The organism is Thermanaerothrix sp. (assembly GCF_056331585.1).
Window position 1 is genome coordinate 1 of the sequence record NZ_JBWGPQ010000023.1, and the last position, 43,004, is coordinate 43,004.

The 43,004-nt window shown below is 59.1% G+C and carries 28 protein-coding genes and 1 riboswitch; of the genes, 17 read left to right on the forward strand and 11 right to left on the reverse strand.

Going from position 1 to position 43,004, the window contains the following annotated elements:
- Positions 1-600, forward strand: a 600-nt coding sequence (locus tag AC01YT_RS08980; RefSeq protein WP_476674709.1) for an oligopeptide/dipeptide ABC transporter ATP-binding protein, incomplete at its 5' end; no start/stop codon positions are given.
- 76 nt (positions 601-676) lie between these two features.
- On the opposite strand, the gene AC01YT_RS08985 is transcribed toward AC01YT_RS08980, so the two are convergent.
- Positions 677-1,237 carry an N-acetyltransferase family protein gene (locus tag AC01YT_RS08985; protein ID WP_476674711.1) on the reverse strand — a complete coding sequence of 187 codons (561 nt, stop codon included), beginning with the start codon at positions 1,235-1,237 and terminating at the stop codon, positions 677-679.
- A gap of 156 nt (positions 1,238-1,393) precedes the next feature.
- Here AC01YT_RS08985 and AC01YT_RS08990 point away from each other — a divergent pair, with 156 nt between their 5' ends.
- Positions 1,394-2,833 carry a Gfo/Idh/MocA family protein gene (locus AC01YT_RS08990; protein WP_476674713.1) on the forward strand — a complete coding sequence of 480 codons (1,440 nt, stop codon included), beginning with the start codon at positions 1,394-1,396 and terminating at the stop codon, positions 2,831-2,833.
- A 56-nt stretch (positions 2,834-2,889) separates the two neighbouring features.
- Here the strand turns inward: AC01YT_RS08990 and AC01YT_RS08995 are convergent, their stop codons facing one another.
- From AC01YT_RS08995 to AC01YT_RS09010, 4 genes are all read right to left on the reverse strand, one after another.
- A complete protein-coding gene (locus AC01YT_RS08995; protein ID WP_476674715.1) occupies positions 2,890-12,555 on the reverse strand; it encodes a sortase in 9,666 nt (3,221 codons plus the stop codon).
- Positions 12,556-13,014: 459 nt separating this feature from the next.
- Positions 13,015-14,040, reverse strand: coding sequence for a UDP-glucose 4-epimerase GalE (galE, locus tag AC01YT_RS09000; RefSeq protein WP_476674717.1), 1,026 nt, complete (start codon positions 14,038-14,040; stop codon positions 13,015-13,017).
- A gap of 70 nt (positions 14,041-14,110) precedes the next feature.
- Positions 14,111-16,144, reverse strand: a complete 2,034-nt coding sequence (locus AC01YT_RS09005) for a hypothetical protein (RefSeq protein ID WP_476674719.1) — start codon at positions 16,142-16,144, stop codon at positions 14,111-14,113.
- 4 nt (positions 16,145-16,148) lie between these two features.
- Positions 16,149-17,129 (reverse strand): glycosyltransferase family 2 protein, encoded by a 981-nt coding sequence (locus AC01YT_RS09010; protein ID WP_476674721.1) that lies wholly within the window; start codon positions 17,127-17,129, stop codon positions 16,149-16,151.
- Positions 17,130-17,250: 121 nt separating this feature from the next.
- Between AC01YT_RS09010 and fadR the strand changes: the two genes are divergently transcribed.
- Genes fadR through AC01YT_RS09030 form a run of 4 tightly spaced genes read left to right on the forward strand, consistent with a single transcriptional unit; the run spans position 17,251 to position 22,911 of the window.
- Positions 17,251-17,961, forward strand: a complete 711-nt coding sequence (gene fadR, locus AC01YT_RS09015) for a fatty acid metabolism transcriptional regulator FadR (RefSeq protein ID WP_476674723.1) — start codon at positions 17,251-17,253, stop codon at positions 17,959-17,961.
- Between the two features lie 47 nt (positions 17,962-18,008).
- A complete protein-coding gene (locus AC01YT_RS09020; protein ID WP_476674725.1) occupies positions 18,009-19,598 on the forward strand; it encodes a glycerol-3-phosphate dehydrogenase/oxidase in 1,590 nt (529 codons plus the stop codon).
- 18 nt (positions 19,599-19,616) lie between these two features.
- Positions 19,617-21,350 carry an FAD-binding oxidoreductase gene (locus tag AC01YT_RS09025; RefSeq protein ID WP_476674727.1) on the forward strand — a complete coding sequence of 578 codons (1,734 nt, stop codon included), beginning with the start codon at positions 19,617-19,619 and terminating at the stop codon, positions 21,348-21,350.
- A gap of 10 nt (positions 21,351-21,360) precedes the next feature.
- Positions 21,361-22,911, forward strand: a complete 1,551-nt coding sequence (locus AC01YT_RS09030) for an FGGY-family carbohydrate kinase (protein WP_476674729.1) — start codon at positions 21,361-21,363, stop codon at positions 22,909-22,911.
- On the opposite strand, the gene AC01YT_RS09035 is transcribed toward AC01YT_RS09030, so the two are convergent.
- Genes AC01YT_RS09035 through AC01YT_RS09045 form a run of 3 tightly spaced genes read right to left on the reverse strand, consistent with a single transcriptional unit; the run spans position 22,908 to position 26,882 of the window.
- The gene (locus AC01YT_RS09035; protein WP_476674731.1) at positions 22,908-24,470 is read right to left on the reverse strand and encodes a phospholipid carrier-dependent glycosyltransferase; all 1,563 of its coding nucleotides are present in this window, start codon (positions 24,468-24,470) and stop codon (positions 22,908-22,910) included. The genes AC01YT_RS09030 and AC01YT_RS09035 overlap by 4 nt on opposite strands.
- Positions 24,467-26,503, reverse strand: coding sequence for a hypothetical protein (locus tag AC01YT_RS09040; RefSeq protein ID WP_476674733.1), 2,037 nt, complete (start codon positions 26,501-26,503; stop codon positions 24,467-24,469). Before AC01YT_RS09040 ends, AC01YT_RS09035 begins: the two co-directional genes overlap by 4 nt.
- Positions 26,496-26,882, reverse strand: a complete 387-nt coding sequence (locus tag AC01YT_RS09045; RefSeq protein ID WP_476674735.1) for a hypothetical protein — start codon at positions 26,880-26,882, stop codon at positions 26,496-26,498. Before AC01YT_RS09045 ends, AC01YT_RS09040 begins: the two co-directional genes overlap by 8 nt.
- 560 nt (positions 26,883-27,442) lie before the next feature.
- Here AC01YT_RS09045 and AC01YT_RS09050 point away from each other — a divergent pair.
- The 11 genes from AC01YT_RS09050 (at position 27,443) to AC01YT_RS09100 (ending at position 40,097) form a co-directional block, all read left to right on the forward strand.
- A complete protein-coding gene (locus AC01YT_RS09050; RefSeq protein WP_476674737.1) occupies positions 27,443-28,519 on the forward strand; it encodes a PIN/TRAM domain-containing protein in 1,077 nt (358 codons plus the stop codon).
- 28 nt (positions 28,520-28,547) lie between these two features.
- The gene (gene cysS / locus AC01YT_RS09055; protein WP_476674739.1) at positions 28,548-29,954 is read left to right on the forward strand and encodes a cysteine--tRNA ligase; all 1,407 of its coding nucleotides are present in this window, start codon (positions 28,548-28,550) and stop codon (positions 29,952-29,954) included.
- Positions 29,955-29,964: 10 nt separating this feature from the next.
- Positions 29,965-30,717: a 23S rRNA (guanosine(2251)-2'-O)-methyltransferase RlmB gene (gene rlmB, locus AC01YT_RS09060; protein WP_476674741.1), complete on the forward strand. Its 753-nt coding sequence runs from the start codon at positions 29,965-29,967 to the stop codon at positions 30,715-30,717.
- 16 nt (positions 30,718-30,733) lie between these two features.
- Positions 30,734-31,231, forward strand: coding sequence for a YbaK/EbsC family protein (locus AC01YT_RS09065; RefSeq protein WP_476674743.1), 498 nt, complete (start codon positions 30,734-30,736; stop codon positions 31,229-31,231).
- A 52-nt stretch (positions 31,232-31,283) separates the two neighbouring features.
- Positions 31,284-32,204 (forward strand): diacylglycerol/lipid kinase family protein, encoded by a 921-nt coding sequence (locus tag AC01YT_RS09070; RefSeq protein ID WP_476674745.1) that lies wholly within the window; start codon positions 31,284-31,286, stop codon positions 32,202-32,204.
- A 19-nt stretch (positions 32,205-32,223) separates the two neighbouring features.
- A complete protein-coding gene (locus tag AC01YT_RS09075; RefSeq protein WP_476674747.1) occupies positions 32,224-33,861 on the forward strand; it encodes a helicase-associated domain-containing protein in 1,638 nt (545 codons plus the stop codon).
- Positions 33,862-34,195: 334 nt separating this feature from the next.
- The gene (locus tag AC01YT_RS09080) at positions 34,196-34,618 is read left to right on the forward strand and encodes an RNA polymerase sigma factor (protein WP_476674749.1); all 423 of its coding nucleotides are present in this window, start codon (positions 34,196-34,198) and stop codon (positions 34,616-34,618) included.
- A gap of 13 nt (positions 34,619-34,631) precedes the next feature.
- The gene (locus AC01YT_RS09085) at positions 34,632-34,772 is read left to right on the forward strand and encodes a sigma factor-like helix-turn-helix DNA-binding protein (RefSeq protein ID WP_476674751.1); all 141 of its coding nucleotides are present in this window, start codon (positions 34,632-34,634) and stop codon (positions 34,770-34,772) included.
- Positions 34,765-37,005, forward strand: a complete 2,241-nt coding sequence (locus tag AC01YT_RS09090; protein ID WP_476674753.1) for a TolB family protein — start codon at positions 34,765-34,767, stop codon at positions 37,003-37,005. The genes AC01YT_RS09085 and AC01YT_RS09090 overlap by 8 nt, the downstream gene beginning before the upstream one ends.
- A 262-nt stretch (positions 37,006-37,267) precedes the next feature.
- Positions 37,268-38,455, forward strand: a complete 1,188-nt coding sequence (locus tag AC01YT_RS09095; RefSeq protein WP_476674763.1) for a glycine C-acetyltransferase — start codon at positions 37,268-37,270, stop codon at positions 38,453-38,455.
- A gap of 34 nt (positions 38,456-38,489) precedes the next feature.
- On the forward strand, positions 38,490-40,097 hold the full coding sequence (locus AC01YT_RS09100) for a tetratricopeptide repeat protein (protein WP_476674755.1): 1,608 nt from the start codon (positions 38,490-38,492) through the stop codon (positions 40,095-40,097).
- Here the strand turns inward: AC01YT_RS09100 and AC01YT_RS09105 are convergent, their stop codons facing one another.
- From AC01YT_RS09105 to AC01YT_RS09115, 3 genes are read right to left on the reverse strand one after another with little or no spacing between them, the layout of a single operon-like run.
- The gene (locus AC01YT_RS09105; RefSeq protein WP_476674757.1) at positions 40,098-40,850 is read right to left on the reverse strand and encodes an ABC transporter ATP-binding protein; all 753 of its coding nucleotides are present in this window, start codon (positions 40,848-40,850) and stop codon (positions 40,098-40,100) included. It abuts the gene before it with no gap.
- The gene (locus AC01YT_RS09110; RefSeq protein ID WP_476674759.1) at positions 40,847-41,869 is read right to left on the reverse strand and encodes an ABC transporter substrate-binding protein; all 1,023 of its coding nucleotides are present in this window, start codon (positions 41,867-41,869) and stop codon (positions 40,847-40,849) included. Before AC01YT_RS09110 ends, AC01YT_RS09105 begins: the two co-directional genes overlap by 4 nt.
- Positions 41,870-41,898: 29 nt before the next feature.
- Complete coding sequence (locus AC01YT_RS09115) at positions 41,899-42,714, reverse strand: ABC transporter permease (RefSeq protein ID WP_476674761.1); 816 nt, start codon at positions 42,712-42,714, stop codon at positions 41,899-41,901.
- Between the two features lie 85 nt (positions 42,715-42,799).
- Positions 42,800-42,935, reverse strand: a riboswitch (FMN riboswitch).
- Positions 42,936-43,004: the final 69 nt, after the last annotated feature.

The following is a 43,004-nucleotide window of genomic DNA, read 5'->3' on the forward strand; positions in this document are numbered from 1 at the left end:
GGCACGGTATTGGACCGTGAGATCATGGTGGCCACGATGTTGGAGAAAGTGGGGCTGACCCCGGCCACCTCATTTATGTTCCGTTACCCGCACGAACTTTCGGGGGGGCAGCGCCAGCGCGTGGCGATTGCGCGCGCCCTGGTTATCAACCCCAGTTTTGTCGTGGCCGATGAGCCCACCTCGATGTTAGACGTCTCCATCCGCACCGGGGTCATGAATCTGATGATGGATCTGGCCCAGCAACTTGAGGTCAGTTATCTCTACATCACCCATGACCTGGCCGTAGCGCGCTACACCAGTGACATGTTGGCCGTGATGTACATGGGCAAGATTGTGGAATACGGCCCGACCGAAGAGGTGTTACATCATCCCTTGCATCCCTATACCCGGGCCTTGATCTCAGCGGTGCCGGTGCCGGATCCCACCTTCAAGCGCGGTGCGCCGGAGATCAAAGGGAGCATCAGCAAGCCGATCAACCCGCCCCCGCGTTGCCGTTTTTACGAGCGCTGCCCGATCGCGGCTAAAGTCTGCGAGGATAACGACCACCCGCCCCTGGAAGATAAGGGCGGCGGGCATCTCGTGGCGTGCTACCGGGTGTAGGGGTTGCACTGCTCCCATGTGGAACGCGATCGCCGGGCCTCCTGGCCCGGCGATGTCTTTGGGGATGATTTGCACGTCATACCATCTGGCTCACGGGCCAAGTGGTCAGATCCCCCCACCCATACCCGACCTCCCGGAGTGAGGTGCCGCCGAGGGTGATTGTCTGTTCCCGTGTTGGTTGCCCCCACAGGCGGGCATAAAATACTCGGGCCGGGTGGTTATCGGCCAGGACCCAGATCAGCATCGAGGTCAACCCGTTTTGAATTAAAGTCTGCACCGAGGCGAGCACAAGCCGCGTGCCGATGCCCTGGCGTTGGAACGTTGGCAGGACATACAGAGCATAAATTTCACCCCGGTAGATTTCGTCCCCGCTTCGTTCCGGCCCACCACTGGCAAAGCCCACTATGCGCCCCGCTTTTTCGGCCACCCACCAAAAACTCCTCGGGCGCGGGTGTGTGATCCCTTCTCGGATCTGCTGAGCATCGTGTTCGACGGAAAGTTGGGCTAAGACGTTGGCCGGGATGAGGCCAGCATAGGCGGCGCGCCAGGTTTCCACATGCACCCAGGCGATGCCTTGGGCATCCTTGGGGGTCGCCGGACGGATGAGTACATTGTCAGGAGATCGGTTACTTTCCATGGGGCGGTGGGGAAAATCCGAAAACATAATGGAGATCAGATACCAAAATCTCAGCTGCTTCTTCTATTTCAATTATATAATGAGGGCGTAACTCACGAGTCCACTTGTCGTGAGTTTATCATTCCACCTAAACAGCCTTGAAAAGGAGCCCTGGTCATGTCCGTTCAACCCGTCACAGCAGTACTCATCGGGGCTGGGCAGCGCGGTGCCGAAGCCTATGCACCTTATGCCCTGCAACATCCGGATCAGTTGCGCTTTGTGGCGGTGGCCGAGCCGGATCCGCAACGCCGCGCCCGCTTTGCCGCCCAGCACAATATTCCTCGCGAGCGTCAGTATTCGACCTGGGAAGATCTGTTGGATGAGCCTCAAATGGCCGATGCGGCGCTCATCTGCACCCAAGATACGCTACACACGGCTCCCGCTCTGGCCGCCCTGCGTGCGGGTTATCACGTCTTGCTGGAAAAGCCCCTTGCCCCGCGCCTGGATGAGTGCGAGGTGATTGTGGCCACCAGTGAAGCGGTGGGGCGCCAGTTGCACGTTGGACATGTGATGCGCTATACCCGTCACTATCAATTATTACGTGAGATGGTGCAATCGGGCGTCTTGGGTGATGTGGTGGATGTGGATCACCGCGAAAACGTCGCCTTCTGGCACATGGTGCACTCTTACGTGCGCGGGAACTGGCGCAACAGCGCTCTTTCCAGTCCGATGATCCTGGCCAAATGCTGCCATGACCTAGATATGCTGCCCTGGGTTTTGGGGCAACGCTGTCAGCGCCTCTACAGCGTGGGCAATCTGTTGCACTTCCGGGCTGAAAATGCCCCGCCCGGTGCACCGGAACGCTGCCTGGATGGTTGTCCGGCAGCACAAACCTGCCCCTATTATGCGCCCTATATTTACCTGGAGATGAAGCCTTTCTGGCACAATTACGCCGAGACGGCACCACGTGGTATTGCTCGCTGGGCGACGCGCCAGTGGGTAGAACGTCCATGGTTGGTGCGCCTGCTCAGCGTGGTTTACCCTGATTTGCGTCAGATCACCGAGTATCGCGGCTGGCCACTGACCGTACTGGCCCTTGACCCCACCCCTGAGGCCATCCTAGAAGCACTCCGCAGCGGGCCATATGGACGTTGCGTCTATCATTGCGATAACGACGTGGTCGATCACCAGGTAGTGAGCATGCTCTTCAGCGCTGGCAGCACGGTCACGCTGACCATGCATGGGCATTCTCATATTGAGCACCGCTCCACCCGCATTGAAGGCACGCGCGGGCGTCTGTTAGCCATGATGGGTAACGGCGGCGGGTGGATTCAGGTGGAAGAACACCGTTCGCTCTCTCGCCGTACCTACGATACCAGCCCGCCTCCCGGGCAGGGCCATGGTGGTGGAGATATGGGGCTGATGGCGCATTTTGTAGCTTGCGTGCGTGCCGGCGGCAACCCGCCTGAGGTACGTCAGGCGGCCCGCGAGGCGCTGGAGAGCCACCGCCTGGCCTTTGCGGCTGAGGAATCGCGCCTCAGCGGGCGGGTTGTAGATTTTTATCAAGTACCTTCACCTGCTAAGGACCAAAGATATGGTTTTGAAAAAGACCGCTAGTGCTGGCGATCTTTTTCGTTGCGCTGGATGACAGAGGCTCATTAAACGGACTGTATCTATGGCTCTGGCTCAATTTTGACTTGTACAGCACGTACAGCTAAACGATATTGATAACCGTTTATCTCAGGGTCGTAACCTTGGCAGGTAATTAGGGTCAGCCATGGGAACTTTTCATGGCGCAGGATAGAGAGGTCATCTGGCCATACCCGACGCACCTCTCTGACTTCGTAGATGTAGCGCTGGTTGCCAAGGTGTACAATAATCTGATCGCCCCAATAAAGGGTATGCAGGTTGAAGAAAGGACCAGGTTGACCGTTTGCCAGGTAAACGTGGGCAGTCAAGGCTGAATTGCCCTTCCAGGTGGGGAAGGCGGTGCCCTCTAGCCATCCGACCTGGGATGAGAGCCAGGTCAAATCCCATCCAATGGTCTCATTAAGAGGGATGCCAATGATTGGCGCGTGCAAGTTTATTTTTGGAATTTCCAACCAGATATGGCTCAAAGGCTGGTAAGCATAGAATTGAGGTTGTTGGGGTAAAGGCGTCAACCGCGCCGGAGCGAACCCCGTTGAGGGCAATTCAGGTGCAGAAACGATCGCCTGAGCGGAAACACCGTAGGTATTGACCCGACTGTCTGGATCATAGAAACGTTCGGTTGAGGTAATGTTGTAAGGCGATTGAGGACGTGTCACATCGCCGGGTAGGCTGCTCCAGGTGAGCCAAGCCGTGTTGGTTATCTTCTGGCCCGGATCGAGGTTACCCAAAGTAGCCTTAAATTGCACCACTGCCTCTGTGGGTTTGCCTTCGCTTACAAGTGGGAACACAGGCCAGGAGATCTTTAGATCAGGCGCAGCGCTGTCGTCTATCACCCCACCTGCTGGTCCATGGACAATGGTGAGTGAACCGGGGATATAGGTCAGACCAACGGGTAGGGTGTCTTCGACGATCACATCGAAGGCATCGGTGTGGCTATCTGAGGTGTGACGTAACGTCAGAGTGAAGGTGATGATCGTGCCGGGTGGAGCTACAGTTGGAGAAGCCGTCTTATTAAGTTCAAGGTCTGGCTCAAGCACAGTCACTTCAGGTGCGGTGGTTTCCAATGTGCCACTAGCCCAGGTAAGAGTGGCTTGATTATTTACGGCTACGCCATCTTGGTTCTCAATGGTGTTGAGTACGACGGCAGTGTATTGAATTGTGACTGTGCTGTCAGTCGCGCCGCTGTTACTGACATCACCGAGGTTGAAGGTAATGCGGCGACCGGCGTCGGATGGATTGGAGCTGACTGTCGGTTCGGTTTGAACAGTCGGGTTGGTTGGGTCATTGCAAGCCGCGCTGAAGCCACCTGGCAAGGTGGTGGTGATGTCGGTGGAGGAAGGCGTGACGCCAAGGCACTTCACAAAGGCCAAGCCGCGATCTAGGATGTCGGTCAGGGTCAGGTTCGGCAGTGTGCCGCCGGCCGGGACGGTGAAGGTGACCTCATAAGTAAGGATCTCGCCGATAGCGACGGAGGAAGCGACGGTAAAGTCCTGGTTGGTAGTAAAGAGGGATTTGGTCAGGTCGCCGGTGGGGGTCGTGAGGACGGTATCCACATCATCATCTGCGTTGTTGGTGGGGTTGGTCTCGTCCACGCCGTCGGGCGGTGTGATGGTGACATTGTTTGTGAGCGTGCCGCTAGCGCCTGCCGCAACATGGGCGGTGACGGTGTAGGTGATGGAGGCGCCGGCGGGCAAGTTCACCGTATCGGTGAAGTTCCCGCTGCCGCTATAGGGGTCGCAGCCGCTGGCGCCGCCGCTTAGGGCAGTGCAGGCCCAATCCCAGGTGTCGATCTGGGCTGGTTTGAGGTCGCTGACGGTCGCGCCCAGGGCATCGCTCGGCCCGGCGTTGCTGACGATGATGGTGTAGGTAAGGGTGGTGCCAGGGGCGACCACGGTCACGCCGTCATCTTTGGTGACGGAGAGGTCGGCCTGCGGGTTGGCGGTATCGGTATCGCTGGCGGTGTTGTCGCCGGAGGTGGTATCGGCCGGGTGGGAGATGGTGACGGTATTGGTCAGGCCGCCCGTGGCGGAGGAGGCCACCTGAGCGACGACGGTGTAGGTGATGGAGGAACCGGCGGGCATGTCTACCGTGTCGCTGAAGTTCGTGTTGATGGCGCCGCCGGAGCCAGTGCAAGTCGCGCCGCCCGTGGTGACACATGTCCACGTCCAGGAGGTGAACTGGGGCGGGATGTTGTCGCTCACGCTCACGCCCAGGGCATCGCTGGGGCCGGCGTTGGTGACGGTGATGGTATAAGTCAGCGTGCTGCCAGGGATGTATTCCGTCACCCCGTCGTCTTTGGTGACTGAGATGGCCGCCTGGGAGTTCTGCGTGTCGGTGTCGCTGGCAGTGTTGTTGGTGGTATCCGTGTCCGTGACGCCGGTCGGCGGCGTGATGGAGGCGGTGTTGACCAGGTCACCCGTGGCCGAGGAGGGGATGGTCACCGTGATGGTGTAGGTAATGGAGGAGCCGGCGGGCAGGTCAACGGTATCGCTGAAGTTCGCGTTGCCGGGGCCGTAGCCATCGCAGCCGCTGGCGCCGCCCGTGCTGCCGGAGCAGACCCACGTCCAGGAGGTGGCCTGGCTGGGGAGGTTGTCGCTCAGCACGGCGCCGCTCACATCGCTGGGACCGTTGTTGCCGACCACCACGGTGTAGGTCACGCCCACGCCGGGGGTGTAGGTGAGCGAGCCATCCGTCTTGGTGACGTAGAGATCGGCCTGGTAGTTGGGCGTGTCGGTGTCGCTGGCGGTGTTGTCGCCGGAGGTGGTATCGGCCGGGTGGGAGATGGTGACGGTATTGGTCAGGCCGCCCGTGGCGGAGGAGGCCACCTGAGCGACGACGGTGTAGGTGATGGAGGAACCGGCGGGCATGTCTACCGTGTCGCTGAAGTTCGTGTTGATGGCGCCGCCGGAGCCAGTGCAAGTCGCGCCGCCCGTGGTGACACATGTCCACGTCCAGGAGGTGAACTGGGGCGGGATGTTGTCGCTCACGCTCACGCCCAGGGCATCGCTGGGGCCGGCGTTGGTGACGGTGATGGTATAAGTCAGCGTGCTGCCAGGGATGTATTCCGTCACCCCGTCGTCTTTGGTGACTGAGATGGCCGCCTGGGAGTTCTGCGTGTCGGTGTCGCTGGCAGTGTTGTTGGTGGTATCCGTGTCCGTGACGCCGGTCGGCGGCGTGATGGAGGCGGTGTTGACCAGGTCACCCGTGGCCGAGGAGGGGATGGTCACCGTGATGGTGTAGGTAATGGAGGAGCCGGCGGGCAGGTCAACGGTATCGCTGAAGTTCGCGTTGCCGGGGCCGTAGCCATCGCAGCCGCTGGCGCCGCCCGTGCTGCCGGAGCAGACCCACGTCCAGGAGGTGAATTGCGCCGGGATGGTATCGGTGACCAGCGCGCCGGGGGCGTTGCTGGGGCCGGCATTGCTGACGGTGATGGTGTAGGTCAGCGTGCTGCCGGGGACGTATTGGGTCATGCCGTCGTCTTTGGTGACGGAGAGGTCGGCCTGCGGGGTGGGGGTATCGGTATCGGTCGCGGTGTTATCGCCCGGGGTCGGGTCGGTGATGCCACTCGGCGGGGTGACGGTGGCGGTGTTGGTCAGGTTGGTGGTGGCGGCCGGATCGGTCTGGGCGGTGACGGTGTAGGTGATGGAGGAACCGGCGGGCAGGTTCACCGTATCGGTGAAGTTTCCGTTGCCGCTATAGGGGTCGCAGCCGCTGGCGCCGCCGCTCTGGGCGGTGCAGGCCCAACTCCAGGAGGTGATTTGCGCTGGGATAGCATCGCTCACCGTGGCGCCGGTGGCATCGCCGTTGCCTACGTTGCTGACGACGATGGTGTAGGTGAGTGACACACCGGGGATGTAGGTCGCCTGTCCATCGGTCTTGGTGATGGTCAGGTCAGGATAGGTCACGGTGACCGATTCGGAAGCGCTATCGGCGTAGTCGTTCACGCCACCGGAGCCGGTGCGCTCGTTGGCATCCGTGCCGTCCAGCGAAGTCCAGGTCATGGCGGCGGTGTTGGTCAGGGTGTCACCGATGTTCGGCGGGCCGGGCGGGCCATTTACGGTGACCTGGTAGGTGAGCGTGGCGGTATCCCCCACCGGCAGGGAGCAGGGCGCGGCGCAGGTCCAGGTGAGGGTCGGCGCGGCGGAAGCGTTGGCGGTCCAGCCGATGGGCGCGGTGATGGAGCCAGACACATACGTCAGGCCGGCGGGGATGGTGTCGGTGACGACGATGTCGTAGGCTGGGGAGGTGCTGGTGGCCAGGTGGCTGAGGGTGAGGGTGTAGGTGAGGGTCTGCCCGTAGGCCGGGGTGGTGTCGTCGGCGGATTTGGCGATATTCAGTTCGGGTTCGAGGACGGTGACGCTTTCGGGGGTGGGGTCAGCGATGGGGGTGAGGCCGGTGTCCGGATCGGTGTAGCTCAGGGAAGCGGTGTTCGCCAGCGTGGTGCCGTTCTGGTTGCCGATTTCGTTGTTGACGCGGGCGGTGACGAAAATGACGAAGGCATTGTTGTTCGTCACGTTGTCCGCCGCGGTGGTGACATCGCCGAAGGCCAGGGTGAGGTCGTCGCCGCTGCCGCCGGGGGCGGTGACGGTGGGCGCGGGGAGGGCGTCGTTGTAGTCGGCTGCGAGCAATCCGCCGCTGGCCGCCGCGCTGGTGACGATAGAATGGCTGACATAAACCAGGCCCACCGGCAGGTTATCCACCACCGTCAGGTTCTGGGTGATGCCTTCCGGCAGGGTAACCAGGATGGGGAAGGTAACGGTAGCGCCGATGGGCGCGCTGGCGGGCGTCGGCGGGCGTTTGTCAATGGCGGGCGCAGCGAGGGGCGTATTCACGCTGCTGGAGGCGGCATAGTCATTGATGGTGCCGCCGGAGCCATCCCGCTCGCCGTTGCCGGCGCCGCTGCCACCCGGTGTGGTAGAGCCGGTGGGGTTAGGCGAGGTACCCGTGCCGGGCAGGGAGGTGTAGGTCAGGGTGGCGGTGTTGGGGAGGGTGTAGCCCGCAGGGAGGTTGGCATTGACCGTCGCGGTAATGGTCGCCGTCAGGGTATTGCCCGGATCGAGGCAGGTGGCGGTGATTGTGACCGTGGTGGGGGAACCAGACCAGGAGTAATTTGCGGTGAATGGGGTGCTTCCGCTCCCATTCCCCACGCACGGCGATGTTTGTGTCGTAGCAAGGTTAACGCTGCTGATCGTCAAGTAAGGGTCGAGGGTGTCGCTCAGATTCAGGTCGAAGGCGGTGGCGCGGTCGTCGCCCGAGGCAGCGGCGATGGTCAGGGTGTAGGTGATGGCATCGCCGGCGTCGCTGGGGGCGGTGGCGAGGGCTTTGTTGAGCGTGAGCAGGGGTTCGGCGATGCGCACGGTGACGTTGTTCGAGGCGCTGCCGTTCTGCACCCCATTGATGTAGACACGGAAATTGTTCACGCGGTCATCCCCGGCGTCGTTGCTGCCGCTGGTGGTGTTGTCCACCAGGGCGTTGAACTCAAGGATGACGTATTCGCCGTCCGCGTCGCTGTCATTGTTGGTCAGCGTGCCGAGTTTGAAGTAGGGGGCGACGCCGGTGGTGTAACTATCCGGATCAGAAGTCAGGGAGTTGCTTGATCCAACGTTTTGGTCGGGTAAGACGAAGGTGGGCGTGACCAGGGTGGGATCGTTTCCGTTGACCCAGGGGCCGCTACCAAAGGGGCCATTGCCCAGTGCCAGGCCCAGGGTGCTCCCACTTGGCTCGGTGGAGTTGATCGGTGCGCCATTCGAAAGCAGGGCTAGGCGAGCTGTGCCGTCGTCTAGGTAAGTCAGGCCGGTTGGCAGAAGGTCTTGAATCTGGAAGTTTGGGCTGGTGCCTTCGGGAAGTTGCACCACCAGGCGGTAACGCACAATTTCGCCGATGGCCACGCGCTCGGTGCCGCTCACCACGCCCGTGTGGGCTTCGGAGGTGGCGATCAGGGACTTCTGCGGCGTTACGGCGTTGATGGTCACCGCGGCGCTGCCCTGCGAAGCGTAGTCGTTCAGCGGACCGCCCACGCCGTCGGCGCCGGTGCGTTCATCGGAATCGGCGTTGTAGGTGGAGCGGTCGCTCACCGCGCCGGCGAGACTGGTCCAGGTGGTGGCGGCGGTGTTGGTGATACTCTGGCCGGGGGCGACGGAGTAATCCACCGTGGCCTGGAAGGTGATGGTGCAGGACTCGCCTGGCTGGAACAGGCCGCCGCTGGCGGTGAGCGTCGGCGCGCCCGCATCGCTCAGCGTCGGTGGGGTGGAGGCGGTGCAGGCGCCCAAAGCCAGCGAGCCAGTGACATAGGTCAGGCCGGCCGGCACCGTATCGCTCCAGGCCACATCGTAGGCGGTGGTGGAGCCGCTGGCCGGGTTGCTCAGGGTGACGGTGAAAGTGACGGTATCGCCGGCATCGGCGGTGGTCGGGGAGACGCTCTTGGCGGTGGTGATGACGGGTTCGATGACCGTGGCCGGGGAAGAATTGACGATGGCCGTGCCGCCGGCGCCGCCATCAATCTTCAACGTGGCGCGGTTAATGAGGCTGGTGCCCGCCTGGTTGCCGCTCACGTTCAGCACCACGGCGCGGAAGACGATTTGGATGGTCTCGTCCACGCTGTTATCGCGGTTGGCGTTGGTGATGGTGCCTAAAGTAAACGTGAAGTTCTGCCCGGGCGAGGTGACGTTCGGGTTGGTCGGGTCGTTGCAGGCGGCGCTGAATCCGCCGCTCAGGTCGGTGGAAAGGTCAGAGGAAGCCGTGATGCTCAAGCAATCCACGAAGGCCATGCCGGCGGGCAAGCTCTCTTCCAGGGTGACGTTGGGCATCACGCCTTCGTGGACGGTGAGGGTGAGGGTGTAATCCACGAATTCGCCGATGACCACCTGGGTGAGGCCGTTGTAGGCGTTGTTGATTTCGGTGGTGAAGGTCTTGCCCAGGCCGTCGTAGCGCACCTGCACCTGGGCGGTATCGGTCAGGTCATTGGCGGTGTGATCGGGGCCGCCTTCGGAACCGGCGTAGTTGAACAGGGTGGCGGTGTTGATGAGTTGCTGGCCACCCTGGACGGTGGAAGCCAGTTCCAGATCGTAGGTGATGACGACGATGTTCTTACCGTTATTGGGGTCATATTTCTGGCTGGCGCCTTCGGCTGGGCCGGGATCAGTGATTTCAATGCCGCTGCCGAAGAGGCCGCCGCCCAGGTCGGTGTGACCTAACGCGCTGCCATCGCCGCGGTAGACCTGCAGGTTCAAGCCGCTGCCGGGGATGACGAAGCCGGGCGGCAGGTCGTCTTTCAGGCGAATATCGAAGGCGCCGTTGCCGCTAGAGCCTAGGTTTTCAATGACGATGGCGAAGGTGACAAGGTCGCCGGCGTCCACGTTGCTCAGGTTGCTGTTGATGGGCGTAGAAGCCAGGTTGCTAGAGTTGATCGTCCCGCTCCAGCGCGGGCTGCTGGAAGGCGGCAGGAAGGTCACCGGGCCGGGCGGATTCGGGTTGAAGACGCCATTGCTGTTGCTCGTCCAGATCACGCCCTTCGTCATCACCAGCAGTGGCTCGGTGAGGATAATCTGCACGATGGCTTTGGCATCAGCCGTGCCAGCGTTGGTGGAGCCTTCGAAAGCCTGTGCCTGGTTGGTCAGGTAGAGGCGGTCGGCGAAGGGATCATCCGAGACCGTAACGGTGAAGAGGATGTCCACCGTGTAGGGTTGCTCGTTCGTGCCATCGAAGTTGCCGTAGAAGAAATTCAGGCGGTTGTTGGCGGTGTTGCTGGAGGTGGTAGGGACAATGCCCGAATAGGCGTAGAACGTGTCGGCGGGGCCAAAAGTCGCCACGCCCGGAGAGGGGATCCCCCCACTGGTGGAGAAGGTCCAGGCCGGGCCAGGCGCCCCGTCTTCGTCGGGATCGTTTACGTGGAAGACGGGCAGGGGCAGGTAGTCGTCGAAGACCAGGTTTTCCACGTCGCCGGTGGGCAGGGTGTAGGTCAGGCGGTAGGTGACCGTATCGCCGGGTTTGACTTCCACCGGGGTGGGGAAGGATGTCGAGCCGTTGACGGCGTAGATGGATTTGGTCAAGGCGCCGCGGCCAATCTGCACCGAGGCCGCTGAGTTGTCCACTTCGCTCTGACCGGTGGGGGTGGAGGCGTCTGTTGTGGAGAGGAGGTCACCGCTGATGGTGACATTATCCGTCAGGGTATCGCCCTGGTCCACACTAGGGTCGCCGGAGGGGTAGGTGTCGGTGAAGTTTTGCTGGATGAGGGTGCGGAAGACGATGCGGCCGGTGGTGGGGCCGTCATTGTAGGAGCCGCAATTCGGGTCGCCCCCGCCGGTGCCTGTGGTTGGTACGCAGCCGCCGATGAGTTTGCCGTTTCCACCCAGTTGATCCGAGACGCGGAAAACGAGGGTGGTGGAGCCGTCAAACGGCCCTGAGTTGGTTTCGCATTCAGCACCACCGCCGGTGTAGTGACAGGCGACATCGTAATTGGCCGAAACAAAGGAGCCACTATAGGTCAAGCCACCGCTGCCATTGAACGTCAAAGTCGGCGTAAACGTGGGGTCAAAGTGCTGGCCATCCGAGAGGACATCGGTGACCACCACGTTCTGGAAGGCGAAGAAATCGGAGACCTGGAAGTCGAGGGTGTATTCCAGGTACTTGCCAGGGGCGGGCTGTCCGCCGCCCACCACGCTGACCGCTTTCTGGATGGCGATGGATTTATCGGTCAGGGTGTGTTCGCAGCCGGCGAGGTCCTGGGTGAATGTCCCGCCGGTGTCGCGCGGGTCGAGGGGAGTCCACGTCCCGCCGCCGCTGGCGTTGTTGCAGGAGGTAACGTCATCGCCGCTGACGGGGTCAATCACCGAGGCGCTGCCGGCGTCGCGCAGCGGGATGAAGTACTCGAAGGTCATCGTCACCGTGCCGCTGACCGAGGCGAAGGCGCAGGAGAGCGCCCCGCCGGGCGTGCTGGTGGAAGGAAGCGTGCACGAAGCCCCGCTCGGGCTGGTGCTGACCAGGCTGACGAACTGCATGTTATCCGGCAAAGTGTCGGTCAGGGTGAAGGAAGTCATCGTCTGGCCAGGGGCAATCTGAGCGGTGACGGTGTAGCGGCGCGGGAAGTTGGGGCCGGTGGCGGTCTCATCTTCCGGGCCGTTGTAGGATTTGGAGAGGGTGAAGAGGATGGGGGTAACGCTGCTACTCGTCCAGCCGCTCAGCGTGAGGCTGGGATTGTCGCCGCAGCACCAGTTATCCAGCGGGTCGTAGCCGAACTGGTAGCCGCCGCGCGCCTGGATGGTGAGCGGAGTGCCCAGATCCGCCAGGTTGCTCATGCTGACGGTGACATCCACCGTCGCGGGCGGCTGAGCCGGGGTGAAAGAGCCGAAGGGCAGGCGCAGGGCAACAAAGGTATCACCCGGCGTCAGGCCGCACACCTGGATATAGGCGCCGCTCGAATTCTTGATGTAAGGATGGGTGATACAGCCACTGCCCGGCACAGGGATCAGAGTGTGTTCAACGTTCACCCCCAAATAGGTGGCGCTGACGAAGGTCAGGCCATCGGGGGTGGGGGCACCGTCCGCGCCGTTGGTGGGAATAATGAGATCAATGATGGGGCCATAGCCAGGATCGCTGGGATCGGGGTTGTCGAAGGTGACGGTGAAGGCAACAGTATCCCCGATGAAAGCCGTGGCTGGGACGCTAAGTGCGATGGCCGGCGGAATGTTCATGGATGGGCGTTCAATAGGTGCTGCATAAACGACCGGTGGCCGAGGGCTGGGCAGGCCTGGTGAGAGGATGGGGAGCCCCATCAAAACCAACACGATCAAAAATCGGAAGAGGAAGGCGAAAAGTGACCTTGACATTAGCGTCCTCCACGGCTTTTGTGATCCGCATTCACCTCGGATGCGAAAGGGAGGAGAAGATAAGGGATGGGCTTTGAAAGGCCCACCTACCCTGTGGGGAGCCTCATTGTAACTACTTCATTGGCCTAGAACCCATCCGCAAGGCGAAAAATTTTTGTAAAGGCTTAACGTATAAGATTTGATAATAACAGTGGGCGTAAAAGTTAGTATTATTATATACCAGGGTGTATTAAACAAACCAAATTACCCCCTTGCGGATTAAGTGTGCAAGGCGATTTGTAAGGCAACTGTAAGTAGAATGTTAAGAGTTTTGTCTGGATCCGATTAGGGGGGTAGGGGCGTTGATTGCAAAATTTCCTTGCGCTTTTCCGCCCAACGCAGGGCATCACGGATGCCGTCTTCAATGGAAAGTTGTGCCTTCCAACCCAACAAACGCTCGGCGGTATCCGCATTGGCATAGGAACCCGCAATATCGCCGGGGCGGGGTGGGGCTTCGCGCACTGGGATCTGCCGCCCAATCACCTTCTGGAAGGCATCTAGGAGTTCGCGCACGGTGACACCGCGTCCGGTACCCAGGTTGATGACCAGGTAGCGATCCGGCGGATTGCCGGCACGCTCAAACACGGCGTCAAAGTCCAACACGGCGGCCAGATGCGCCTGGGCCAAATCCCAGACGTGGATGTAATCGCGGATGCCGGTGCCATCACGGGTGGGCCAGTTGGTGCCGGTGATCTCGAAATAAGGGTATTTACCCAGTGCGGTGTCCACCATCCGGCCCAGCACGTGGGTGGGGTTTTCCACGTGGATGCCACTGCGCAGTTGGGGGTCGGCGCCGATGGGGTTGAAGTAGCGCAGGGCAATGCCGTACATACCATAGCTCACACAATAATCCCGCAAGATCATTTCCATCATATATTTGGTGCGGGCGTAGGGGCTGGAAGGCTTGAGCGGGGAATCCTCGCGCACCATGAAGCCCGGGACCACATCGTAGAGCGAAGCCGAGGAACTGAACACGACCCGCTGGCACCCCAGGCGGTGCAGGTGATAAAAGAACTCAATGGATTTGCCAACATTCTCGCGGTAGTACTCGTAGGGCTTTTCCATGGATTCGGGCACGACGATCAAGGCCGCGCAGTGGATGGTGGCATGAATATCGGGGTGCTCCTGGAAAATGCGCTCCAAGAGGGCAACATCGGCGATGTCGCCGGGGTAAAAGATGCGCCCACGGGTGAATTCCACCCGTCCGGTGGAGAGATTATCCAGGATGATGGGGGTATGGCCGGCATCCAACAGAGCTGAGCAAATGGTGCTCCCGATGTAACCGGCGCCGCCGCTGACGAGGATTTTCATACGCCTCCTTGAGGTAGATGAATGTCGTCACATGAGGATGATTATAGACGATTTTGCCCGCTATGCTCAATCAGGGACAGGGAATTTCCTGCAGCAGGGCTTCATGAGCCTGCTCTCGCTGTGGGCTGAGTGGGGTTTCGCATAACAAGCGTTCCCACAGGCGACATACTACGCCATGCATGGTCGGAGCCACTCGCGCTGCTTCCAGGCTTTGGGTTAGGGCAGCTTCCCATTGCCCGGTGTGGGCATAGCCCTCGATGAAAGGTAACCGTTCGGCGGGGTCGTTGGGGTAATCGCCCAGGGCGAAGGCGGTTTCGGCCAGGGCGACCACGGTTTCCCAATCTCGGCGCTGGCGGGCTAAATCAGCCTGTTCGTAATAATAGCACCAGCCGTGAGGTGGTTCAGGGGCGAAGAAAGAGGGTAGGGTGGGAGTGTTCGCTGCGGTCTCGATTTGGTCGGGCGCGCTGATTCGGACGGCTACATGGCGCAGGCGCGGAGGGAGGAAGAGGTTATCGGCTTCCAGGGCAGGATCCACGACCCGCAGACAGGCAGGAGGTTGGTAGTAAAGCACTAAGACCTGATCGGTGCTGCCGGTAAACATTGCGGCTAAATAATCTAACTGCACCGGTTGGTGGGCGATGCCGGATTGCAATGCCCAATGCGAACGACGCACGTCCAGATCTATCAGCAGATAATCCATTCGTGAGGTATGATTTTCAGGTGCATAAATCCAGTTGAGCGGGGCGGTGAGCGAATTGTCGCTGTAATAGCGCAACGGCAACCCTTGCATCACGATGGTAGTGCCGGGCTTGAGGGCCGGGATGCGCCAGGCCATTTGCCAAAACAAGGCCCGCTGTACTTCCCAATCGCGGCGGTAATCGCCGCTGTTTTGGGTCTGAGCCGCGGTGGCCAATCCTAACGCGACGACCAGGAAGGCTGTGGGTAGTGAGCCGGGTAGCAAACGTACTATCCCCACCAAAAGACAAGTGGCACCGAGCATAAAGGGCAGGGTGAACCGGTCATAAGGAAAGTCAAAGTGAACCGGCAAATCGGTAAGCCAGAAGGGCCACCCGGCCAGCAGTAGCCCCGCACTTCCCAGCACTAGCCACGGGCGCGTTGCTTGCCAACGCTGGCTTAATCGCGGGGGCGGCGTTAGACGCCAGGCCCGCCGTGCCAGGATGAAAAGGATACCCAGGGCGGCGGCAAGCGCAACTAGGGTAAAGATCAGTGTGCGTGGGCCGGCAGTCGGTAACATCGTGAGGCGCTGGAGGGGATAAAACCATACCAACAAACCTGCGAGTAAGCTATCGTTCAGAATCCGAGAGATCACGTGCCCGATGGCGGTCAGAGGTTGAGCGGCCAGAGCGGTTAGGACATGGGGCTGGTAATTATAAGTTTGGTAAGGGAAGAAGAACGCCCGCCAGAGCGCGATGCTTACAAATAGGATGAGATACGGTAGGCTGTGGCGCAGGGCGTGGCGCCAGCGTTGCATGCCCGTGCTGGTGAAGGCTTGGACCAACAAGAGCGGGCGCAACAGGTCGAGCAGGAAGAAATACTCCATACTGAGCAGGTTAATAGCACTCAGCCCGAGTCCTAGGCTGTGCCAATACCAGCGGTGAGTGGGTGTGCGGATGGCACGGAGCGAGGCGTACAACGAACCGAAGAAGGCGGTGAGGACGATGAAAAAATGGCTGTAGACAATGCTGATAGGCTGCTGACCAAAGCCGGGATAGAGGCTGAAGGCCAGCGCGATCCAGGCGGCTTCAGTGGGTTGCTGGGGGCGAGCCTGGCGTAAGGTCAGCCACAGCATAACCCCGGCCAGCCAACGCCAGAAGAAGGCATACAGTTGCCATTGCCAAGGGGGCGTGCCCAAGAACGTCATTGAGATCTGGTACAGCAAGCCCCAGAAGGGACGTTTGGTGGCAAAATAAGCTTTCAACCCTTCCGCACCATAAGTCTTGCCGATCCACAGCATAGGCAGGTCGTCCCAGTAGAACCCCAGCCAGGGTAAGAAAAGCCCATAGGCCAAGACTAGCAGAAGAAAAAGGGTTAATGGAAAGGTGATCGGATGGGAAAGCCATGCGGCTAGATTGCGTCGTACCATGGGCTTACGGGTTTTGACGAGAGGATGGGGAATGGGAGATCACCCGCCGGATCAGATAAATTGGGCGCTCTTTGACTTCTTGGAAGATATAGCCCACATATAGGCCGATGATACCCAGCATGATCATCAGCGAGCCGCCGACAAAAAGCAGGACGAACATCAACGATGACCAACCCGGTGCTAAACTGGCCTGGCGCCCGGTCAGCCAAAAACTTAGGACGTAGAGGGCTTCTAGAAGCGCCAGGAGAAGAAATACCCCCCCCAGCGAAATGCCGATATACAAAGGGACTAACGAAAAAGAGAAGATGGCATTGAATGCCAGGCGCAGCATTTTTTGAAAGGAGTAATGAGAATGCCCACCCAGGCGCGGGGCTGGTGTATAGGGCAGGATCACGGTGCGAAAGCCCATCCAGCCTACCATGCCGCGCAAGAAGCGATGATATTCGCGCATCTGGCGCAGGGCTTCGACCACTTGGTGGTGGAGCAAGCGAAAATCTGAAACCCCCGGCGGGATCGGCGTGGACGCAATACGATTGATCAGGCGGTAGAACGCTTCTGAAGTCCAGCGCTTGAACCAGCCTGCTTGTTGTGGTTCTTGCCGTTGGGCCAGCACCACCTCGTAGCCCTGGGCGGCCAGCGCCAGCATCTCGGGGATGAGTTCGGGCGGATGTTCGCCGTCACCATCCATACTGATCACCCATTCGGCTTCGGCCTGATCCAGCCCGGCGGTCAATGCCGCCTGATGGCCGAAATTGCGGCTCAATTCCACCACGGTGACACGAGAATCGCCCTCGACCAGCGCTTCAAGTACTGCTTGGGTGCCATCGGTAGAACCATCGTTGACGTAGTAAATTGAAAATGAGTAGGGGAGAGGATCAATAACCGCGCGTAAACGCTGGTGAAAAGCCGCTACAACGGTTTCTTCGTTAAAAACCGGGATAACGAGGGCGACTTGCGAGGGGTGGGAAACCAATTCGGATACCAAAACCTTGGCCGTCAAAATTGAAGGGATTTTGTTCTCAAGTATATCAAAAACTACTTGTATTTCGAGTTCAGATTTGCTATACTAAAACTGGTATGACCTCTTACCTCTTGTTGGAGTGTCCATGGATTGGTCGCCCCCACCCCCGCGCCCGGCGGAACTGGCCGAAAATCGTTTGATCGAAGCTATCCTTAGCGGTGTCTTTCCCCCCGGTAGCACGTTACCCAATGAACGCGACCTTGCCACCCGTTTGGGCGTCACCCGCCCCACTCTGCGCGAAGCCCTGCAACGCTTGGCCCGCGATGGCTGGCTCGAGATTCATCACGGCAAGCCCACGCGGGTGCGCGATTACTGGCGCGAGGGTAATCTGAATATCCTCAATGCGCTGATTAACCATCCTGAAGCGCTTCCCCCCTCTTTTATCCCCAATTTGCTCCAGGTGCGCGTTTTATTAGCCCCGGCCTATTGCCGCCTCGCCTTCGAACGTGCCCGGGAGGAGGTTGAAGATCTCCTCGCTCGCTTATGCACCTTACCGGATGAAGCCGAAGCCTTTGCCAGTGGGGATTGGCAATTGCACCACACCCTCACTGTTCTTTCGGGCAACCCGGTCTTCACCCTCATCCTCAATGGCTTTCATGACCTCTACCTGACCATGGCACGGCGCTATTTTAACCATGCCGTAGCACGCGCCCGTTCCCGGGCGTATTACGAGGGATTACGGCAGTATGCACTGCAGAATCAACCCGAAGCCGCCGAGGCCCTTACCCGTGCGGTAATGCTGGAAAGCATCCGCTTGTGGGACGCCGTTGCTACCACTGGCGATAGCCTGCCCTGATCTGTTTTTCTCCGTTCATTCCCAATTTCATCCTTCAGGAGGTTGCAATGTGGTCTCGCGGATGGCGTGATGCCGTCTGGTCGGTGTTGGATCGCCCCTGGGATGTTCTCATTATCGGGGGCGGGGTGACCGGCGCCGGGCTGTTGCGCTTGTGTACGCTCTATGGTTTGCAGGCGGTGCTGATTGAAGCCCGTGATTTTTCTTTTGGCACCTCGAGCCGTTCGTCCAAATTGGTGCATGGCGGCTTTCGCTACCTGCGTAACCGCCAGTACAATGTGACTTATGAATCCGTGCGCGAGCGGGAGTGGTTGCTACGCGCAGCCCCGCACCTGGTGACGCCACTGCCGTTTGTGCTACCGGTTTATCCGCACTATCGCGCCTCGCTGCGGCAATTTCAAATTGGGGTCCTTATTTACGATGGTATGGCGTTGCGCTGGCAACATGGGACGCTTTCGCCCCAGGCAGTGCTAACGCGTTGCCCCTGGCTTAACCCGGAGGGATTGCTGGGAGGGGTGTATTACGGCGATGCCCGGGTAGATGACTCGCGCCTGGTGCTGCGTCTGCTGCGCGAGGCAGTTCAGGCGGGTGCGACGGCACTTTCGTATGCGCGTGCAGTGGGGCTTTTACGTATGGCCAACGGCCAGGTCTACGGTGCCGTAGTGCGGGATGAGGCTGATCCACACGGACGCACCGTCGAGGTGCGGGCGCGCGTGGTGATCAACGCGACCGGACCATGGACCGATAGCCTGCGTCGCGAGGTCGGGGGCACGCCGCGCTTGCGCCGTACCCGTGGCAGCCATTTAGTCTTCCCGCGGGCCAAGTTCCCGCTGGGCGAAGCCGTAACCCTGCTGCACCCGCATGATCGCCGGGCCATGTTTGCCATCCCCTGGGAGGGGGTTACGCTGCTAGGCACCACCGATCTCGACCATCCGCCGGAGTGGGAGGATTGTGAACCCTTCGCCACGGCGGAAGAGATAGATTACCTGTTGGAAGCCTTGCGTATCATTTTCCCACGCGTGGAGGCCGGGGCAGAGGATATCCTAGCCACGTTCGCCGGCCTGCGCCCGATCATTCGCAGTGGCGCCGAGCATCCTTCCAAAGAATCCCGTGCTCATAGTGTGTGGGATGAGCACGGGCTGATTACCATCACCGGGGGCAAGTTGACCACCTTCCGCCGCATGGCGTACGACACCTTGCGCGCAGCGTCGGGTTATCTAAGCCTGCCCGCGAAACCCCGTGGGGCGAAGGCGTTTTTCTCTCCTGTGCCGTTGGAAGCTCCGGCGCCGGACCTGGACTTTGAAACGCTGGCTTACCTGGCCGGGCGGCTTGGGCCGGAGATCCTGCAGTTTTTAGACGAGATGCCGACAAACGAACTGCAGCCCATTCCTACCCTGCCCAATTTATGGGCGGAGGTGCGCTGGGCCGCAAGGCATGAGGGGGTTGTTCATTTGGACGACTTGCTGCTGCGGCGTGTGCGCTTGGGGTTGTTGTTGCCCAACGGCGGTTTGGATCATCTTGATGTTCTACGCAACCTGATTCAACCTGAATTGGGCTGGGAGGATGCGCGCTGGGAAGCAGAGGTCCATGCCTACCGCGAGATCTGGTGGCGTTTTTACAGTCCATGCCCCACTGGATAACGTCTCAGGAGGTTGCTTATGTGCCCTGTCTATGGCTCTACCCCACGTTGGATTGAAACGCCACCCCCGCCGGGATCATTTCGTGCCATTTTCAAGTGGGGTGACCTGCACACTTTTAAACACCCCAACGCGGGTCTGATCCGTCTTTTGCAGGAACGCCTGGGCGTTCGCCTGAAAACCGATCCCTCTCCCCAATGGCTTGGTTTGGAGCCGGTGCCTGAATTGCCACCCCCTTCGTTCGCAGAACAACATCTCAGGGCCCTGGCCGACATGGTCGGAGCTGAAAATCTGCGGTGCGATACCTTCAGCCGGGTGCGGGCATCCTATGGCGCGGGCATGGTGGATCAGTTGCGTTTGCGCTTGGGCATCCTAGAAAACCTGCCCGCCGCGGTGTTAGCGCCACGCACGGTGGAAGATGTGCAGGCCGTGGTAGCCTATTGTCATTCCTATCGCATTCCGCTTTACGTCTATGGCGGCGGCTCGACCGTTACTCGCGGGCGCGAGGCGGTGCAAGGGGGGATCACCCTGGACTTAAGCCGTCATTTGAATCGTATTTTGGACTTCAATGAGACGGATCAGACCGTCACGGCAGAAGCGGGCATTCGTGGGCCGGACTTGGAGAAAGCGCTCAATGAGGCGCCACAGCGCTTTGGAGCGAAGCGCCGCTATACGTGTGGGCATTTTCCGCAATCGTTTGAGTATTCCAGCCTGGGGGGATGGGTGGTCACCCGCTCTGCCGGGCAGAATTCGACCTATTACGGCAAGATTGAAGACCTGGTACTGGCACAGGATTATGCGACCCCGGTGGGGCGTTTGAGGACGCCTCCTTATCCTCGCGCTGCCATCGGCCCGGATCTGGATCAGATCATGATCGGAAGCGAAGGGGCGTATGGGGTGCTGTTGCATGCGACCCTGCGCGTTTTTCGCTATCAGCCAGAGAACACCCGCCGCTTTGCCTTCTTCTTCAAATCTTGGGAGCAGGGGCAGGCGGCCATGCGGGAGATTCTGCAATCCGAAGCCGGTGCCCCCTCAATCTTTCGCCTTTCGGATGGAGATGAGACCGAAGTAGCCATGCACATGTACGGCCTGGCCGGAACGCCGGTAGATGGCTTTTTGAGCCGCCTAGGGTACCGCCCTTGGGAACGGTGTCTGCTGATCGGCTCGTGTGATGGGGAACGTGGTTTTACGGCCAACCTGCAGCGGCATATTCGGGCCGTTTGTGGGGATCATGGGGGCTTGAACCTCAGCCTGCTACCAATTACCCAACGCTGGGAACGCGAGCGATTTCGCGATCCCTACTTACGCGAGGATTTGTTGGATTTCGGGGTCATCATTGATACCCTCGAATGCGCCGGCACCTGGGGGCAACTCCCGGTTATCTATCAGGAAGTGCGCACAACAGCCCGAAACTGCGGCGTACCACTGGTCATGACCCACATCTCGCACGTTTATCCGCAAGGGGCTAACCTGTATTTCATCTTCATCCTGCCCTTTATCTCCATTAGCGACTATCTCGATGTACAATATGCCCTGATTGAAGCCATTTCCACCAGTGGGGCGGCCGTTAGTCATCACCATGGGGTGGGTAAGCAAACCGCACCCTGGCTAATGGAGCAACTGGATACCACGAGCCGGGGGGTTTTACAGGCTCTGAAGGATTACTTTGACCCCCACCATATTCTCAATCCCGGGGGTACGCTGGGTCTGGATATGATCCCGGAGCAAGCCGAAAAACGTTGGGGTAAGGTCTAGCGAGGTCACCATGAGCGAACCCACCATCTTGGCGATTGACATGGGCACCCAAAGCGCCCGTGCCTTGTTATTCGATTTGCAGGGCAACTTGCTCGCCAAAGGGCAGCAAAAGATTGAGCCCTATTATTCAGTCGCGCCGGGCTGGGCCGAGCAGGATCCTGAAGTCTTCTGGCAGGCGATATGTGCGGCTTGTCAGAAGTTGTGGCAGCAGCCAGGTGTGGATAAGACCCGTATTCGTGGGGTAGGACTGACGACCCAGCGTGCCACGGTGCTCAACCTGGATCGTAATCTACGTCCATTACGCCCGGCCATTGTGTGGATGGACCAACGGCGCACACAGGGGCTCAAGCCCATTGGCGGGTTATGGGGATTGGCTTTTCGCCTCAGCGGGATGACAGCCACGGTCAGGTATCTTCAAGCCGAGGCTGAGGCCTCGTGGATTCGCACCCATCAGCCCGAAATTTGGGCCCAAACTCACAAGTACGTGTTGCTCTCGGGTTACCTGACCTACCGTCTGGTGGGGGATCTGGTGGATTCGACCGGTTGTCAGGTGGGCTATTTGCCTTTTGATTATAAGAAGCAGGCTTGGGCAGCGGCGTGGGATTGGAAATGGCAGGTGGTGCCCTTGCCACGTGAAGCTCTTCCCCCATTGCGCCACCCGGGCGAGGTGCTCGGCCACATTACGCCTGAAGCCGCCACGGCGACGGGTATCCCGGCTGGGCTGCCCTTGATCGCTACTGCGGCAGATAAAGCCTGTGAAGTGCTGGGAAGCGGCTGCCTGACGCCGGATCTGGCCTGCCTGAGTTATGGGACCACCGCCACAATCAACGTCACGTCGCAGCGGTATCTCGAAGTAACACCACTTATACCCCCTTACCCTTCGGCGGTGCCGGGTGCCTACAGCCTGGAAGTCCAGGTCTATCGCGGTTACTGGATGGTGAGCTGGTTCCGCCAGCAGTTTGGCCAACCGGAAGAGGCCCAGGCCCAGGCACAAGGGCAAGAGCCCGAGATGTTGTTTGATCGCCTGGTCAATGCGGTGCCGCCCGGCTCGGATGGGTTGATCTTGCAGCCTTACTGGTCGCCGGGGCTCAAAGAACCCGGCCCTGAGGCGCGTGGGGCGGTGATCGGTTTTCGCGACTTACATACGCGGGCGCATCTGTATCGGGCCATTCTGGAAGGGGTGGCCTATGCGCTGCGCGAGGGGAGTGAGCGGATTGTACGGCGAACGCGGGTACCCATTCGCGAGTTGCGCGTGGCGGGGGGCGGTAGCCAGAGCGAAACCGCCATGCAACTGACGGCGGATATTTTTGGCCTGCCGGCAGCGCGTCCTCATGTTTATGAAGCCTCGGGGCTGGGGGCGGCCATGGTGGTAGCGGTAGGGCTGGGTTTACACCCCGATTTCGCCACCGCCGTGCAGACGATGACCCGGCCGGGCAAGCGCTTTGAACCTATTTCCGAGCATCATCGGCGCTATAATGATCTTTACCATCGGATTTATTGCCGCCTCTACGACCGCCTGCGCCCCCTCTATGCGGAGATGGAGAGGATGGAGTCCTCTTAGTGGAGAGGGGTTATCCCCCACACCCACACAAAATCCACTTCTTGCGGCTCGCCCAAACTGGCCGTGACCTCGGCTAGTCGGTCCGGATTGCCGCTGCGGTGCAGATCGAATAATACCAGCACAGCCTGACCGGCCTGGATGCGCGCTTTCATCTCGGCCAGGTCGGCGGCATAGTCCGCGCGGGGCTGATCCTGCACCGGGTCTATGGGGGTGGGGAGAGGCAAACAGGGGCGCCGGGCATAAAGGTGAATGATGGCCGGACGATCACTGTAAATATATGTCTCAGGGGGTAGTTCTTGGAGCATTGGCCATAAACGGGTTGTCTGCACCCCACGGTGGGCAAAGCCCTGGCCTTCCTGACGCAGCATTTGGGCGGTCGTGATTCCATCCCATACCAATAACGGCATCCAGACGATTAACCCAACCAGGGCAATCCGACGCGCTACCTGGCGTGGAGAGGTCAAAGCCCAACCCATACCAGTGACCCCCAATGCCAAAAACATCAGATAGACCGGAGAGAGGATACGATCGTTGATCGGGATGCTGGCATCCCACAGGCTCACCGAGACAATGAGAAACAGCCAGTATATAAGCACAAACAGCACCGGTGCCAGCCAGGGTGGTAAAGCAACTTCTGGCCAGGCTTTCCACAATTGCCGAAACCCGAGACTTGCGGCAATGATGACAAGCACGTATGCCAGCAACCCTAAGCCTGAAAAAACGCTCCCTAAAGGTGGAAACAGGCGGATCAGCCAGTCTGGCGCAAAAGCGTTCAGACTGTTCTGAAGACCGTGCCGTAAGGTTTCCAGGCTGATCGGATGCCAGGCGATTTGCCGGTTGCCCACCGTTTCACCCACCTGCCAGGTGTAAAGTGTCCAGAGCACCGGTAACGGCAAGGCGCCCAGGAACCATCGCCCCAAGTGATTCCAGCGTCGGTCTCGTACAGTCTGCCCGATCCACAATAAACCGAACGTTGCCAGCAAGGCCGCGCCGGCATAGCGCGTCAGGTAGGCTAAACCGGTGGCTAAGCCGTTGAGCACAGCCCAGGGGGACTGAGGCGAACGATGAGAGAGGTGCCAGGTGATCAAAGCCAGCAATAAAAAGGTGAAAAAGAGCGGTTCGCTCAACGTATAGGTGTGGAGATTCAGACCCCAATCCGAGAACGCCCACAGGGCAGCGGCCAGCAGCCCCAAATCGTTGCGTTGGCTCAACAGGCGCATCCAAAGGCCAAAAAGCACAATGTTAAAACCGAAAAGCAAGGGAAGTAAGATGCGCGCCGCTTGCAAGGGGTCGGTGTGGGTGATCAGGGACGTTAACATCAGCATGAGCGAAAAGAGGGGTGGAAAATGGGTGATCGGTTTGAGCCCTATATCACCGGAAAGGCGCATATAGCCCCGCCCGGCGAGCAAATTACGCGCGCCTCCAATATACACGGCTGAGTCGTTGACCAATCCCATGCCATAAGGGGTAGCCGTCACCACCAGCCAGCCCCCGATCAACCCGAGCACGATCAGCGCGGCAATGAAAATACCGTTCCGTTCCCACACACGTGGTTTCATGGGGAAATCCTTCCTCCCCCCACCGTTTTAACCACACAGAATAGCGCGCCAGCCCGCCCAACCGTAAAACGCACCGGGTCGTCGGGATGGTTGGTCAGGTCTTGATTATAACGGGTAATGAGCAGAAGCAGGCTACCCGGATACGTGGTGTCATTCGCCGGGTCAAAACCCTCCACAGTAACATTGGCACCGGCGTAGCGGCGCGCAATCTGGGGTTGACGCAGGACAAACACGGTTACGGGATGGTTTTGGGCTTCCTGGTTGATCAAATGCATCGTCTCTTTGTAACAGGTCAGCCAGTAATCGGTTTCATAACGTCGAAAGGCGCCACCGGTGCCGCCAATGAGGGTGTTGTAATAGGTGTACTGGTAAGGGTGTAGCCGGACCAGAGCGAATATCCCCGGAGCAAGAATCAACAGGCTCAGCCCTAAGCGCAGCCAGCGATGGCGCAGCCAGGTTAATAAGGCATCCAGACCCAGGCCGGCCAGAAGGAAGAGCGGCGGCACCAGGAAAAGAAAATGGCGATAGCCATCATACATAGGCGGGCGGCGGAGCAGGACATAGCCCAGAGGCAGGATGAGCCAGAGACAGACCAATGCAAAGGAACGCCACTCCAACTGGCGGTGCCAAAAGCGTACCCCGCCCACTCCGATGCCAAGCACTACCAGCGGCCATACCGGCTCGGTCAACGTGAGTTCCAGAAGGGTAGGCAAATAACTGCGAGGCAACTGATTGGAGGGATAAACCTGGCCGTTAAAGAGCACCGGCAGAATGTGGGGGTTATTGGCCATGTGGCGTGCCACTTCAATCAGGCGGGCGATGGGATTATCCCAAAGGAAGGGCCAGGTGAGGTAAGTTACCCCCGCTGCGACCAGAGCGTAAAGGAGCAAGGGTTTCCACGAACGGGGGTAGGGTTGGAGTAAAAAATAAAGCCCGACCAGCGCCCCGGCTAACGGCCCCAGGACGCGAATCGAGGTGAGAAGTCCCAGCAGTACTGCCCCCACCCCAAGCCAAAGGACATAATGGCGCTTTTCGGCTGGCGAGGCACCAGGGTCTTGCCACCGCGGCCAACGCGGTAATGGGGTCAAGCGGGCGCGTACTTCCGAACTCAGACGTTGCATCTCCGCTGGCCAGATCAGGCTCAAAAAGGTGTGGGTGAGAAGCGGCGTGATCAGCACCGTGAGCCCCGTCCGCAGGCGCACAAAGAGTACCCAGGCTTTGTTGATATAAGCTTCGGGTGGGGTTTCAGGCGCCCGCGCTGCAATGATGAGGAACAGCCGCCCCAACAGCGTTGTCGGTTCAGCGTAATAAGCCGTGGTAATCACCTCGCGCAGCCATTGATGGAGCCACCCTGCCAGGAGATAAGTGGCAGCAAGACAGGTTGCAATCACCAACACGGCTGTGTGCCAGACTGTCAGCCGCCGTTGAGGTAACGCGGTTTCAGGGGATATCTCTGCCGGCGGTGGCGATGAAGGTGCTATCAGCCGATCCACCCAGTTCAAGCCGGCGTTAATGGCTAGAATGAAGAAGACCATGAAGGGCATATCTTTGGGGTTGATGAATCCATGCCCCCATAGGACCGGTTGGGTAGCAAAGAGTGCCGCGGCTCCCAGGGCAGCCCATCCGCTCATCCAGCGCCGCGCCAGGAAATAAAAGCCGATAGTGCCGAGCTGAAAGGTGAAGAAATTGACCAGGTGCCACCACTCATCGCGATGAACGCCCTGAGTGGGCAGTGCGCGCAGGGTGTCTATGAGCGGGCGCCCCAGGAGCAGGTAAGCCGGGCCGTAATATTTGTGATCGGTTGCGCTCGGGCCATAGGCGCGCTCCAGGTCAAAATCCCCGCTCAAACGCGCGGTGATGGAATATGCATAATCTACAGCATCCCCATAGGCATAAAAAAGCGGCTCATCCCAGGCAAAACCATAATCGTCAAAGATGAACAGAGCGATAAGTAAATTGAACCCAACGAAAATCCATAACCAGCGTTGTGCTGGGTCACGTTGGGACAAAGGAAGGTAGGGCAGTTTATTCATCAACCTCGGTATTAAGTTCCCCATTTTCTTCTTGGATGTCTAAAGTATGACCTGGGTCAACGAAGGCCCTTACGGTTACTGAACTGGCGGGGTTTAAAAACACCAGGGATATTGAACCTGAAGGACGAACCAGGTAATAAATATAAAGCATAAGTGGGAACAGCGCCAGCCATCGCAACCCACTGGCGCCCCAATGAGGCAACATCACAAACGTCAAGGTAGATAAAATGGGCCATATTCCTAATGGAAAGGCAAACCAGACGAATAAATCGTGGGGCTGTAAATAAGGAGTGACCAGCGGTATGGACAGGAATAGCAGGTTGAGATGTTTAATGCCATTGATTTGATGATAAAATATTATATCGCCTGGTGCATACATTGACTTCAGATAGTTGCCTTTTCAATACTTGACCGATGCCGATGGCAGCTTTCTCGATAAAAGGGTTGATCTAGGAACCATCCGATTCAAACAGAATCATCCTTACTGGCAATTGTCTGGAACAATGGGCACCGGAGGACCGTAATTGTTGGCAATCGAAGTGTCATGCGGCTAACCACCCCGGCCGGATTTGGTGCTCCCTTACCACATTGAACCCCTCCTTGGCCCCAATACACTTAGCAGCTTTCATAACGCTTTGAAATTTTTGTAATTACCTCAGCCTGAATATGCTCTGATATGATCCAGGGCCGTTATAAATGAGCAAGACATCTGGCATGGTGTGGCATTACCATGCTTTCCCATCTCTAAGTGCTGCTAATGCAAATCGTTATCCGGTGACCCCTCAACCGCTGCACATCCTTTAACCTTGGCGTTATCATTGACGCTACTTCTTGGGCATGCTATGATTTAGATACCTAAGCACTCATCTTCATTCATTTTTTGATCTATTAGGCTGGTTTCGCACCTTAACAATCGAATCATTTAGAAAGGAGTTATTCATGAGCGCCGATTTTATTGCTCGTCTCATTGGCATGGTTGTTTTTTGTATCATTGGCGTTATTTGGGGCACCCAACTCGGGCAGTTAGCCAATGCGGCTCCTACTCCGCCCCCGTTTTCGGTTGAAGAGTACGCACTCACCATGGGATTGGTTGGTGCTCTGACCGGACTTATCCTCACCCCTTATCTCACCACTCGCCCTATGCGTGCCCTGCGTACTACCCTGACCCGCGTCTCGGCGCAAACGCTCTTTGCTGCTCTCTTTGGACTTATCGCCGGCTTGATCATTGCCGCGCTGCTGGCTTTTCCGCTCTCGCGCTTGCCCTCGCCCCTGGGTGAGGTGCTCCCCTTTGTAGGCGTCCTGGTCTTCGGCTACCTGGGCGTGACGGTCTTCGTCATGCGTCAACACGATCTATTCAACCTCTTCTCTGGCTTCTCCAGAGGGACAGCGCGCGATGCAGAGGCACCGAAATCCTGGTATGAGAACCACAACATTCTGCTCGATACCAGTGTCATCATTGATGGGCGCATTGCCGACATTGCCCGCACCGGATTCATCCCTGGCACGCTGCTCATCCCGCGCTTCGTGCTCAACGAACTGCAGTATATTGCCGATTCTTCGGATAGTTTGCGGCGGCAGCGCGGGCGACGCGGTTTAGAGGTGCTAGCCCAGCTGCAGAAAGAACCGGGCGGCGTGCCGGTGCGCATCACCGATATTGATGTCGAGGGGGTGCGGGAGGTGGATGATAAACTGGTCATCCTGGCACGGCAATTGCGCTGTCCGATCCTGACCAATGATTACAACCTCAACCGCGTGGCCGAACTGCAAGGGGTGCGGGTGCTCAACGTCAATGAACTGGCAAACGCCGTCAAATCAGCCCTGCTCCCCGGTGAAATGCTCTCGATTCGCATCATTCAGGAAGGCAAGGAGCCGGGTCAGGGTGTAGGGTATCTGGATGATGGCACCATGGTGGTGGTCGAAAACGGAAAAGATTATATCAATCAACAAGTGAATGTGGTGGTTACCAAAGTCCTCCAGACGTCGGCTGGACGGATGATTTTCGCGCGCCTGGAGTAGGCGACATTTACCGTAGGAGTTGATTGGGATGACCTTACGCATCTATAACACCCTAACGCGCAAGAAAGAGCCATTTGAAACCCTGGAGCCCGGCGTGGTGCGGATGTACGTCTGCGGCCCCACCGTTTATGATAAGGCTCACATCGGGCATGCGATGTCGGCCCTGGTTTTTGATATCATCCGTCGCTATCTGGAATACCGTGGCTACACAGTGAAGTTTGTGATGAATTTTACCGATGTGGATGATAAGATCATCCGCCGCGCTCAGGAATTGGGCGAAGATCCGTTCCGTCTGGCTGAACGTTATATTGAGGATTATCGTCGTAATTTGCAAGCGCTTAACGTGAAACCGGCAACGGTCAACCCGCGCGCCACCCAGGAAATTGACCAGATCATCGCTATGATCCAGGGTTTGATCGAAAAAGGACATGCCTATGTCGTGGATGGGGATGTCTACTTCCGCGTCACCAGCGATCCTGATTATGGCAAACTCTCCGGGCGGCGGCTGGAGGAGATGCAGGCTGGCGCGCGCATTGAGGTAGACGAACGCAAAGAGCACCCGATGGACTTTGCGTTGTGGAAAGCCGCCAAACCTGGCGAACCGGCCTGGCCCAGTCCTTGGGGACCGGGCCGTCCCGGTTGGCATATCGAGTGCTCGGCGATGAACCTGCACCACTTGGGCGAGCAGATTGATATCCATGGAGGGGGCAACGATCTGATCTTCCCGCATCATGAGAATGAAATTGCCCAGAGCGAAAGCCTGACCGGGAAGCCGTTCGTGCGTTACTGGGTGCACAACGGCATGGTGCAATTGGGCGGTGAGAAGATGTCCAAATCCCTGGGCAACCTGATCACCATTGAAGAGTTCCTCGCCCAGCACCCGGCGGACGTCCTGCGCATGATGGTGCTCAATTCGAACTACCGCAGCCCCCTGGTCTATACCGATGAGGTGGTGCAGCAAAGCGAGCGCGCGCTGGAGCGTTTGCGTTCAGCCCTGCGCCCGGCCCTGCCCGATGCCACGGGTGCTCCGAAAGCTACCTTGCAGGCCCTGCAAGCGCAGATTGAGACCACCCGCCAGGGCTTTACCGAGGCCATGGATGATGATTTCAATACCTCCGGGGCGTTGGCGGCGATCTTTGAACTGGTGCGAGCGATCAACCAGGCACGTAGTGAGGGCGCGACCAACGAACAACTTGCCCCGGCTCAGGCGGCTTTGCGTGAACTGACAGGGGTCCTCGGCCTGACGTTGGAAGAACCTGCTGCTGCCCCTAGCGCAGCAGAGCCGTTCATTGATCTACTGGTCGAGGTGCGTACCGAACTACGCAAACAGAAACTTTGGGCGCTCGCGGACCGCATCCGCGATCGCCTGGCCGAACTGGGGGTGATCCTCGAGGATTCGCGCGAAGGTACGACCTGGCGCTGGAAAACCTCGTAGTCGAACGCCCATGCGCGAGTGGATCACCGGGCGCAATCCCGTTTACGAAGTTCTGCGTGCTCAGCGCCGCCAGGTTTACCGCTTGCGCCTGGCGCAAGGGGCAGAGATCAAAGGACGCTTGGCCGAGATTTTGCGCTTAGCCCAAGCGCAAGGCGTGCTGGTGGAAACAACACCCCGCGCCCAGGTGGATTCGTTGGGTGAGAACCCCCAAGGCGTAGCTTTGCAGGTGGCAGATTATCCTTATAGCGATGTGTCTGCCATCCTTGACCACGCCCGCGTCAAGGGCGAGCCGCCTCTGGTCCTGGTGCTGGATTTGATCCAAAATCCTCAAAACCTGGGCAGTTTGCTGCGCACGGCCGAGGCGGTGGGTGTTCATGGTGTGATTCTGCCGCTGGCGCGCAGTGTAGGCGTAACGCCGGCGGTGGTGCATGCCTCGGCGGGCGCCAGCGAGCATCTGCACATCGCTCGTGCCAACCTGGCTCAAACGCTGGAGCGGCTGAAGGCAGCCGGCCTATGGGTGGTAGGTCTGGATCTTAACCCCGAGGCTCTGCCCCCGCAGGCCCTTCCCCTGGATGCACCGCTGGCGCTGGTGGTGGGAAGTGAGGGGGAAGGCATGCGTCCGCTAGTGCGCCGCCAGTGTGATTACTTGTTGCGTCTGCCCATGCGTGGGCGGGTAGATTCGCTCAATGCGGCCGTAGCCGGTTCCATTGCGCTCTATCTATGCCTGTTGGCGCGTCAGAATCGCGCTACTGCATCCTCCTAGAGCCACGAGGTGGCCAATGACCGAAAGAACTTCTTCTCCGCTCAGCCCGGCAGCGCAACGCGTGCAGGCTGCGCTTAAGGCACATGGCTTGACCATTCAGGTGATCGAATGGCCCGTTTCCACCCGCACCGCGCAGGAAGCGGCTGAGGCGGTGGGATGTGAGGTAGGGCAGATCGTTAAATCGCTGGTCTTTCGTGGGCGAACCAGCGGCCAAGCTGTGCTCATCCTGACCAGCGGCGCGAACCGGGTGGATTTAGACGTGGCCGCGGCCCAGGTGGGCGAGCCGTTGGAGAAAGCCGAAGCTGATTTTGTGCGCACGACGACTGGCTTTGTCATCGGTGGGGTGCCGCCGCTGGGGCACGCCACTCCGATCCCCACCTTTATGGACGAGGATTTATTACATTACGCCGAAGTCTGGGCTGCCGCCGGTACCCCCAATGCCGTCTTCCCGATTGCCCCAACGGATCTACAACGCATCACGGCAGCGCAGGTCATACGGGTGAAAAAACGGTAACTCGGGCCGGGGGTTATAATAGTCAGAACCCTTCTTCTGTAGGATGCTGAGCATGGCTGCTGTGTGCTTCATTTGTAACCCCAAAGCGAATTATGGGCGGGCGGCGTCTTGGGCGGCCCAACTGCGTCCGTTAGTTACCAACCATTACGGTGCCGAGTGGCGTGAGACGGCCTATTATCAACACGCCATCAAATTAGCGCAAGAAGCCGCGGCAGAAGGCGTGGAGCGGATCATCGCCATGGGGGGTGACGGTACCATCCATGAAGTGGTCAACGGGTTGATGGCTTTACCGCCGGAGGAACGTCCGGCGGTGGGTATTGTGCCGGTGGGTTCGGGAAATGATTTTGCTGCCAGCCTGGGGATCAGCCCACGTCCACTTGAAGCGCTGCACCAGGCTTTGGAGGGCAGGCCTTGCCCGACCGACATTGCCCGCATTTATGATGACCACGGCCACAGTGAATATTGGACCAATACCCTAGGTATTGGTTTTGATGCCGTGGTCAATATTCGCACCCGGCAGGTGCGCGGGGCGTTGCGGGGGTTGGGGGTTTATCTGGTAGCAGCTTTGCAAACCATCTTGCTCAACCATCGACCCTATCATCTCCGCCTGGAGATGGATGGGCAAGTTTGGGAAGAGGAACTACTGATGCTGACGCTATGCAACGGTCGGCGCCAAGGGGGGGTCTTCTGGATGGCGCCGCGGGGCAGCCCGACCGATGGTCAGATTGATTATGTGGGTGTGCGCACCATTTCCCGTCCTAAAATGCTTTATACCCTACCTTTTTTCATTTGGGGCAAGCACGATCACTTGCCCTATACGTGCCATGGGGCGTTTCATCACCTTGTCCTGGAAGCCGATCGCCCGCTTTATATCCACACCGATGGCGAAATTTATGCCGGTTTCGATTCCACCATTCACCGCCTGAGTGTAGAATCTATTCCTGGGGCGATCCGTTTCGTCCGCGCTCACTAAATCATATTCATAACCTGCGATGCCGGATTTACAGCACACGTTACAGGGGTATGACCTGAGTTTACTCCGCCTGGTGGCGGGGGTATGGGGCATAGACCTGGAAGAGAGCGATAAACGCAGTGCCGCGCGGCGCCTAAGCGCGGCTTTGTGCGATGAGGCGCTGTTTTGGGAAATGATCGAATCCCTGCCGCCGGAAGCGCGCGAGGCACTGGATGAATTGGTCAGGCGGGGTGGGCGGATGCCGCGGGCCGCGTTCAGCCGTCGTTATGGAGAGGTGCGCCCGATGGGAGCGGCAAAGCGCGAACGCGAACGTCCGGATCTCAACCCGGCCTCGCCCGCCGAAGTGCTTTGGTATCGCGCCTTGATCGGACAGGCTTTTTTGACCGCATCTTCAGCCGAACCTCAGGAATACGTGTACATTCCGGATGAATGGCTGCGCTGGCTGCAACACGAAGGCACTACCGCGCCGACCTTTATACTGCCCCCCGCATCGCCGACTGAGGCAGCGCACCTGCGGTTGGCTATGGATGTTATCCTCGATCATGCTTGCACCCTGCTGGCGGCACTACGCAGTGGTCTGCCGCTGCCAGAAACCTTGGGGGAGATCCCCGTTGCAACACTGACAACACTCTTATCCAGCGCCGGACTGCTGGATGGCGATCATCGCCCCCGTCCGGAAGCCATTCAAGGCTTTTTACAGGCGCCGCGAGGTGAAGCCTTGCGCCTGCTCTTCCGAGCCTGGCGCACGAGCCGCACTTTCAACGAACTGCGCATGCTCCCTCATCTTGCTCTTGAAGGACAATGGGAAAACGACCCCGTGCAGGCGCGCGATGCACTGCTCAATATTTTGACCAGCCTGCCACCGACATCTACCTGGTGGCGGATTGAGGATTTTGTGGCCGCCGTGCGTGAGCACTCTCCCGATTTCCAGCGCCCGGCGGGGGATTACGATTCCTGGTTCATCCGCCGCGCTGGGAGTGAAGAGTTCCTGCGCGGCTTTGCCCACTGGGATGAGGTGGATGGCGCGCTGGTGCGTTTTATCCTCACCGGGCCGTTGCATTGGCTGGGGGTGTTGGATCTTGCCGCTGCATCCCCTGCCCCCGATGCGCCGGCAGTGGCGTTTCGCTTTTCGGCCTGGGCCGGGGCATTGCTCGCTGATCAGCCGCCGGCGGGTCTGGCTGAGGAAAACGGCCAGGTTATGGTGCGCGGCGATGCTACGCTCACCTTGCCACCACTTACCCCGCGCTGGTTGCGTTATCAGATTGCCCGCTTTGGGGAGTGGCTGTCGGCGGATACTCAGGGGTATCATTATCGCCTTACCCCGACTTCGCTACAGCGGGCGCGTCAGCAGGGGCTGAAAGTGGAGCACCTGCTGGCGTTGCTGCAAAAACACGCTGCAACGCCCTTACCGCCGATGCTGGTGCGTGCTCTGCAGCGTTGGGAACGTCAGGGCACGTCGGCGCGGATTGAGCGGGTGATCCTGCTGCGCGTCAATCGTCCGGAGATACTGGCCGAATTGCGCCGTGGGACGGCGGTGCGTTACTTGGCGGAAGTGCTCTCGCCCACGCTGGCGCTGGTGCGGCCCGGGCAGGTGGATCGCCTGCGCCGCGCCCTCGCTGAACAGGGCTACCTGACCGAGGTGACGCTAGAGGGGTGAGGCCGGGTTATAGATCAAATAAGCGTTGGCGTAGGTCGGTAGGAACCTGCAGCAAGAATGTTGAAGTTTAAAACAAAACCACCCCGACGACTGGCTTCAGTTCTAGACGAACCGGGGTTCCTCATCGGTATTAACAATCTGCCTGCCGATAACGCAAAATCGTAGTTCATGCATTGTGAAGGCACCAAGCGGGGGTATGCGATTATTTTGATCCAATGTGGCCGTTTTTCCGAAATTTAAAATGTCCCCAACCCCAATGTTATCCGTCTTAACTTGTGAGAGTGAGGCTTGACGTCAGCCGATACCCATCTTTGGAAACCCTTAGGAGCAATAAATGGATGATCGTGACCTGACTGATCCTGGAGAGTTTGTTGACCTAACCGCTCATGATGAGATTTTTCTCATCCATTCGGCACAGCGGGATCCCGCTTCATTCAATCTTCTGTACCGTAAATATGTCGAGCAAGTTTTTCGTTACATCTACAGCCGCGTTGGGCAAGTGCCTGAAGCCGAGGATCTGACGGCACAAACCTTCTTGAGCGCCCTGGAAAATCTCCCCAGGTTTCGGAACAGCGGCTCATTTGCGGCGTGGTTATTTGCCATTGCGCGCAGCAAAGTGATGGACCACTTTCGTCGCCAACGATCCGCCCCAATCCTGGAAAATTTAGCCGATTCGAATGAACGGGACCCGTTATCGGAGGTCATTCGTTCAGAACGAGTGGCTACGTTGTCAAAACTTATCGCCGAATCTTCCTGAGGAAGAACGTGAATTGTTGCGGTTGCGTTTCCTGGGTGAGATGACCTACGTAGAGATGGCCCAGGTGCTCCACCGGAGTGAATCGGCGGTTAAAAAAGCCACGCAACGAACGTTGGCTCGCTTGCAGGCTCAAATGGAGGTCTTTTATGAGTAACCATGATCTTCCCACCCAGTTCGAAGACGAGGTTCGGCGCGCTTTTAACGTCCCGCCGATCCGCAGTGACTTTGTGGATCGGTTGGAGATGGACCTGATAGAGTGTGCCAATCAAGCGAGGCGGTCTGGATTTCATGCGCGCAGACCCCGTCTTGCCTGGTCCCTAGTGGGCTTGGTGTTTTTAGCCATGATGTTGGGTACCCTCATTCTTGGACCGCAGCGAGTGTATGCTGCCATTCAGCATTTTCTCGGTTATGTGCCGGGCTTTGGCTTGGTGGAAACCAGTGCACCGTTACGGATTTTGGCGCAGCCGGTAAGCCTGACCCAAGATGGGATCACTGTGGCAGTGAATCAGGCCGTTCTCACAGCCACCGAAACCCGAATTGATTATGGGGTTTCGGGTGTGCCACTTTCCGCTTATCCTCAAGCCGAGAGTGTCATGGGGTGTACCGAGTCCCCTTATCTGATCCTGCCGGACGGAACACGCCAAGCATTAGAAGCGCCTATTCCGCCGGATGTGAATGAAGCAACGTTTGTCTTGCCTTGCATTTTCAATACGCTTCCCGGTCGTGTGCCTTCCAACTGGCAGTTACCGCTTCGTTTTGTGCCCGCACCGCCCGATTTTAATGTTCTGCCGGTCGTGGATTTAACCACCCCAACCTTGCCAGTGAACCATACGCCAACCCTAACCCCGAGTTCGATGTTGCAGGGCGATCATTCCCCCGAGGCCGAGGTTCAGGTCAAAAAGATGATTGAGACGGCGGAGGGCTATATCTTAATGGGAGCAGTGCATTCCAACCTTCCTGAGGGCAAGTGGCTGGAAATTACCGGGGTGCCGGTAGTCACGGATGCGCGGGGTAATAACGTATCCTATTCTTATCCTAGCGATGTTCAACCCTGGGATGACTCTACAGCATCCGGAAGCATTCCATGGGCTTTACAGTTCAAAGCCAAGGATATTGCGTTCCCGATTACGCTTGAATTTCCGAGCAGCGTGATCACCGAAAGTGTGCTCCCGGCACCCGTGGTCATTCCGTTAGATTTGGGAGGTGCACCTCAACCGGGGCAGACCTGGACCTTCAATCAGGAGATCCCCCTTGATCGCTTCCACATTCGTTTGGTGTCCGTGACCGCAGATTCACGCGAAGGTTATACCTTCCTCTTTGAGGCGAACGACCCTGGCCTTTACGACTTGAGCGTTGAGGTTGAAGGGGTTTCGGCTATAGGCGGTGGGGGCGGACGTGATGGTTCGGGACGAATTGGAAAGAGCCTCAGTTTCACCCAACGTCCGGTTGGTCACCTGAATCTCCACATCACCCATCTCTGGAAGGTTGAATCTACACCGCTTTTGTCCACAACCTGGGCGCCCCCGTCGGTGCAATCAGGAGCGAGGGACACCTCTTCCCCAGAGGTTTGTTTGGATGCCAACACCATGGCCACCCTTCCCAATCCTCCCTCAGGTCTGAAAGGTACCGTCGTTGTCTCTCAGATCCGTCCCCAAATGCAGATTGTGCGTGCCGATCTACCTGGCGCCCGGTCGCAAATCCTCGTTCAGGGAAGTGCACGCGCTGCGATGAGCCCGGATGGTGACCATCTCGCCTATGCGACTGAGGAAGGGCTGGTCATCCAAAACCTGGCAAGCGGTGAAACGACGGTGATCCCCGGTCAATTCGGTGGTAGTTTATCCTGGTCCCCCGATGCGCAGTACGTTGCCGGCGTTAATGCCGACGGGCAATATGGGATTTTTGTCCTTCGGCTCAAGGATAACCGGATGCAGTGGTTTTCCAATCTGGGTTATGAAAGTATTGCAGGATGGTCACTGGATGGGACGCGTCTCTATTACACGATTCCCGGCCATGCTGAGGGCTTTCTGCTCAGAGCCGTAGATCTACAGACCGGGATCACTAGCGATCTCTTCACCCTTGAACGGTCTTCGCGCAAGGCGCCGATGGCTGTTCTTTCATCCGACGGTCAATGGATAGCGTACCGTGGAGACGATAATCGTAGCCTTTACCTTAAACCCATGAATGGGGAGCCCGCCCGATTGATCTTAGCGCCACGAGGATTAGCCATCAATGGTTTGGCCTGGGAGAAGACGGGACGCTTCCTAGGCGTCAGTCTAATCACCGAGGAAGACCCGGAAGGGGCGCTTTACCTGATTTCCCCGGCCACGTGTGAGGGGTATCGTATTCCTGGTCTCAGCGGTGCGTTAAATGGGATCATCGTTCCCTGAGCGCTGTTAGGCTTACGGTGTTATTGGACAGGGGCAGGTCACCCGCCCCTGTTTTTATTTTTGGGCGGGGTGAAAAGCCTGAAATCGCGTCAAAACCCTGAGAAAAACGGCTTCATTTTCGTGGCTGAGGAGAAAATTTGACCGTGCTATAATCGTTATGGCGGTAGGGTCTACCTAACCGGGTTTGGATTTTGAAGCCTGTCATATTTTATCCTCTTGTATCCTTCTCCCGAGGTGAGTCATGACGTCGCATGAGGTTCACATTTCCAAACGCCTGGCTTGGATTCAGGACGAGTTGGAAACGCTGAAAGCCAGTGGGTTGTATAACACTATTCGCACCATTTCCTCGGCCCAGGGAGCATGGCTTGAGGTAGATGGTCGGCGCGTGCTTAACTTCTGTTCCAACAATTACCTGGGGCTGGCCAATCATCCCCGCCTGGTGGCTGCCGCGCGCGAGGCATTGGTGCGCTATGGCGTGGGGCCGGCGGCGGTGCGTTCGATTGCCGGCACCCTTGACCTGCACCTGGAACTGGAGCGCCGCCTGGCCGCCTTCAAGCGGGTTGAGGCGGCGGTGACCTTCCAGTCCGGTTTCTGCGCCAATCTGGCCGCCATCCCGGCATTGGTGGGCAAAGAAGATATCATCTTCTCCGATGAACTCAACCACGCCAGTATCATTGATGGTTGCCGCCTTTCCGGCGCCCGGATCGTGCGCTATGCCCATTGCAATCCTAACGACCTGGAGCAAAAAATTCAGGAAGCCCAGGGCACCTACCGCCGCGGCCTGGTGGTGACGGATGGCGTCTTTAGCATGGATGGCGATATTGCGCCGCTGGATCAGATTTACGCCATCAGCAGCAAGTATGATCTGATGCTGATGGTGGATGATGCCCATGGTGAGGGTGTTTTGGGTGAAGGCGGGCGCGGAATTGTGGATCACTTCGGTCTGCATGGAAAAGTGGATGTGGAGGTTGGCACGTTCTCCAAGGCGTTCGGTGTGGTTGGTGGGGCGGTCGCCGGGAGCAGTCTGGTCGTGGAATGGCTGCGCCAGCGTGGACGTCCGTTCCTCTTCTCCTCAGCAGTGCCGGCGGCAGATGTAGCGGCCACCATCGCCGCGATTGACGTGCTGGAAGAGTCCACCGAATTGGTGGATCGGTTATGGGAGAATGCCCGTTACTTCAAAGCCGAGATGCGCCGCCTGGGCTTCGATACCGGGCAGAGCGTGACCCCAATCACCCCGATCATGCTGGGGGAGGCACCGCTGGCGCAACAATTCAGCCGCGAGCTGTTCTCCGAGGGTGTGTTTGCCATGGCCATCGGTTACCCCACCGTGCCTAAGGGAAAAGCGCGCATTCGCGTCATGCTTTCGGCAGCCCACAGTCGTGAGGACCTTGACTGTGGCCTGGAGGCATTTGCCCGCGTCGGCAAACGCCTGGGGGTGATTGCGGGCTAGGGATGGATAAGACAAGTCGGGCTATAATAGTCTTATGCCCTCGGAACGCCTGATCCGCGCGATTGAACTGGCCCGCAGTGGTCACAAGGCGGCCGCGCGTGAAATACTGGAAGAGATTGTACGCGCTGAGCCGACCAACGAGGCGGCCTGGCTGTGGCTGGCGGATACCCAACCCAACGATGCGACACGCCTGCAGATTCTGCGCAAGGCCCAAAAGCACCTTCCGCGCAGTGCCAACATCACCAAAGCCCTGGCGATTATCAGCGCGCGGATAGAGCCTTCATCATCGGCAGAGGGCACCCCAACCCGGGCGGCGCCGTCGCGCCGTGAGGGCACCCCGTCCTCGCCGCCTTCTGCCGCGCCGCGCCCGTCACCCGCCCCAACTCCCTCGGTTGCGCCGGAACCGCCTTCGGTTTCTTCGGTGCGCCAGGCCCAAGAGGCGCCGGCGTCTGAGGTTGATGCCCTGCGCCGGGTCAGCCGTTTACACGGACGCCCGGCGTGGGGTGTTATTTTGATGTTGGTTGTGGCTATCCTGGGCCTGGCGCTCTGGTTTTGGCCGGGCAGTCCTGTGCCCGGTTGGGTGGCGGTGCTTTTCCCTGCCGCAACCCCAGCCCTGGAAAATCCGCCCCCCGCTGAGCCTACCTGGCCTTTGGCGACCACCGAGGTGGTGCTTACCGAGGACGTTCTCCCGACCGAAGAGATCATGTTGACCGAGGAAATCACACCGGAGGACACGACGGCCGCAGAAACGCCCGTCCCGCCAACGGCAACCCCTGAACCCACCGTCGGCCCGCCTCAACTTGCCCTGGGCGTGCCGATCCTTGCCTTGGATGGGTCTAACCGCGCGAACCTGATCGCGGTGGCCACGCAGACCGGGGTGGGGCTGTATGATGCGACGACCCTGGTGCGCGTGCGCTACTTGGAAAACCCGGCCAACCCACCGCGCCTGGCCTTTTCACCGGATGGGCGCTGGCTGGTCACCAACGGTGCAGCGACGCGACTATGGAATGTAGAAAGCGGCGAAGTGAGCCGTACCCTGAGCACGGCGCCGGTTACGGCGCTGGCGTTCTCGCCGGATGGCCAGCAAATCGCCCTGGCCGGAGCGGGTGGGCAGGTGCGGGTGGTACCACGCGAAGAAAACAGCCTCCCCACGGTGACCTTACCGGCGGGGAGCAACGTCTTTGCGCTGGCGTTCTCGCCGGATGGCAACCGCCTGGCGGCAGCCCTGGAAGATGGCCGCACCCTGGTGTGGAACTTGAGCACACGCACCGTCCTTTTCACACGCATCCCCGAAACCGGGCGCACCTTGCGGTTGGCCTATTCGCCCCGCGGCGAGATTCTGGCCGGCGGTAATGAAGATGGAGGTATTTGGCTGTGGGATGGCGAGGGCAATCAGATGAACGTCTTGCGTGGCCCGAGCGGGATGATCTTCGCCCTGGCTTTTGCGCCCGATGGCAAGCGCCTGGCCGCCAGCGGTGAGGATCCGGCTTTATATGTGTGGACGCTGAGCGATGGGCAGTTACAACAGCGCTTAGAAGGACCGACCCGCCCTGTCCACGGGCTGCGCTTCACCCCGGATGGTGCTCAGTTGCTTACCGCCGATGAAGAGGGGTTAGTGCGCTTCTGGGCGTTGAGTCCTTGATTATCCAATGGCTTCACGCAACCGACGGGCCAGATGGGCAAATTCCAGCGTGTAGCGCAGATCGTCGCTGCGTGGGCGGGGCAGAGGCACTGTCAGGTCCAGGCTGACCCGTCCCGGACGGGGGGTGAAGACCAGTACACGGTCAGCCAATAGCAGGGCTTCTGAGATAGAATGTGTGACCATTAGCACCGTCTTGCGCTGGGATTGCCAAAGGTGCAGCAATTCTGCGCCCATGCGCTCGCGTGTCAGGGCATCCAGCGCGCCGAAAGGTTCATCCAGCAAGAGCAGGTCGGGGTCGTGAATCAGCGCCCGCGCGATGGCCACCCGCTGTGCCATGCCCCCCGAAAGGTCGCGCGGCCAGGCCGATTCGAAGCCGCTCAGCCCCACCCGTTCGACCCATGTTTGGGCTTGGTGGCGTGCTTCCTGCAGGGAGACCCCCTGCAATTCCAAGGGGAGCATAATATTTTCGATCACGGTGCGCCAGGGCATCAGGTTGGCGTACTGAAAAACATAGCCAATGCGCGGGGGGTGATCGCCAGAAAAGCGGATTTCGCCCCGGGTGGGCGGTACCAACCCGGCCAGGACGCGCAGCAAGGTGCTTTTGCCACTCCCTGAAGGCCCGAGCAGGCACACAAATTCCTGCGGCCAGACCCGAAAGGTCACATCGTCCAGGGCTTGCAGTTCCCCACTGCCGTTTTCAAAATTGACGCTCAGGTGAGAAATATCGAGCGCGGGTGGGGTGACCTCGTTCATGGTTGCCCCTGTGGCAAGTAAGCGTTACTGTAAGCCTGGGTGATCTCCAGGGGTTGGGTAAGCAGCCCCATCTCACGCAGCACTCGGGCCATATTCTCCCACGCCTGGGGGTCACTATAGCCCCACGGGGCTTGCTGCCACAACCTGATGGAGGTGGTCAACACGTCCATTTGCACCGCGCGGTCGGCCTGAGCCAGGTTTTCCACGTATTTCTCGCTGATGGCATAGGCGCCCTCGGGATCGTTGATCGTATCCTGTAACCCACGCGTGATGGCGCGGATCATGCCCCGCACCAGTTCAGGCTGTTCCCGTAGGGTGCGCTCGTTGGTGATGAGCCCATTGGAGACTAATGCCATATAGTCGGCCACACGGAGCACATCCACGGCGTAGCCGCGGGCGCGTAACTGGATCGGCTCGTTGGTCACGTACACTACGGCAGCATCTACCTGGCCACTGATCAGGGCTTCGACCTGATTGTACCCAATGGCTTCCAGGTGCACCTCGTCCTCGGGCACGCCTCCCGCCGAGAGCAAAGCGCGCAGTCCGATATAACTGGCGCCGTACAAGCCGGGTAGCCCAATGCGCCGCCCGCGCAAATCGGCTGGTGTGCGTACACCCAGCCCCTGGGGTGCCGCAACCCCAACCGGGTAATCGCGATACCAGGCCATGACGTAAACAACCGGTAAGCCTTGTGCCCGCCCAAGTAACACTTGCTCGCCGGAGACGATGGCAAACGGCAGGTTGCCTGCACCGACCAGCGCCACGTTATCCGTTTCCATGCTGTAATCTAGGCTAACCTCCAGCCCTTCGGTGCGGAAGTAGCCCTTCTCGATGGCGACATAGAGCGGGGCAAACTGAATATTGGGGATATAGCCCACCGGCAGGCGAATCGCGGTTGGGGTGGGGGTAATTGTGGGCGCGGTTGCCGCCGCACGGCATCCCCACAGCATGCTGCTGCCCAGAATCAGGAGGGTTAGACCCACAAACCAACGGAATGAACGGGGATAGGACTCTCTCATGAAGGTTACGCTCCGTTTCTTGAAAAGGATCAGTGATGATCGCGTGGACTGCCTTGCCACCGCAAGAGGCGCCACTCAGCGAGTAGCACCAGCCCATAGAGCCCCAGTGCCAGCGTCATCAAAGTGAATGTAGCGACAAAGACCAGGGCGGTATCGTACTGACCACGCCCGACGTTGATCAAGAAGCCCAGGCCGCGGTTAGCCCCCACCAGTTCGCCCACCACGGCGCCAATGACCGAAAGGGTCGCTCCGATGCGCAAGCCTCCCAGGAAGAGTGGCAGGGCAGCAGGAATTTCCAGGTAGCGCAAGGTCTGCCAGCGGGTGGCGCGCAGGGTGTGCATCAGCGCGCGCAAGTCGCGCGGCACCGCCCTTACCCCAACGACTGTGTTGACCAGGACGGGGAAGAAAACAATCAGGGCGCAGATGAGCACCTTGGAAAGCATGCCCGGCCCAAACCAGATCACCAGCAGGGGCGCGATCGCCACGGTCGGAATGGCTTGACTGGCAACCAGATACGGCCCGATCAGGCGTTCCAATAGGGGTGAGCGTGCCAGCAGGTAACCCAGGAAGGTGGCGAGGGTGACGCCGATCCCCAATCCCAGGCAGACCTCTTGCAGGGTGGCCAGGGTATGGCGCACCAGGGAGCCGTCGGCCAAGGCGATGCCAAAACGCGCGCCCACCTGCCCGGGTGAGGGGAGGATAAAAGGAGGCAAACGGGTGAGGCGCACGATAAGTTCCCACGCGGCTACGGCTAACCCGAGCGATGCCAGCGTCCAGGCACTTTGGGTTAACCAATGGGGAAGCTTAGCTCGGGATTGGGTCATTGCCTTAACGTGCGTTGTCATTCCGGTTGACTCCCAAACGTAAATGCCCCGAAGGCATAAACGTCTTCGGGGCATCTGAATACAACCCAGTTCAAGGGTTTTTACATCACGCCTTCTCCCATCCGGACTTTACCGTCGACTCCGGAATTCCACCGGATCCTGCGTCGTAAGACGCTCGTGGGTTTTCACCACCGATCGGGAATTGGGAGGCGCACCTCCCTCACCCTGCCCCGAAGGCGTACTATGCACTTGTCGGATGGTCTTAGTTTAACCCTGGGAAGGGGAAATGTCAACCGTTTTGTGCGCTCGTG

Coding starts and splice junctions, on each gene's coding strand:
- AC01YT_RS08985 (WP_476674711.1), bottom strand. CDS start 1,237: ATGGAAAGTAACCGATCTCCTGACAATGTACTCATCCGTCCGGCGACC.
- AC01YT_RS08990 (WP_476674713.1), top strand. CDS start 1,394: ATGTCCGTTCAACCCGTCACAGCAGTACTCATCGGGGCTGGGCAGCGC.
- AC01YT_RS08995 (WP_476674715.1), bottom strand. CDS start 12,555: ATGAACATTCCGCCGGCCATCGCACTTAGCGTCCCAGCCACGGCTTTC.
- galE (WP_476674717.1), bottom strand. CDS start 14,040: ATGAAAATCCTCGTCAGCGGCGGCGCCGGTTACATCGGGAGCACCATT.
- AC01YT_RS09005 (WP_476674719.1), bottom strand. CDS start 16,144: ATGGTACGACGCAATCTAGCCGCATGGCTTTCCCATCCGATCACCTTT.
- fadR (WP_476674723.1), top strand. CDS start 17,251: ATGGATTGGTCGCCCCCACCCCCGCGCCCGGCGGAACTGGCCGAAAAT.
- AC01YT_RS09020 (WP_476674725.1), top strand. CDS start 18,009: ATGTGGTCTCGCGGATGGCGTGATGCCGTCTGGTCGGTGTTGGATCGC.
- AC01YT_RS09025 (WP_476674727.1), top strand. CDS start 19,617: ATGTGCCCTGTCTATGGCTCTACCCCACGTTGGATTGAAACGCCACCC.
- AC01YT_RS09030 (WP_476674729.1), top strand. CDS start 21,361: ATGAGCGAACCCACCATCTTGGCGATTGACATGGGCACCCAAAGCGCC.
- AC01YT_RS09035 (WP_476674731.1), bottom strand. CDS start 24,470: ATGAAACCACGTGTGTGGGAACGGAACGGTATTTTCATTGCCGCGCTG.
- AC01YT_RS09040 (WP_476674733.1), bottom strand. CDS start 26,503: ATGAATAAACTGCCCTACCTTCCTTTGTCCCAACGTGACCCAGCACAA.
- AC01YT_RS09045 (WP_476674735.1), bottom strand. CDS start 26,882: ATGTATGCACCAGGCGATATAATATTTTATCATCAAATCAATGGCATT.
- AC01YT_RS09050 (WP_476674737.1), top strand. CDS start 27,443: ATGAGCGCCGATTTTATTGCTCGTCTCATTGGCATGGTTGTTTTTTGT.
- cysS (WP_476674739.1), top strand. CDS start 28,548: ATGACCTTACGCATCTATAACACCCTAACGCGCAAGAAAGAGCCATTT.
- rlmB (WP_476674741.1), top strand. CDS start 29,965: ATGCGCGAGTGGATCACCGGGCGCAATCCCGTTTACGAAGTTCTGCGT.
- AC01YT_RS09065 (WP_476674743.1), top strand. CDS start 30,734: ATGACCGAAAGAACTTCTTCTCCGCTCAGCCCGGCAGCGCAACGCGTG.
- AC01YT_RS09070 (WP_476674745.1), top strand. CDS start 31,284: ATGGCTGCTGTGTGCTTCATTTGTAACCCCAAAGCGAATTATGGGCGG.
- AC01YT_RS09075 (WP_476674747.1), top strand. CDS start 32,224: ATGCCGGATTTACAGCACACGTTACAGGGGTATGACCTGAGTTTACTC.
- AC01YT_RS09080 (WP_476674749.1), top strand. CDS start 34,196: ATGGATGATCGTGACCTGACTGATCCTGGAGAGTTTGTTGACCTAACC.
- AC01YT_RS09090 (WP_476674753.1), top strand. CDS start 34,765: ATGAGTAACCATGATCTTCCCACCCAGTTCGAAGACGAGGTTCGGCGC.
- AC01YT_RS09100 (WP_476674755.1), top strand. CDS start 38,490: ATGCCCTCGGAACGCCTGATCCGCGCGATTGAACTGGCCCGCAGTGGT.
- AC01YT_RS09105 (WP_476674757.1), bottom strand. CDS start 40,850: ATGAACGAGGTCACCCCACCCGCGCTCGATATTTCTCACCTGAGCGTC.
- AC01YT_RS09110 (WP_476674759.1), bottom strand. CDS start 41,869: ATGAGAGAGTCCTATCCCCGTTCATTCCGTTGGTTTGTGGGTCTAACC.
- AC01YT_RS09115 (WP_476674761.1), bottom strand. CDS start 42,714: ATGACAACGCACGTTAAGGCAATGACCCAATCCCGAGCTAAGCTTCCC.